The organism is Nostoc sp. (genome assembly GCF_041747015.1).
In the GTDB taxonomy this organism is placed as follows: domain Bacteria; phylum Cyanobacteriota; class Cyanobacteriia; order Cyanobacteriales; family Nostocaceae; genus Nostoc.
In genome coordinates this window covers 1-44,821 of sequence record NZ_JBGTFY010000015.1, presented here as the reverse complement: position 1 = coordinate 44,821, position 44,821 = coordinate 1, and the positions used below count along the sequence as shown (strand labels likewise).

41 protein-coding genes and 4 pseudogenes are annotated in these 44,821 nt (G+C 41.2%); 26 read left to right on the top strand and 19 right to left on the bottom strand.

Annotated features, from left to right (window positions below):
• Positions 1–245: ArsR/SmtB family transcription factor (locus ACEW80_RS01290; RefSeq protein WP_373524857.1), on the bottom strand; the 245-nt coding region annotated here is incomplete at its 3' end.
• 97 nt (positions 246–342) lie between these two features.
• Here ACEW80_RS01290 and ACEW80_RS01285 point away from each other — a divergent pair.
• The 4 genes and pseudogenes from ACEW80_RS01285 to ACEW80_RS01270 form a co-directional block, all read left to right on the top strand.
• Complete coding sequence (locus tag ACEW80_RS01285; RefSeq protein ID WP_373524856.1) at positions 343–792, top strand: beta-lactamase hydrolase domain-containing protein; 450 nt, start codon at positions 343–345, stop codon at positions 790–792.
• A 22-nt stretch (positions 793–814) separates the two neighbouring features.
• Complete coding sequence (locus ACEW80_RS01280) at positions 815–2,218, top strand: rhodanese-like domain-containing protein (protein ID WP_373524855.1); 1,404 nt, start codon at positions 815–817, stop codon at positions 2,216–2,218.
• 119 nt (positions 2,219–2,337) lie between these two features.
• A complete protein-coding gene (locus ACEW80_RS01275; RefSeq protein ID WP_373524854.1) occupies positions 2,338–3,036 on the top strand; it encodes an MBL fold metallo-hydrolase in 699 nt (232 codons plus the stop codon).
• 25 nt (positions 3,037–3,061) lie between these two features.
• Positions 3,062–3,661, top strand: a pseudogene (locus ACEW80_RS01270) (sulfite exporter TauE/SafE family protein); the annotation flags it as partial.
• Between the two features lie 172 nt (positions 3,662–3,833).
• Here the strand turns inward: ACEW80_RS01270 and ACEW80_RS01265 are convergent.
• The 3 genes from ACEW80_RS01265 to ACEW80_RS01255 are packed head-to-tail and all read right to left on the bottom strand — an operon-like array spanning position 3,834 to position 5,489.
• Positions 3,834–4,223 carry a DUF1634 domain-containing protein gene (locus ACEW80_RS01265; protein ID WP_373524853.1) on the bottom strand — a complete coding sequence of 130 codons (390 nt, stop codon included), beginning with the start codon at positions 4,221–4,223 and terminating at the stop codon, positions 3,834–3,836.
• 1 nt (position 4,224) lies between these two features.
• Positions 4,225–5,061: a sulfite exporter TauE/SafE family protein gene (locus ACEW80_RS01260; RefSeq protein WP_373524852.1), complete on the bottom strand. Its 837-nt coding sequence runs from the start codon at positions 5,059–5,061 to the stop codon at positions 4,225–4,227.
• Between the two features lie 47 nt (positions 5,062–5,108).
• On the bottom strand, positions 5,109–5,489 hold the full coding sequence (locus tag ACEW80_RS01255; RefSeq protein ID WP_373524851.1) for a TSUP family transporter: 381 nt from the start codon (positions 5,487–5,489) through the stop codon (positions 5,109–5,111).
• A gap of 789 nt (positions 5,490–6,278) precedes the next feature.
• Between ACEW80_RS01255 and ACEW80_RS01250 the strand changes: the two genes are divergently transcribed.
• Positions 6,279–6,419: a hypothetical protein gene (locus tag ACEW80_RS01250; RefSeq protein ID WP_373524850.1), complete on the top strand. Its 141-nt coding sequence runs from the start codon at positions 6,279–6,281 to the stop codon at positions 6,417–6,419.
• A gap of 290 nt (positions 6,420–6,709) precedes the next feature.
• Here ACEW80_RS01250 and rppB (ACEW80_RS01245) read toward each other — a convergent pair whose 3' ends face one another.
• The 6 genes from rppB (ACEW80_RS01245) to ACEW80_RS01220 form a co-directional block, all read right to left on the bottom strand.
• Positions 6,710–8,143: a two-component system sensor histidine kinase RppB gene (gene rppB, locus ACEW80_RS01245; RefSeq protein WP_373524849.1), complete on the bottom strand. Its 1,434-nt coding sequence runs from the start codon at positions 8,141–8,143 to the stop codon at positions 6,710–6,712.
• A complete protein-coding gene (rppA, locus tag ACEW80_RS01240; protein WP_373524860.1) occupies positions 8,130–8,834 on the bottom strand; it encodes a two-component system response regulator RppA in 705 nt (234 codons plus the stop codon). The genes rppB (ACEW80_RS01245) and rppA (ACEW80_RS01240) overlap by 14 nt, the downstream gene beginning before the upstream one ends.
• Before the next feature lie 435 nt (positions 8,835–9,269).
• Complete coding sequence (locus ACEW80_RS01235; protein ID WP_373524859.1) at positions 9,270–9,755, bottom strand: DUF2808 domain-containing protein; 486 nt, start codon at positions 9,753–9,755, stop codon at positions 9,270–9,272.
• 107 nt (positions 9,756–9,862) lie between these two features.
• Positions 9,863–10,348: a DUF2808 domain-containing protein gene (locus ACEW80_RS01230; protein ID WP_373524848.1), complete on the bottom strand. Its 486-nt coding sequence runs from the start codon at positions 10,346–10,348 to the stop codon at positions 9,863–9,865.
• A 284-nt stretch (positions 10,349–10,632) separates the two neighbouring features.
• A complete protein-coding gene (locus ACEW80_RS01225; protein ID WP_373524847.1) occupies positions 10,633–11,073 on the bottom strand; it encodes a hypothetical protein in 441 nt (146 codons plus the stop codon).
• 471 nt (positions 11,074–11,544) lie between these two features.
• On the bottom strand, positions 11,545–12,483 hold the full coding sequence (locus ACEW80_RS01220; protein WP_373524846.1) for a hypothetical protein: 939 nt from the start codon (positions 12,481–12,483) through the stop codon (positions 11,545–11,547).
• 853 nt (positions 12,484–13,336) lie between these two features.
• Here ACEW80_RS01220 and ACEW80_RS01215 point away from each other — a divergent pair.
• From ACEW80_RS01215 to ACEW80_RS01205, 3 genes are all read left to right on the top strand, one after another.
• Positions 13,337–13,531, top strand: a complete 195-nt coding sequence (locus ACEW80_RS01215) for a heavy-metal-associated domain-containing protein (protein ID WP_162398293.1) — start codon at positions 13,337–13,339, stop codon at positions 13,529–13,531.
• Positions 13,532–13,691: 160 nt separating this feature from the next.
• Complete coding sequence (locus tag ACEW80_RS01210; RefSeq protein WP_373524845.1) at positions 13,692–15,953, top strand: heavy metal translocating P-type ATPase; 2,262 nt, start codon at positions 13,692–13,694, stop codon at positions 15,951–15,953.
• Positions 15,954–15,975: 22 nt separating this feature from the next.
• Positions 15,976–16,497: a cupredoxin domain-containing protein gene (locus ACEW80_RS01205; protein WP_373524844.1), complete on the top strand. Its 522-nt coding sequence runs from the start codon at positions 15,976–15,978 to the stop codon at positions 16,495–16,497.
• 163 nt (positions 16,498–16,660) lie between these two features.
• Here ACEW80_RS01205 and ACEW80_RS01200 read toward each other — a convergent pair whose 3' ends face one another.
• The 4 genes from ACEW80_RS01200 to ACEW80_RS01185 all read right to left on the bottom strand — a co-directional run bounded on the left by ACEW80_RS01200 (position 16,661) and on the right by ACEW80_RS01185 (position 18,854).
• The gene (locus ACEW80_RS01200; protein ID WP_373524843.1) at positions 16,661–17,281 is read right to left on the bottom strand and encodes a class I SAM-dependent methyltransferase; all 621 of its coding nucleotides are present in this window, start codon (positions 17,279–17,281) and stop codon (positions 16,661–16,663) included.
• A 111-nt stretch (positions 17,282–17,392) separates the two neighbouring features.
• Positions 17,393–17,803, bottom strand: a complete 411-nt coding sequence (locus ACEW80_RS01195) for a heavy metal-responsive transcriptional regulator (protein ID WP_373524842.1) — start codon at positions 17,801–17,803, stop codon at positions 17,393–17,395.
• 159 nt (positions 17,804–17,962) lie between these two features.
• Positions 17,963–18,346, bottom strand: a complete 384-nt coding sequence (locus ACEW80_RS01190) for a hypothetical protein (RefSeq protein ID WP_373524841.1) — start codon at positions 18,344–18,346, stop codon at positions 17,963–17,965.
• A 256-nt stretch (positions 18,347–18,602) separates the two neighbouring features.
• A complete protein-coding gene (locus ACEW80_RS01185) occupies positions 18,603–18,854 on the bottom strand; it encodes a thioredoxin family protein (RefSeq protein ID WP_373524840.1) in 252 nt (83 codons plus the stop codon).
• A 278-nt stretch (positions 18,855–19,132) separates the two neighbouring features.
• On the opposite strand from ACEW80_RS01185, the gene ACEW80_RS01180 reads away from it, so the two are divergent.
• The 3 genes from ACEW80_RS01180 to ACEW80_RS01170 all read left to right on the top strand — a co-directional run bounded on the left by ACEW80_RS01180 (position 19,133) and on the right by ACEW80_RS01170 (position 21,349).
• A complete protein-coding gene (locus ACEW80_RS01180; RefSeq protein WP_229484622.1) occupies positions 19,133–19,621 on the top strand; it encodes a heavy metal-responsive transcriptional regulator in 489 nt (162 codons plus the stop codon).
• A 96-nt stretch (positions 19,622–19,717) separates the two neighbouring features.
• Complete coding sequence (locus tag ACEW80_RS01175) at positions 19,718–20,032, top strand: hypothetical protein (protein ID WP_373524839.1); 315 nt, start codon at positions 19,718–19,720, stop codon at positions 20,030–20,032.
• A 264-nt stretch (positions 20,033–20,296) separates the two neighbouring features.
• A complete protein-coding gene (locus tag ACEW80_RS01170; RefSeq protein ID WP_373524838.1) occupies positions 20,297–21,349 on the top strand; it encodes a F510_1955 family glycosylhydrolase in 1,053 nt (350 codons plus the stop codon).
• A gap of 50 nt (positions 21,350–21,399) precedes the next feature.
• On the opposite strand, the gene ACEW80_RS01165 is transcribed toward ACEW80_RS01170, so the two are convergent.
• The gene (locus ACEW80_RS01165) at positions 21,400–23,385 is read right to left on the bottom strand and encodes a heavy metal translocating P-type ATPase (RefSeq protein ID WP_373524837.1); all 1,986 of its coding nucleotides are present in this window, start codon (positions 23,383–23,385) and stop codon (positions 21,400–21,402) included.
• A gap of 131 nt (positions 23,386–23,516) precedes the next feature.
• Here ACEW80_RS01165 and ACEW80_RS01160 point away from each other — a divergent pair, with 131 nt between their 5' ends.
• The 13 genes and pseudogenes from ACEW80_RS01160 to ACEW80_RS01100 all read left to right on the top strand — a co-directional run bounded on the left by ACEW80_RS01160 (position 23,517) and on the right by ACEW80_RS01100 (position 37,530).
• Positions 23,517–23,909 carry an ArsR/SmtB family transcription factor gene (locus ACEW80_RS01160; protein WP_373524836.1) on the top strand — a complete coding sequence of 131 codons (393 nt, stop codon included), beginning with the start codon at positions 23,517–23,519 and terminating at the stop codon, positions 23,907–23,909.
• Positions 23,910–24,771: 862 nt separating this feature from the next.
• Complete coding sequence (locus tag ACEW80_RS01155) at positions 24,772–26,463, top strand: efflux RND transporter periplasmic adaptor subunit (protein ID WP_373524858.1); 1,692 nt, start codon at positions 24,772–24,774, stop codon at positions 26,461–26,463.
• A 278-nt stretch (positions 26,464–26,741) separates the two neighbouring features.
• Positions 26,742–29,861, top strand: a complete 3,120-nt coding sequence (locus ACEW80_RS01150; protein ID WP_373524835.1) for an efflux RND transporter permease subunit — start codon at positions 26,742–26,744, stop codon at positions 29,859–29,861.
• Positions 29,862–30,057: 196 nt separating this feature from the next.
• Positions 30,058–30,591, top strand: a complete 534-nt coding sequence (locus tag ACEW80_RS01145) for a hypothetical protein (protein WP_373524834.1) — start codon at positions 30,058–30,060, stop codon at positions 30,589–30,591.
• 54 nt (positions 30,592–30,645) lie between these two features.
• Positions 30,646–30,978, top strand: a complete 333-nt coding sequence (locus ACEW80_RS01140; RefSeq protein ID WP_373524833.1) for a DUF190 domain-containing protein — start codon at positions 30,646–30,648, stop codon at positions 30,976–30,978.
• Between the two features lie 9 nt (positions 30,979–30,987).
• Positions 30,988–31,902, top strand: a complete 915-nt coding sequence (locus tag ACEW80_RS01135; RefSeq protein WP_373524832.1) for a cation diffusion facilitator family transporter — start codon at positions 30,988–30,990, stop codon at positions 31,900–31,902.
• A 103-nt stretch (positions 31,903–32,005) separates the two neighbouring features.
• A pseudogene (locus ACEW80_RS01130) lies at positions 32,006–32,366 on the top strand (hypothetical protein); the annotation flags it as partial.
• A gap of 302 nt (positions 32,367–32,668) precedes the next feature.
• Entirely contained in the window at positions 32,669–33,484 is an 816-nt protein-coding gene (locus tag ACEW80_RS01125; protein ID WP_373524831.1) for a CemA family protein, read from the top strand.
• A gap of 125 nt (positions 33,485–33,609) precedes the next feature.
• Positions 33,610–34,086 carry a DUF2808 domain-containing protein gene (locus ACEW80_RS01120; RefSeq protein ID WP_373524830.1) on the top strand — a complete coding sequence of 159 codons (477 nt, stop codon included), beginning with the start codon at positions 33,610–33,612 and terminating at the stop codon, positions 34,084–34,086.
• Positions 34,087–34,531: 445 nt separating this feature from the next.
• Positions 34,532–35,056, top strand: a complete 525-nt coding sequence (locus tag ACEW80_RS01115) for a DUF2808 domain-containing protein (RefSeq protein WP_373524829.1) — start codon at positions 34,532–34,534, stop codon at positions 35,054–35,056.
• A gap of 31 nt (positions 35,057–35,087) precedes the next feature.
• Entirely contained in the window at positions 35,088–35,825 is a 738-nt protein-coding gene (gene rppA, locus ACEW80_RS01110) for a two-component system response regulator RppA (protein ID WP_373524828.1), read from the top strand.
• On the top strand, positions 35,803–37,200 hold the full coding sequence (gene rppB / locus ACEW80_RS01105) for a two-component system sensor histidine kinase RppB (RefSeq protein WP_373524827.1): 1,398 nt from the start codon (positions 35,803–35,805) through the stop codon (positions 37,198–37,200). The genes rppA (ACEW80_RS01110) and rppB (ACEW80_RS01105) overlap by 23 nt, the downstream gene beginning before the upstream one ends.
• A gap of 174 nt (positions 37,201–37,374) precedes the next feature.
• Positions 37,375–37,530 (top strand): hypothetical protein, encoded by a 156-nt coding sequence (locus ACEW80_RS01100; RefSeq protein ID WP_373524861.1) that lies wholly within the window; start codon positions 37,375–37,377, stop codon positions 37,528–37,530.
• 127 nt (positions 37,531–37,657) lie between these two features.
• Here the strand turns inward: ACEW80_RS01100 and ACEW80_RS01095 are convergent, their stop codons facing one another.
• The 3 genes and pseudogenes from ACEW80_RS01095 to ACEW80_RS01085 all read right to left on the bottom strand — a co-directional run bounded on the left by ACEW80_RS01095 (position 37,658) and on the right by ACEW80_RS01085 (position 41,981).
• On the bottom strand, positions 37,658–38,146 hold the full coding sequence (locus ACEW80_RS01095) for a hypothetical protein (RefSeq protein WP_373524826.1): 489 nt from the start codon (positions 38,144–38,146) through the stop codon (positions 37,658–37,660).
• Positions 38,147–38,256: 110 nt separating this feature from the next.
• Positions 38,257–40,482 (bottom strand): annotated as a pseudogene (locus tag ACEW80_RS01090) (efflux RND transporter permease subunit).
• A 386-nt stretch (positions 40,483–40,868) separates the two neighbouring features.
• Entirely contained in the window at positions 40,869–41,981 is a 1,113-nt protein-coding gene (locus tag ACEW80_RS01085; protein WP_373524825.1) for a precorrin-8X methylmutase, read from the bottom strand.
• Between the two features lie 83 nt (positions 41,982–42,064).
• On the opposite strand from ACEW80_RS01085, the gene ACEW80_RS01080 reads away from it, so the two are divergent.
• A complete protein-coding gene (locus ACEW80_RS01080) occupies positions 42,065–43,993 on the top strand; it encodes a heavy metal translocating P-type ATPase (RefSeq protein ID WP_373524824.1) in 1,929 nt (642 codons plus the stop codon).
• A gap of 180 nt (positions 43,994–44,173) precedes the next feature.
• Here ACEW80_RS01080 and ACEW80_RS01075 read toward each other — a convergent pair whose 3' ends face one another.
• Positions 44,174–44,575, bottom strand: a complete 402-nt coding sequence (locus ACEW80_RS01075) for a hypothetical protein (protein WP_373524823.1) — start codon at positions 44,573–44,575, stop codon at positions 44,174–44,176.
• 140 nt (positions 44,576–44,715) lie between these two features.
• Here ACEW80_RS01075 and ACEW80_RS01070 point away from each other — a divergent pair.
• Positions 44,716–44,821 (top strand): annotated as a pseudogene (locus tag ACEW80_RS01070) (IS1 family transposase); the annotation flags it as partial.

Genomic DNA, 44,821 nt, shown 5'->3' with positions numbered 1-44,821 from the left:
ATCGGGTCAGTAATTTGGTAAAAAACACTGATTCCTTGTGGCTGACGAGTGACTATACCTGCTTGCATCAATACTTTCAGATGCTTGGAAACATTGGCCTGTCCCAATCCGGTTTCTTGGATAATCTCCGTCACATTTTTCGCTCCTAACTTGAGACAACACAAAACTTGCAGCCGACTCACTTCTGACAACACTTTAAAATATTCAGCCACGGGAGCAAGGGTTTGAGGCGAGGATTCTAACATACAGACTTAAATATTACATCTTTCTATATATGCTTACTATTATATTACTAGATAGTAATATGGTAAATAGAGTTAAGAGCTAAGAGCTAAGACAGCAATGGAAAACGTCAAAAAGATTAACGATGAATTAACAGTAGCAGGACAGGTAACACTGGAGCAGTTACAGCAGGCGGTGAGTGAAGGTTACAAGTCTGTACTTAACTTGCGATCGCCTGATGAACAAGGTTTTATCAGCAATGAACAGCAACAAGCACAAGCTTTAGGGCTGCACTACGTCAATATTCCGGTCAAGCCAAACGAGATTAACGATGAACTGACGACAGAGGTACTTAAGCAAATTGATGAACTACCCAAACCGACTTTAATCCATTGTGCCAGTGGTATGCGTGCGGGTGCAATGGGATTTATGAACGTGGCGACAAGGCAGGGATTAACAGCACAACAAGCGTTTAAAAAAGCAGAAGCAGTTGGCTTTGATTGTAGCGCTCATCCACAAATGAAGCAGTTTTTCGAGGATTACGTTTCCAAGCATTCAAAAACTAGTTGAGTTTCTTCAAGGAGAAAGCATCATGGCATTGGTTTTAGAGCAAATTAATGTAGAAGGATTAGCACACCTGTCTTATTTAGTGGGTGACGATAAAGCAGGTGTAGTAGCTGTCATCGATCCTCGCCGGGATGTGGACATTTATCTACAAAGGGCGCGAGAGCTTGGTGTGAGAATTACTCATATTATTGAGACACACATCCATGCCGATTTTGTCTCCGGTTCTCATGAACTCAAAGCCCGTACTGGCGCACCTATTTATGGTGGTAAGAGTAAAGATTATCAGTTTGAGTTGCACCAAGTGAGTGAAGGCGATGAGTTACAACTTGGCAATGTTACCCTTCGCGGATTACACACACCCGGACATACATCTGAACACCTCTCATTACTTATTTTAGATTCAAAGCAAGGTAAAGAGCCGTTTGGTATATTTACTGGCGATACTCTGTTCAACTTAGATGTAGGTCGTCCTGATCTAGTCGGCTCTGGAACCGAAAAGCAACTAGCAGCACAACTCTACCATTCTTTATTTGATAAGTTAGTATCGCTAGGCGATCGCATGGAAATTTACCCTTGTCATGGTGCGGGTTCATCTTGCGGTAAATCAATAGGCGATCGCAGACAAAGCACCATCGGCAACGAGAAGATTTTTAATCCAGCATTGAAGCAACGTACTGAAGAAGAGTTTGTCAAGTGGATACTGAGTGATATGCCAGAACCACCTACACACTACCCATGCCTGAAGAAAGTAAATGCTCTTGGTGCTAGAGTTATGGGTTGTGTACCAACCTTGCCGCCGCTATCACCTGAGCAATTCCAAAAGCTGATGGCAGACTCTAACACCATCATCATTGATACTCGCTCAATTCTCGCTTTCGGAGGTGGACACATTCCAGGAGCAATTAACATTGCCCTGCGTCCTGAATTTCCCAACTGGGTTGGCTGGATGATTGACCCAGAAAAGACCTTGCTGCTAGTAGTAGAGAGTGAGCGTGACTTATCTGTTGTGACTGAACAGTTGTTCAGGATTGGTTATGACAACTTCGGTGGCTATCTGCATGATGGAATGACAAGTTGGCAGAATGCAAGTTTGCCACTTAAACACATTGGTGAGTGGACAGTGCAGGAATTGAATCAACATAAAGATAAGCCTAACGTAACTGCGCTAGATGTGCGGAGTGACAGTGAATACGAGAAAGGACACGTACCTGGTGCTAAAAACATCTATTTGCCTCATCTAGAAAAGCATTTGGATGAGTTGGATAAAAGTCAGGCGATCGCTACCTATTGTGGTACAGGCTATCGAGCATCCATTGCTGCCAGTTTGTTACAAAAGCACGGTTTTGAGAACGTGATTAATATTCCTGGCTCTTGGACGGCATGGAAAGCTGCCTCTTTACCAGTGCAGCAAGCAGAGAAAGTCAAATAGTTACAAAGGTTTATACAAGCTGGGAGCCAATGTGGATGTTTTTAAGAAGGTACTGAGAATTGAAGGCATCTACATCCACAGCTAATTGAAGTTTTCCTACTGTCGCAGGACAAAACACTATGTTATTCAGACAATTATTTGACAAAGAAACAAGCACTTATACTTATCTACTTGCAGATCAACAGACTCAAGAAGCTATTTTGGTAGATCCGGTGCTGGAGCAAGTCGAACGTGATTTAAAACTACTTACAGAATTAGGGTTATCTCTGCGTTACTGCTTAGAGACCCACATCCATGCAGATCATATTACAGGTACAGCCAAATTGCGGGAAATGACCGATTGTTTGGGGATTGTTCCCGATAAAGCTCAAGCCAGTTGTGCGGATCGGCATATTAAAGATGGAGAAATTCTACAACTGGCAAGCATGACAATTAAGGTGATCGCCACACCAGGTCATACAGATAGCCACATGGCGTATTTAGTTAATCAAGATCGAGTTTTAACCGGAGATGCCTTGTTTATTCGCGGCTGTGGACGAACTGACTTTCAAAGTGGTAATGCGGGAACTTTGTTTGACTCAGTGACACAAAAACTATTTACTTTACCAGATGAAACTTTAGTATATCCTGGGCATGACTATCGTGGACAGACAGTATCTACCATTGGCGAAGAAAAACGCTGGAATCTCAGATTTGTCGGGCGCGATCGCCAAAACTTCATTGAGTTCATGGATAGTTTAGATTTACCTGAACCACAAAAAATGATGGAAGCAGTTCCCGCCAATGAGCGTTGCGGTAATTTACTGTTTACCAGTTAAAGTCCTCTAATCAATTCCATAATTTATGATTGCCTGGATATTCGGTCATTTTCTCGCAATTTGTATAGGCATCAGCTTAGGCTTAATTGGCGGTGGCGGTTCGGTTTTAGCAGTACCGATTTTAGTTTATGTCATGGGGGTAACACCGAAACCTGCGATCGCCATGACTTTATTTATTGTGGGATGGGTAAGTCTCATTGGTGTCATTCCCCATTGGCAGCAAGGAAATGTCAATTTAAAAACCGCTTTCATGTTTGGCTCTGCCACAATGTTAGGAGCTTATATCGGAGCTAAATTTGCGGCATTACCTTTTATTACTGGCACAATCCAGATGATTCTGTTTGCCTTCATCATGCTATTGGCAGCAGGATTTATGATTCAGAAAAGTTCTAAACCAGTTCAAAAAGTTGCTGCGACTGAGTTGGATTTAAGCTTGTATCCCAAACCAATATGTAAATACTGTTGGCTTTGGATGCTGAGTGAAGGTTTAGGTGTAGGTTTACTAACTGGATTAGTTGGAGTTGGTGGCGGATTTGCGATTGTTCCTGCCTTAGTTTTGTTGGGAAATACACCGATGAAGCAAGCAATCGGCACTTCTTTGTTAATTATTGCCATGAATTCTGTTTGATAAAGCAAGAGCAACATCATCAGAATTTGAGATCCTAGTTCGGTTACAAAAAAATTAGGAATTTTGTTTAAATTATTTAAATGTATCAACTTTACGATTTCTGACGAGCAGATGTTTCCTATGGTCGTCATTTAGCTGAGAAATTAGGCATTTCAACTACTATCTTTTTCTAGGAATTGCCACCCAAAAGGCTGTAAATTAATCCAGTTAGTACAATCAAAGTCACAATTATATAAGTCAAATCTCTTTGCCGCACAAAGGCAAACAGGGAAAATGCCACTCGTGCGATCGGTGTGGCAATTAATAGTAGTAATCCAAATTGGATGATACCACGACGACGACCTGCTAAAACTGCTGTTCCTACTCCCTCTAAAGAGCTAAAATCTGTGGGTTCTCCCCGAAAAAACTGGTAATTTGCAGGACTATTACCATAGCGAATCAAGTACAAAATTCCACCTACTAAAACTACAGTAGTAGCAGAAAGAACCCCAAATCTTAATAGGTTGCCAACAAACTGCTCAACTTGATGTTCGCTCCATTTGCGCCTGGGTTGAGACATTCTAAATCCCTCCCGTTAAACCTTTGTAGATCATCTCAATTGCCAGCCCCAAAATAACGAGGCTGAAGATATTTCGCAACAGTCCAATCCTTGCTCTTACCAGTACTCTTGCTCCTAACAAAGCACCAAGCAGTACCCCCAACATTACTGGCATTGCCAATCCCGGATCAATGTAACCTCGCTTCAAGTACACTCCAGCACTAGCTGCTGCCGTTACGCCAATCATAAAATTACTAGTGGTGGTAGAAACCTTAAATGGAATACCCATAGCTTGATCCATTGCCAGCACTTTAACAGCTCCTGAACCAATGCCAAGTAACCCTGAAAGTACCCCAGCGACAAACATCAGTCCAAATCCAACTGGTACTGCACGGACATTGTAAAATTTTTGTCCATCAGGAGTTGGGTAACTACCGTTCAGTTTGAGAGAAGTTGCTAGAGGATCTGGCGGTTCGTTCTCTAGGTTTTCAACACGGTGTTGACGCGATAAATATGCACTATACAGTAGAACAATGCCAAAGACAATAGCGATCGCTCTGGTAGAAACCATCCCCGCCACAATTGCCCCAACTATAGCTCCTCCTGTTGTCGCCACTTCCAAGAACATCCCCAACCGCAGATTAGTGTAACCTTCCTTAACGTAGGCGGATGCAGCCCCGCTAGAAGTGGCAATCACAGATACCAATGAAGCGCCAATGGCGTATCGAATGTCAACCCCAAACGCCACGGTTAACAAGGGTACTATTACTACTCCACCTCCTAAACCAGTCAGTGAACCCAGAAAACCTGCGGTTAAAGAACCAAGCCAAACTAATAGGGAGAATTCTAAAATGTTCACGTTCGTGAGTTTTATATTACTTGAATTGCTAATTTTGAGGCACTAAGTTACAAAGCTGAATCGCTTACGTTTGTAAACATTACTCGAATAGCACTAACAAGCAGTAAAACTCCAAATATTCTCGTCAATATCACATTAGATAATCCCGTTCCTATTTTTGCACCAAGCCATCCACCTAATACAAAACCTAAGCAGAGCAATGCTGCTATCTTCAGGTCTACATATCCTTGCTTGTAGTAAGTCCATGCAGCCAAGATATCAATAGGAGGAACAAGCAAAGCTAATGTTGTACCCTGAGCTTGGTGTTGAGAAAAACCAAACAGAAAAATCAAAGCAGGTAGAATAATTATTCCGCCTCCAATTCCGGTCATTCCGCTTACTATTCCCGCTATCAAACCCAAAATTAGACAGATCAAAATGTTATCCATAGCTCAAAATCCTTAATTTGTTGCCGTAAATTAGAACATCTTCTGTCTACAATAATAAAAAAATTATTTAATAGAAGCTTGTCATTATTATGAATAAAGTATGTCAAGTTTTTTGAAAAATATAATTTAAGTTTATTCACTAACTTGAAAATTAGAAATAAATGATTGTTCGCATATATCCTATCAATTCTCATGTAGATCACTATTTAATATGTAAACACCTTGCCTAACAAGATTCAAATCCTAAAGTAAACTCTGATTTAATTACACCCAATCCTTTGTTTTTATTCTATAAGTCTTTAGTTGCAAAGTTAAATATGAAAATTCTGTTTTATATTGAATTTGTCCAAAATACTTAATTTCAGCTTACCGAAGCATATTGATACAAGCAATCATTCTTTTTTGTCAAAATGATAAATAAAATTAATTGAATCTTCGCTAATAGGTTTTAGGGATACTTGATTATCTTGGTAAGTGAACCTAAAGACTTATGGGGATATTTCTATCTTTATCCTCTGACAACACTATTTCAACCAGTTGCCATTACCTGCTCAAAAACTTGAGAGATCCGAGTAGAGAAAGATGATACATAAAACTTATGTACTATACGTAAGACGAAAAAAATGTTTTTAGAACATAAATATGAGCAGAGATGCGGAGTTCATCCTAACCTTATTACCGATGTTTCAGCGCAGCATCAGCAAAATTTTCAACCTCGTCTTTCTCAATCTCTTTAGCAAAGATTGGCAACAGCAGTTTAATGACTGTGGCTGTTGACGAGAAATGTCAGTGTTTAAACTCACATTGGGATACAAAGCAGCTTGTGCATCTCTACGTGAAGCACAACTTCGTTCTGAAGTCAGTATTGATACTTGTAGCTCCCAATTATTCTGCCGTGCCAGTTCCAAAGTAATCGGCGGAGTTTACTGAATTTTGACTTCTTCTGGTTTGGTAGGAAACTGTAGAGAATTTGGATTAGGGTTGAGGTTACCGAGTGAAGTAGGAGATGCTGGCTAAGTCAGAGAGCGTACAGTTTGAGCTAAACTGGCACTAAGATTACTTAGGGCGATCGCACAACCAATACCCACAACTACTAAATAACGATACTTTGACATATATTTACACTCTTTAAGCAAAATCACATGACACAGCAAAAAAATACACTTTAAAAGTGCAACTAGCAACGGAAGATAGAAAACCTATAAATTAGGTAAAAAATTTTATTTAGAACTACGTAAATTGCGATACATCAATTTCACTAAAGAGCGATGCCTACGGCGGGCTGCGCCTACGCTCTTTAGTGGAGCAACATCCAAAGGTAATTGAACTGTAAAAGTACTACCTTCGCCCAATTCGCTTTGTACATTTAATCTACCTTGATGTGCTTGAACAATAGCCTGAACAATGGCTAATCCTAATCCAGAACCGCCAGTACTACGGGAGCGATCGCTACTCACCCGATAAAAGCGATCAAAAATTCGAGTCAGTTCGTGTTTTGGGATACCAATGCCTGTATCTTGAACTTTAATTACGGCATCATAGTCATTACAATCTAATAAAACTGTTACCTCCCCTCCTCTGGGTGTGTATTGAATTGCATTGACAATTAAATTAGAAAACAAGCGATAAAGCTGGTCAGCATTACCTATAATATTCAGAGGTTGATGCACTTGTATTGAAGATGTCAGCTTTACCTCTGCGGCATTTGCCATCGCTTCAAATTCCTCAACTAAATCGCTAACAATATCATTTAGGCAACAAATTTCATGTTGTAACTTTTGGGTTTGTCTATCTATACGTGCCAACATTAATAGATCAACAACTAAAGCCGTTAGCCGTTGATTCTGACGCTGTATAGTTTGTAAAATATCCCGTGCTTCTTCTTCGTCTATTTGGGACATTAAAAGTGCTGACTCCACCGTTGCACCTGTTGCAGCTAAAGGCGTTCGTAATTCATGTGCTGCATCTGCTGTAAACTGTTGAATCTGTCGATAAGATTGATAAATTGGCTGCATAGCTAATCCTGATAGCCACCAACTAGCACCAGTAATCATAACCATTGCAATTAACAGCCCTAATACCGAAACTAATTTCACACTATCCAAGTAATGATTAAACTCTTCTAAACTACGCCCTACTTGCATATATCCCCAGTCTTGATAATTTTGGGTATGCAGTGCTAGAGTAATTTGATGGTAATCTTTGCCTTTGCTGTCTTTGAGAAATTGCCAATTTTTTTGATTAAAAACGTCAGGTAATCCCTTTGGATAGTAACCAGCATTAGCAATCAATTTTCCAGAAATATCAAAAAAACGTATATAGTAGCTAGTCTTAGTAACGATGCCAAGAAGATGACGTTTAGAATCCGGCTGTTGTTGAATACAATTACTAGCTCCAGTTCCACAGTTATCTATATTTGGGAATAACTGATGTGCCAATGGTTCCAAACGTCCAGGTGACTGTAGTGTTATTTCGATACTGTCGTGCAGTGTCCCCGCTACAGACTCGATTTCACTGTCTAAAGCCACCACATGAGCATGAAACACTGCTCGATAAAAACCGAACACACATAGGCTTAAAATTAAACCCATAACGATGGCATAATACAGAGCCAACCGAATACGGGTGAGTCGAAACAGCTTATTCTGATTCATTGTTGAGATTAAGACGATATCCCATACCGTGCAAAGTTTCAATCAAGTTATGACAGTCGCTATTAGTGAGTTTGCGACGTAACAAACGTATTTGCGCCGCCACTACATTGCTACTAGATTCCGCATTAACTTCCCAAATCTGGTTACGAATTTGTTCGGTAGTAACAATTTGCTTGGGATGCTTCATAAAATACTCTAACAGTTGGAACTCTTTATTAGTTAAAGGAATCCTTTGCTGTTCACCCGTAGTATTTTGTCTTACAACTGTACTGTCACCATAATCTAGAGTCAAATTACCAACAGTCAATTGTTGGGGTTGGAAATGCGGAGAGCGACGCTGCAAAGCCCGCAATCGTGCCAGTAGTTCTACCATACCGAATGGTTTCACTAAGTAGTCGTCAGCACCCGCATCTAGTCCGGTAACTTTATCTTCCATTCTATCTCTAGCAGTTAGCATCAGGATAGGAAGAGGATTTACTTTGTAACGCAGTCTTTTGCACAATTCTAAACCAGTAATTCCTGGAAGCATCCAATCAAAAATTGCTACTGTATATTGTGCCGAACTATTTTCTAAGTAAGCCCATGCTTCATTACCATCCATTACCCAATCAACTAAGTACTTTTGTTGATTTAAGGTGCGCTTGATAGCAGCCCCTAAATCCGGCTCATCTTCGACTAGCAGCACCCTCATATCAAATTGAGTAGTTAAAGGTTCATAAACTTGTGATGTAAGAATAGTTTGCAACAGGAATACCCCTATAAATAGGTTGACAGAAGTTTATGAAATTAGGATGAAATTCTTAAAAATTAGGATTAAGCTATACAATACCTAACAGCAGGCTAGGGTCTTAGCAATACATAATCAAATAGAAAAGACTCAGTAGACAACTTGCAAAAATAGGGTGTGAACTTAGTTTGAGGATGCACCTGGTATTAATCGCTTTATTCTCCCTTTATAGGGTCTAATTACTCCCATACCTCATATTTCTGTAACAATCCTCTGTTCTTACTTATTGATTGTTGCTGGGAGAATAAAAAATGGGATGCACCCCACAATTTGCATCCCTACTTATAGCAATATGACATCCCTAAGCACCAGTTTTATAAATTTGAAGAATTGCTCTGCCTAGCGGTAGGTCTGAATCTGAGCTAGACCAAGTGAGATTTCTTGCGTGAATCCGACTATATTAGCATAGACTTGATACTGCCAAGTTTCGCCAGAGCCTGATTCAGACATTGGAGTATTGACTCCTCTCATTAAAATTGAGAGTTTTGTTTCAGGGTCTATAGGTTGTGAAAAAGCTACAGTAGCTTTTTGTCCATTAATAGAAACTGTCGTGGGAATTTTTTGTCCTGATTGATTTTTGACCTCAATTCCTCTATCAATTTTCACTCCTTCAGGTAAATTAATTGTAAGTCCTGCCAGAGGTTTACCCTGTACATGGACTTCAAATTTATGAGTAGCATCTGTAGCATAAGTAGTATTAGGAGTAGCAGCACTTTTCATTAAATGGGAAGCGCTAAAATCACCTGGTTTACCGCTTGCAAAAACAGCATCAACTGAAGATGTAAATGCCAGTGTGAATACAACAGCATAAATCAATTTTTTCATTTTAATTCTCCTGAAAAAGCAGTTCAATTTACTTTCTATTATCAGTTTGACATTCACAGATGAAATCTCAATGAAATCCCATAGTTTTCTAGTGAAAAAAGGTTGCATTAGTAAGTACGAAACCAAGCAACACCTATAGGAATTTCTGCATCAATGCCAACCTCTCTAGCTGAGAAGCTGTAGACAGAACCATTACCAAGATTTCGCCTTTTTATTTTATTAAGGTCAATCTCCAACTTAGTGTTAGGAGCAACTGGTTCGGCGAAAGCTAGTAGTATTGTTTTACCGTTGACAGATACATTAGTGTTAATTTTCTGTCCCTTTTGATCCACGACATCGATATCCTGAATGTTATTACTTATAGTTACATTGTTTGGAACTTTGATAAGTAGTTGGGTAACAGCTTTGCTATTTTGGGGAACGTGTAACCGGAAAGTATGTCTAAAAGTTCCCCAGCGTGTGGGAGGGAATTGTGAATTTCCATCAATATGGGGAACCCTACCATCATCTGTTCTAGCACTTGCATAGCTAGGAGCAATAATAGCTGTGCTACTCAGAGTTAATACAATGGCGTAAATCAATGACCTCTTCATATTTATCTCCAAAATAATTAAGCACGTTAGTTAAAGTGCAGATTCATGCATTGTGAGTGAATCTGCTCTTAATAAATAGATCAAAACTTGGCAAAGCCATATTCAACTTGCCCTTTTATAAAGCAAAGCCATTACTCAGAGAAGTAGGTAGTTAGCTTGCCCTTCTCAGGTTCAAATTGTCGGTGATGTTTTTGCTAAAGAGGTATGCTACCTCTATCTACTAGCATGACAAGTCATAATGAAATCAAGATGAAATTTAAGCAATTCTCGTTAGAATCTATAAATTAAAATGTGGGAAATTGAGCTACACCTACAGGAATCTCTGTATCACTACCAACGACTTTGACGGAAAGATGGAAAATAGAAGTAGAATCAAGAGTTGATTGGTATACTTTGTTAAGATTTATTAGCAAGTTAGTAGTGCTAGAAGTAACTGGTTCATGAAAATCTATAATAATTCTTCTACTATTTAAAGAAACATTAATTTTGATTTTTTGACCTTTATCATCCAAGACATCAATATCATTACTTACAGATCCTGTGGATGGAGCATCAATAATTAGCTGGGAAAGAGCCTTGCCCTTTTTAGGAATGTGTAACTGGAAGGCCAATTTAACGAGTTTCCAGCTCACAGGAGTCGATTGCATATTATTTTCAATACTAGCAACCTTATTATCTGTTTTCGCATTTGCATAGTCAGCAGAAATTAGAGCTACGGTAGTCACACTACATATAGCAGCATAAATCAATGTTCTCTTCATCTTGACTGTTAAATTAACAAACTATCTCAACTAGATTGCAGATTTATCCTTAGTGAATGAACCTTTACAAAACCAGTTTGACAGGTCACTATGAAATTAAGATGAAATAAATTGCTTTACTTTCATATGCGATAAAAAAATGGGCTTATAGTTGTACTATAAGCCCATCAGAGTTATGAAACATGAGGAACATGTTCTTAATATTTATTATAAATAACTAAAATGAAATTAAGATGAAATTTTACAGTTTATTTGCTCATTGAGTTAGATTCATTCTAAAAAATATGATTATATAGGTTCACTTAATTAATATTATAAATCTAGGCTTTAAGCCATACCAGAGCAGCACAACTAAAAAGCCTAAAATGAGTATTAAACCATAAATTTAGACGACTAAATTTTAGTATATGAGTATTAGGATAAAATTTGAGATAACTATTGTACGTCTACCCAAAAATCAGCAGTAATAATTCTCTCATTTCGATTAAATTGTCCCCACATTTTATATTTTCCTGGTTTCGGGAAACTAGTTATGAAATGAACCTCAGCATCTGGAGTATTTTTCATCGCATGAGCATGAATATAGTCTGCTTGTGTTAACGGCGATGACTGTTTGAGGATGACTAAATGTCCTCTTTCTCCTAAATAAGGTTTCAAATCTTTCAACGGTTGGTTGCTAGCAGCATCTTGTAAGTTGAAAATTAAGTGAACTTCTTGTCCAGTTTTGATTGTGGGTTGAGATAACTTGAGATTAGCCTTAGTATTGCCAAAAATCTTTGTAGTAGTTAAATCAATCTTGGGTGCAGTTCGACTGTTACCTGGAATTTCTGCTTTTAGCACCGAAACTTGTTCTGCTTTTCCTGCTACTTTATAATCGCTGAAAAGGCTGTAGATGCCTGGATAGGGAAAATTAGTTTGGACTTCAAAGCGTCCATTTCCTTTATATATGGGATGAATATGATTAAAAGATTGAAGGTCATCACTGACAACAATTAGATGCATTAATTTTTCTTGAAATTGATCAAAACTAGAAATTGCTTTACCATTGTTGTCTTGCACTTCAATCATTATAGGTACAGGAGTGTTAGGAGTGATTTTGTCAGCAACTTTCAGTTTTGCAGTAGCGTTCGCAAATTCTAACTTGGAATGACCAGAATGCTCGTCACGGGGATTTTCTATATTGTGACTACTGTGAGGATTTTTCTCAGCTTTTGGTGTCTGGGAATTACCCATATTGTGACCTGTATGAGGATTCGCATTACTCACAGTGGTAGCATTAGAGTTTGGTGTCTCACTCTTATTTACTTGTGAGGCGCAAGCTTGAGTGAGAACAAGAGTTGAAGTAATAGCAAGTGCAGTAAAAAAATCCTTCATTTTTCTCCAATTAGTAATTATAAGTTTGAAAGAACACCACAACTAGAATATTTCAGAAGTACAAAACTGCCACAAATAGTATACAAAGAAGTTTGGCTAGTTTACAGATAATACTTAACCTATGCGTGAACATCCCGCTAATTCTCCTGGTGCTTGAACTTGGTCTAATTTTGTTTTGACAATAAGACCAAAACAGTATAGATAGTTCCAAGCCATATATTAACTTTTTCATAGACAAATGAAATTAACATGAAATTTTCATAACTTATTAGCTAAAGTTATTAGCATACTTAAATGAAATCAGCATGAAATCTAGGCATTTCATTAGGAATAAATTAGCATCATGTCATGAGGTAGATGCGCTTACACCGACAATTGCCTAGCGTGGATTATTAGAGGCATAACTACAGCTTCATAACTGATTTATCTATTTAGCTTAGGGATAAAATTATGACTAAACTATGAATCTATCCTTGAAGCTTGCATTCAAGGTTGTTTAAAATCCCTGCATGAGCGCGATCGCTAACTAAGTTGAACAATATCACAAGGTCGTTACTGCATTTTTGAAACCATTAAAAAGAATTTGGTAAAATCTCTTGACTCTCCACCCAGCTAGAGAGTCTAAGATGAATTCATGAAGTAAGACATTTAAGACAATCTAAAGCTGTAGCAGTTCGTGTACTTCAAGTTATGCATCTGAAACAGCAATCAAAGAAGCGATGTTTACGACTGGCTATTCGGCGTCGCTAACTCTGGTTATCCTGCTAGCTAAAGCAGTAAACCATTTGAGTCTTCAACTCCTGATTTTCTTAACTCCATCTTTTTACTATCCAAGTTCAAGGTTTTTAACGTTATGACACTCCAAATAAAAGTTCCTAATATGGCTTGCTCCGCTTGTGGAGACACCATTACTAAAGCAGTCAAGACAGTTGATCCTACTGCTACGGTTCAAGCAGATCCAAAAACAAAAATCGTCTTAGTGGACACAAATGCTGACGAAACAGTTATTAAGGAAGCAATTACTACTGCTGGTTATTCTGTCACTTAAAAGCCATCAACAAAGAAAAGCAGAGCAAGGCAACGCCTAGTAAAGTTGCCTGAAAAGCACATAGGCAAAGCTAAGTATAACGGCACTCGGCTTATTAATCACACCAAAACACCGTTTTTAGAACTCAGTAAAAGCAGCGGCTAAAAAAGCATATTTAACTATGGATACTCTGAGTCTTAAACTTCGAGGCATGAGTTGTGCCTCCTGTGCTAACAACATCGAAGAAGCAATCCGCTCTGTTCCAGGGGTGAGCAACTGTAACGTTAACTTTGGCGTGGAGCGGGCTACTATCCAATACGATCCCAAGCGCACCAATCTGGAAACAATCCAAGCCGCTATAGATGCTGCCGGATACTCATCTTACTCACTCCAGGAACAAGAAATGATTACTGGAGAAGATGATGCGGAAAAAACCGCCCGTGAAGCAGAATTACGCACACTTACCCGCAAGCTAGTTGTAGGAGCAATCCTCAGTACTTTAATTGTACTAGGGTCAATTTCTGCCATGACGGGGTTAAATCTGCCTTGGATTCGGACATTGCGGCTAGACAATCCTTGGGTACAGTTGGTACTGGCAACCCCTGTCTTATTCTGGTGCGGTGCAGACTTTTTCAAAAATGCCTGGAAAGCCTTTAAACGTCATACAGCAACTATGGATACCTTGGTTGCTATCGGTACTGGTGCAGCGTACTTTTATTCACTGTTTGCTACTGTTTTCCCAGGATTTTTTACGTCTGCTGGACTGATGCCTGATGTGTACTATGAAGCAGCAGCAGTCATTACCACCTTAATTTTGCTAGGAAGGCTATTTGAGAATCGTGCGAAGGGACAAACTTCTGAAGCCATCCGCAAACTTATCGGTTTGCAAGCTAGAGATGCCAGAGTAATCAGAAATGGGCAAGAAATTGATGTTCCTATCCAGGAAGTCCAGATTGGTGATGTAATTTTGGTGCGTCCCGGCGAAAAAATTCCTGTTGACGGAGAAGTGGTAGAAGGTGCTTCCAACGTTGATGAAGCAATGGTGACTGGTGAAAGTTTGCCAGTCAAAAAGCAACCGGGAGATGAAGTAATTGGAGCCACAATTAATAAAACAGGTAGCTTTAAATTCCGAGCAACCCGCGTTGGAAAAGACACTTTTTTATCTCAAATCGTCAAAATGGTGCAACAGGCTCAAGGCTCCAAAGCACCAATTCAGCGCTTGGCAGATCAAGTAACGGGATGGTTTGTGCCAGCAGTCATAGCCATTGCGATCGCTTCCTTCGTAATTTGGTTTAATGTCATGGGCAACTTGACATTAGCCCTAATCACCACAGTAGGTGTGCTGATTATCGCTTGTCCCTGTGCCTTGGGTTTAGCTACTCCAACTTCAGTAATGGTAGGAACGGGCAAAGGAGCAGAAAATGGTATTTTAATTAAAGGTGCAGAAAGTTTAGAACTTGCTCATAGAATCCAGACTATTGTGCTGGATAAAACTGGAACTTTAACACAGGGAAAACCCACTGTTACTGACTTTTTTACTATCAACGGCACAGCTAATAGTAACGAGTTAAAACTTTTGCAATTGGCAGCGTCTGTAGAACGAAATTCAGAACATCCATTAGCTGAAGCGGTGGTTAGGTATGCCCAATCTCAGCAAGTGGAATTGACAGAGGCTAACAAATTTGAAGCGATCGCTGGGAGTGGTGTCCAAGGCATTGTTTCAGACCACTTAGTACAAATTGGTACTCAACGTTGGATGGAAGAATTAAATATCGATACCCGCACCCTCCGAAAGGGTAAAGCCTCTCTGGAAGCTGCTGGTAAAACAGCGATTTTAATTGCTGTAGATGGGAAAATTCAAGGCTTGATGGGAATTGCTGATGCACTTAAACCTTCTTCAGTAGCAGTTGTGAGAACGCTACAAAAGTTAGGTTTAGAAGTAGTTATGCTAACAGGGGATAATCGCAAAACAGCAGAAGCGATCGCCAGTGAAGTTGGTATCACACGAGTATTTGCAGAAGTTCGACCCGACCAAAAAGCCTCTCAAATACAGGCATTGCAAGCAGAGGGGAAAATTGTCGCAATGGTGGGTGATGGCATCAATGATGCGCCAGCACTGGCTCAAGCCAACGTGGGGATTGCAATTGGTACAGGGACAGATGTAGCGATCGCAGCCAGCGATATTACCCTGATCTCTGGAGACTTGCAAGGTATTGTTACCGCAATTCAATTGAGCCGTGCCACTATGCAGAATATCCGCCAAAATCTCTTCTTTGCCTTTATTTACAACGTTGCTGGGATTCCCATTGCTGCTGGAATTTTGTTTCCGATCTTTGGTTGGCTACTCAACCCGATTATCGCGGGTGGGGCGATGGCTTTTAGTTCCGTTTCTGTTGTTACGAATGCCTTACGCTTGCGTAACTTTCATCCCAAAACTATCTAATAATTGTGGAGGAATTTAACACATGTTCAACAAAAGTAAGATTTTTGGGAGCATTGCCGGGTTAGGACTTCTGTTTGGTACAGCATCAAGTGTAGCAACAGCACAAATGCCAACCGAAATGCCCGCACATTCATCAGAGCAGACCAGTCAATTTCGCCGTATTGAGCAACCCCTAGCATTAAAAGTCGGCGTTACTTTGGGAGGTTTAGGGTTAATTGGATTGGAACTGTGGTGGTTTATATTCAGTAAAAACAAAGCTATAAAAGCTAATCTGCGTCAAGGGATACAGGAGCTAACGATTAATGTAGACGGAGGCTATGAACCTGATCGTGTGATTGTAAAATCTGGTCAACTTGTACGTCTAAATTTCTTTCGCCGCGACCCCAGTAGCTGTTTGGAGAAAGTTTTACTACCTGATTTTCATATTGCTCAAGATTTAGCTCTCAATCATATCACTTCCATTGAATTTACACCTCCTAAACCAGGACAATATCAATTTACCTGTGGGATGAATATGTTTCGTGGTGTGGTAGAAGTTCAATAGATAGGTAACAATAACCTTTTAATAATTATGTCTCGAAAGATACAAAACGAAGGTGAATTTATTATGTGGGGACTAAAGATTAAAACAAGGGCAATGCTATTTGTGCAAATTAAAAAGGCACCAGCTTATAAGCGATCGTTCTCAAACTAGAAAAGCTTTTGATTCAGCAACTAGCCGTTGCTACCATCAATCCCCATATCGACCCAAAACGAACTTTATTAGCACGACAAATGTTAAAACCTGCGGATGTAAGTAGGTAATGAAATTCAGCTTGGGAATAACACTGCTTGTATGCTGGATCAAAAACTTTCAGAATGATGTCGCATATTTGACACAATAAATAATCTCTGCACCAATCTAAAATCACTAATTTACCATCAGGCTTCAGAATCCTTTTCATTTCTGTTAATGCAGCGTCAGGATCATCAAAATAGTGAAACGAACTAGCAGATATGATCACATCGAAACTGTTACTTGTAAAAGGTAATGCTGAGGCTGGTGCGTTGTAAAACGAGACATTGGGGTAGTCACAACATTTTTGTTTAGCCATGAGTAGCATCTTATCTGAAATGTCTACCCCAACCATCTGTTGCATCGGCTGTTCAATTAAAATTAGCCGCTCAAACTCCCCTGTCCCACAAGCGATATCCAGTACAACATCTGATGGAGATATTTGTGCCCAGTTTTTGAGAAATGACAAAGTATTAGCAACGTAATTGCTCCAGCGTTGGTCGTATATTGCTGCCAACCGATCATACTGTTTGCGAACTTTGGTTTCGGTCATACGGAAACTCTAGATTCTTTCATAAGCAAAAATACATACTTAAGTACAACGACTTCATAGTAGCGTGTGCGATCGTTAAGGTATCAGCATTGCTCTAATATTTTTGATTACTTACTGAATGATAGGACATATCGTATCCTTTCGTTTACCTGTAAAATTATCCCAACCTGAGAGTAAACCTGTTAGTTCATCTCTTAAAGTTAATAGCTCTTCAATCTGGCGATCAATTTCATTTACCTTATCTTCTAGCTTTTGTTTAACTTCACCACAAGGTAGTTTTCCTTTATCATATATATTAAGAATATCTCCGATTTCTTCAAGACTAAGACCAAGATTTTGCGATCGTTTAATAAATGCTAAACGGGTAAGCACATCTAACGAAAATTGTCGGAAGCCACCCTCTGTTCTGCTAGAAGAAGTGAGTAGACCTAGACTTTCATAATAGCGAATTGTCCTGATAGGAACTCCGCTTAAAGCTGTTACCTGACCAATTAAAAGCGGTTTTTCATCGTGGGTTAACATGCTACACTCCCAAATTTGATTTGATTGTTGTTTATCCTGAATTTTTTATATATATTTTTATAAAGACCAACATTATGAGCTATTTCGATAACCCAGCATATGGCGTCGAGCAAAAGATAGCACCAAAGGCGGTAAAATTACCCATTGTACTAAGGGTAATCAGCTAATCTCGACACCTGGTACAGCTAAGGCTGAAACACCGTAAAGTTTGGCGATATGTACTCGATAAATTTCTGAACTGAATGTGTAAAGCCATCCTAAGCCAGTAAAGAGTATAGTTAGCTTCCATGTTGGTCTGAGAATCCAGTGGCGTCTGCACCACCAGCTGATAAGCCAGTAACAGATGACTGTAATAATTCCATCTCCTACTGTGCAATGAGTAATGTAGTTGACTTTATCTGCTAACGAAGGCATTTTATAAAAGTCAAAATAAGGTGACTGCCAGACTTCATAAACAAAATGAAGCAGGAAAGAAAACAAAAACAAATTCGTCTCTGGTGCAGCTAGAATCCATACTACCCAATTAGCTAGTAACTTTCTCATCTCACCGCTATTTTATTATGCTACCAATCATTATCTGAACAATTTGTGTGTTCTAACTCGTGACAAAGTTGAGTGTTACGACAATCAATTCCACCATGAGGATCAACAAAACCATCCATAAAACAGATTTATGGTTCACAAGTTAATGTGCCTTTGAGTTGCATAATTAGGGTGGGCGAGATGCCCACCCTACAATAGACTTAGTTTTTTGCAAATTGAAGGTCTTTCAGCTTATTTACCTTCTGTTTCAACTATTTCAACTCAGGGGCTGACCTACACCAGCAGCTTGGAGTTGCTCTCGAGTGGGTTTGCCAGATATAACCAGTTTTCCATTGATTGCGATCGCGGGTACTGCATTTATTCCATACTGCTGGGCTTTCTCCTGTTCTTGTCGCAGGTTATAGACCGATACTTCACAATTAGGACAAGTCAGTTCTTGCACCATTTGCACTGTCTCATCACAAAGAGGACAGTCAGCCGTAAAAATCTCAATTTGACGTTTTGTCATGGTGTCCACCAAAATTCTTTTGACTCATTCATTCTGAATCCTCTCGTCGGCTATAGAGTCAACCCCCTAGGTAAATATTATTTTCCAAATAACCTCAATCCAAATTATTTGGACATATTATCTCCTCAAATTTGCAAATCTAGCTCATTAAGTTTTAAGCTAATATTTTTGCCCACAAGTATTGTAATTAAACTTTACACAAAATTTTCCAATTATCACTTGACTCTCTAGCCGACTATAGACTTTAAAGTTATAACAACACATAGTAGTAAATAACTATGATTGCTGTCGTGGAACAAGTTTGCTGTGAGGTATCATCCCCAAAAAAGCTGCTGAAAATTGGTGAGCTAGCAAAGCAAACTGATGTGGCAGTGGGAACAATCCGGTATTACGAAGGCTTGGGCTTGATAAAACCAGTTGAAAGAAGTGAAAGTGGCTACCGTTATTACGACTGTGAGGCAATCAACAGGCTGCAATTCATCAAAAAAGCCCAATCCTTACAGTTTTCCCTGTCTGAAATTCAACAAGTGCTAGGTATCCGTTCCCAAGGCGACCCTGCTTGTCCACTAGTTCGGGACTTACTCAAACAGAAAATTGCTCATCTTGAGGAGCAGATTTATCGCATGAAGGAACTGAAGGATGAGCTAGAGGCATATCAACAACGTTGGGAAAACCGACCTTTGGATAATCCCTGTAATAAAGAGCTTTGTAGCTTGATTGAGGAAGTTGCTTGCTCTGATATACCTGTTCACAATTTCCGAGACTAGTAAATTTATTACTTGACTCTATACCCGAATAGAGACTTTAGAATGGCCTTAGTTTCTCAGAAACTACTAACTTAACAAAATAATGGAGAGTAAAAAATGAACATTAGTACAGGCGTTAAGACAGTATTGAGCGGAGCTGTAGCTAGTTTTGCATTGCTGACGTTAACCACTACTGCTTCCTTTGCCAACACCCCCAAGGAAACTGTAACCCCGAATCAATCCGCCAGGGCTATAAACGAAGCAAAACTAATTCAAGTGCTGACCAGTCAAAGAACAGCGCCAACGAATCAAACGCCACAGCAGCCAAAACAAACAGGATGTAAGTGTTGCCAAGGAATGATGAATAATAAGCCGGGAATGATGAACAATATGCCGGGAATGATGAACAACCAACACAGTCCATCACAATAGAGCTTGATAAATCCCTCGGCGAGAAACACATTTTAAAAATGTTAGAAAAAACTAGGAGTCCTTAGAAAAGTCTCGCCGAAAAAGACTAATGAATTAATTGCTAAGGAAGCCATCTTATGGTTTAGCTAAGGAACTTAAGGTAAACCAGGATAACTATCGAACTCGTTCCTTTTATCCAAAAGCTCAAATCGCGCTTACTTTTGCATTTCATCATAAGTCAACAGCTTTACTACAGCAGAAAACTTACTCAGGAGGAACACAATTATGAGTCAGCCTGACTCAAAAGACCACAACATGATGAAATGGATGGCAATTGCTATGGTGGCTTGCTGCGCCGTGCCCATAGCATTTTCGCTCTTCTTAGGCGGAGGTTTGGGGGTGTGGTTCGGTCGTTCTATCCAGCCACCTACTAGCAATCAGTCAACCAACCAGCGACTCTCCGCCAACCAATCAACCAATCAGCCTCAACCAAAGGCTGTAAATGTATCCTTAGAGAAAGCGGTCAATTGGCAAGCAAATAATCACGTTCATGGTTTGACCGTGAATCGAAATAATCCCAATATTATTTATGTTGCAAGTCATAATGGACTTTTGCAACGTTCTGAAACTGGGGAATGGTTTTGGATGGGAAAAGAGCGAGCTGATTATATGGGCTTTACTGCCGATCCAACTGACAGCGATCGCTTTTATTCCAGTGGACATCCGCACACAGGAGGTAATCTAGGATTCCAGATCAGTGAGAATCAAGGGCAAGATTGGAAACAGATTTCCATGCCTGGAGTAGATTTTCATGCAATAGCGATCGCACCGAGTAACCCCAACGTTTTTTATGGATGGCCCGCTTCTGGGGCGCAAGGGCTGCATACTTCTACTAATGCTGGCAAAACTTGGATTAAACCCCGCATGAAGGGATTAGGCGATGCTCCTTTTGACCTTGCAGTTGACCCGCAAAGCCCTGAACATTTGTTTGCAACTACCCGTTCGGGAATGTACAAAAGCATCAACAGTGGTGATGACTGGATGCTAGTACCTAATACACGGGAAGCTCCTGTCGCCAGTCTAGCTCTGCAAAAAGAGGGTAACACCACTGTAATGTATGGCTATCGCTTTCTCAAGTCAGCACCCGGTGTCTATCGCAGCAGTGATGGTGGTAAAACGTGGGAGAAACTTTGGACTGAAACTAATGGTGTAGTCGTAAAATTAGCGATCGCCCCTAGTAATCCCCAAATATTTTATACGGTAAATGATAACAATGCTGTCTTTCAATCCCAAGATAGCGGCAAGACATGGAAAGAACTTGCGAAAGCACGGTTGTAGTTGCCAGTTCCATGTTCATGTCCCTGATGCTTGTGGTTGTGTACCATTGTTTAATCCTTAACAGTCTTGGTTCTAAATAGCCGCATTCCATTTGCAGTAACTAACAAGGAAGTCCCTGTATCTGCTAAAACGGCTACAGCTAACCCAACAAACCCGAAGGTTCCCAACAGCAGAAATAAACCTTTTGTCACTAAGGAAAAGACAACATTCTGTTTAATTACAGATACAGTGCGACGGCTTAATTCTACTGCATAAGCAAGTCGTCTGAGGTCACTTCCCACAATCACGACATCTGCTGTCTCCAGAGCAATATCTATTCCACCAACTGCAAAACTGATATCCGCAGCAGCAAGTGCAGGAGCATCGTTAATACCATCTCCAACCATACCCACTACTCCGACTCGACGCATCTGTTGAATTTCTTCGAGTTTATCTTCTGGTAGCAGTTCTGCTCGGTACTCTGTAATTCCAACTTGCTGGGCAATCTGTTTAGCAACAGCAGTGCGATCGCCTGTCAACATCACTAACTGCTTTAATCCAACCCGCCTCAACTGTCGCAGGGCTTCTGTGGCTTCCAAGCGGATGCCATCGGAAAGTGCGATCGCTCCCAATAACCCTTCATTTGTCCCTACCAGCACCGGAATTTGACCGAGTTGTTCAATTTCAGCTAACAAAGATTCAGCTTCACCAGATAAGCGAATACCTTGGTCTGAAAACAACCGTTGATTACCTACAAAGTACAACAGCTCCCTCAAGTTCGCCTGAATTCCTTTCCCAGGTAGTGCCGTGAAGTTTATAGGTGTTTCTAACTCCATGCCTTGTTCATGAGCCTTGGCTACGATTGCCTTGGAGAGCGGATGTTCTGACTGTTGTTCAAGTGAAGCTGCAATCTGTAACACCATGTTTGCACTCACCTTGCCAAAGTCATAAACCTTCTGCACAACGGGCAGCCCTTGTGTAATCGTGCCAGTTTTATCAAAAGCAAGGGTAGTCAGGTGTCCAGCTGTCTCCAGCGCATTACCTCCTTTAAACAAAACTCCCTGGCGGGTTGCAGCACCAATAGCGCTGACAAGTGAAACCGGGGTGGAAATCACCAAGGCACAAGGGCAGGCAATTACCAGCATTACTAGTGCCCGGTAAACCAAAACGTTAAAAGGTTGAGCAAAAGCCAAAGGCGGAATCAGGGCAATGGCGATCGCAATCAAAATTACAATCGGTGTGTAGACCTCTGCGAACCGATCCACCCACTGCTGCGTGGGAGCGCGGCTTCCTTGAGCTTGTTCCACCAGATGAATAATTTTGGCAACGGTGGTATCGTCTGCTGTGTGGGTAACTTTTACTGACAAAAAACCTGTCTGATTCATTGTCCCGGCATAGACGGTATCGCCTATTTCTTTATCTACTGGGACTGATTCTCCTGTAATTGGAGACTGATCAATGGAACTGTTACCAGAAATAACTACGCCATCCAACGCCACGCGCCCTCCTGGTCGAATCGTCAAAATTTCGCCTAAGCGCACACTCTCTACTGGAATTGTCACCTCCTGATTTCCCCGCTTCACAGTAGCAGTAAGTGGAGTCAAATCCATCAGGGCGCGAATTGCATTGCGGGTTCGACCAAAAGTGAAAACTTGCAAGGTTGTACCTAAAGAAAACAGAAAGACGACTAGTGCCCCTTCAAACCAGTCCCCTAAAATCACTGCACCGACAACTGAAATTGTCATTAACAGATTCATACCAACCTCAATTGTCTTGGCACAGCTTCCACAGTCCATCCCACCAACCTGTACTTGTAAGGTTTTGGTAAGAGCCACATCAACGCTATAGCCCAAAGCAGTAATGGAATTTACGATTTCAGCTTCACTCAAGACATCTAAGTTGTAGGAAACCTTTACCCGTCCTGTGGCAAAACTCACCGAAGTTTCTGTCACACCACTTAACTGCTGCAAGCTGGCTTCAATTGTCTTAGCACAGCTTCCGCAGTCCATGCCACTAACCTGGAAGCCTTGAGTTTTAAAGGAGGGTATTTGAGTCATGACAACCTACAAAAAAGGCTAAAAAGCTAATTGCTAGTATTATAGCTAAACAGTTGAACAGTTATTCAATTGTACAAATATTATTATTTTATGTATACTGAGATTGATAACCATTGCCTAAATTACACACCATGAACACGCCCAAGCGAAAGCAGGACTTGAACTTACTTCAAAGTTTTGATGCACCAACCTGTGATACCCATCTGGTACATCTAGATAATGTACGCTCAACTCAGGCACAAATCTTGTCTACAGACAAGGCAAAACAGATGGCAGAAGTCTTTGGAATACTTGCAGATCCAAATCGTCTGCGGCTGATATCAGCTTTGGCTGACCAAGAGTTGTGTGTTTGTGATTTAGCTGCGTTGATAAAAATGACGGAATCAGCTGTTTCTCACCAATTGCGATTATTAAAAGCGATGCGTTTAGTTAGTTATCGTCGAGAAGGCAAAAATGTCTATTACAGCTTGGCTGATAGTCACGTCATCAATTTATATCGCTCTTTAGTAGAAAATTTAAATTAATCAAATGTTTAAGTTTTTACTGATCTGGTTATCAAGTCTGCTTGAAGTTTCAAAATACTTTAAGTAATAGAAATTTGGACTAACTTTACGATAATACTTTAAAATATAGATAATTTCTCTTTCAATAAATAGTCTGAAATTACTAGTTATTTCATTGAGTGAAATTAGTCAGAATTCATTAATAATATAAATATAAGTTAAACAGAATCATAGTAAATCATGTACACTTTAGAATTGCGAGATAGCTTTTTGATCCACTTGTGAGCCGATATTGGGAGTAACAGCTTATCCATAGTAAAAAAATCAGGGCTTTTATTTATTCTCCAATTTAATGAGTTTGGGATCGATAGTGTCAGTAACTTCGTTGGTGTAGCAAGGATGAATTTTTTTTTCCTTCTGCGTTATTTTTAATATAGTTCTAATGGCTTAAGCTTGGTAGCGATCGCTTACTTAATTACTTAGAAAGCTATGGGTAATTTAATTTGTACGCTAGCTAATGGTACTCAGGGCATATAAATATTGTAGATATTTATGGTGATTTTGTAAAAATGCCTACAGTCATCCAAAAATATGTATGGGTTATATATACTCTGTGTATTTTGTGTTTATTGAAAAAGTGTAATATTCAAAACCTGAATATAGCCTAAATATAATAGTTGTTCTTAATAGCGATCGCCACTAAAAATTTCACCCAAATTTCATATCAATATGAAACACTGGAAAAAGAGTAATAGTCAAATTCCTTAAGCTACTCACAAAAGCAATGTAACTAGCTAAAGAAAGCGGTAGTCCAAATTTGCACATCAAATGCCTACATCCAAATGCGATTCTGCTTTCTCACTACATTAGGACACAACAAGTGATGGGAATCTCTAATTTGTTTCAATATTCTGCTCCACTGCGTTATGTTTCGTTGACAATGTTGAGTTTATTACTACTAAATACTCCTACTACTGTTTTGGCTGGTGGTGGTCATGACCACACTGGCGGAAGTTCATTTCAGGGTGGTGGAAGCGAAGCAACGGGTTCTGTCGCAGTTGATGCAGAAACCGCAAAACTGCTAGAAGTTAAGGTCGAACCAGTGCAACGCCAACGATTAGCTGTCGGCATTAAAACTACTGGACAGATTGAAACCTTACCTAGCCAGAAAGTTGAAGTCACCACCCCAATTCAAGGGGTAAAAGTTCTTGAACTGTTGGTGGAACCAGGTGCATTAGTAAAGAAAGGCCAACCTGTCGCCGTTATAACTAGTCCTGATTTAGTAGAACTGCGGGTTAACTCTCAGGAAAAACTGGCACAAGGACAGTCTGATTTACAGCAGGCTCAAGCTGACTTGAGGCTGGCTCAACAAAACTACGATCGCTATCAGCAAATAGCCGCAGCAGAAATTGCCCAAGCCCAAAGTCAAGTCGCATTTGCTCAAGAAAAGTATGAGAAAGATCAAGTGTTAGCCACTGAAGGTGCTTTGGCACGTCGCAACGCCCTAGAATCTCAAACCCAGCTAGCAGAAGCTAAAGCTAAACTGACCACAGCTAATAGCCACCGCGATGTCATTGCGGCTGAAAATCAGCTAAAGCGCGCTCAAGCAGCAGTTAGCCTAGCAAAGTCAAATATTAATCGCAGCAGTGCTATTTATGAAACTCGCCTTTCTCAACTAGGAAACCGCGCTAATGCTAAGGGGCTAATAACAGTAACGGCTCCGATTTCCGGCAAGGTTGCTGACAGGGAAGTTACGATCGGCCAATCTTTTCAGGATGCGGGTGGCAAGTTAATGACGATTGTGAATGATAGTCGGGTTTTTGCCACAGCGAATATCTATGAAAAAGATTTAGATAAAGTCAGGACAGGTCAACAGGTAAGGATGAAGGTTGCTAGCGTACCTAATCAATCCTTTACAGGAAGGATTACACGGATTGGCTCAGTGGTGGAAGGAGAAACGCGAGTAGTACCAGTACAAGCCGAAGTCAATAATACCAGAGGGCAGCTCAAACCCGGAATGTTTGCCGAACTTGAAGTTGTCACAGACCAAACATCTACAGCAACTTTGGCAATTCCCAATTCTGCCGTAGTGGATGCAAATAGTAAAAAATTGGTCTATGTCCAAAACGGCAATGCCTTCCAATCTGTTGAAGTTGAGTTAGGACAAATCTCTGGGGATTTAATTGAGATTAAAAGTGGTTTATTCGAGGGAGATTCAGTAGTTACTCAGCGTGCGCCACAACTTTATGCACAGTCGTTACGGGGTGATACCAAGAAAAAAGCAGACGAAGACACGCAAACTCCTGTACAAACAACAGAAGTTAAAACGCCTAGCTTACCAGTACCCTGGTGGATTGGAGCAGGGGGAGGAGCAGCCATTGCTATTGTGGCTTTCATGGGAGGTAGCTTCTGGTCTGGTCGTCGCACGACGCGATCGCCTTTAATAGCAGTGGGCAATTCCGGCTACGAGTATGAAACTGAGATTTATACCGATAACCATAAGCAACCTATCTTGTCTCAACCAGCCAAGCTGATTGAGAATGAAGAACGTGAAAATCCTCATTCACCAAACTAAGTACAGTTTTGCCTAAGTTCGTAACAAATAAACTCGAACAAACTTTGCGTTTCTGGGCGCTCAACCCGTCCCCACCGTTCTCCCTTTGGGAGAAGTTCAGAGACGCTCGCAGACTCCTTCGCGCTACACTAACGGCGGTTTCCGCCGCTCAGACTTCTCTCTGCGTTTCAATTTAAACTCTCAATTGGTCACGAATTTACGAAATTGTGTACTAGGAGATTTTAGATTGACAATTTTAGAGGGGGTTTAGGGCTGAAAAATCCTATGTAAGTCAAAAAATGCTTGATTATATTGTTAAATGGTCTATTGCCCAACGCTGGCTAATAGTTATTGCTTCCATCCTCATATCTGTTTGGGGTTTTCTCGTCCTTACGCAAATGCCACTGGATGTATTTCCCAACTTTGCTCCCCCGCAAGTGGAAATTATGACAGAAGCCCCAGGACTTGCAGCAGAGGAAGTTGAATCCCTAGTCACCCGACCAATAGAAAGTGCGATCAACGGTATCCCAGGACTAGAAGCATTGCGTTCTTCCTCGGCTGTAGGTCTTTCGGCTGTGAGAGCGACTTTTAGCTCGGATACAGAGATTTATCGCGCTCGTCAATTGGTGACAGAACGGTTGCAACAAGCACGCAGTCAACTACCGCAAGGTGTAGAAGATCCAGAGGTTCTTCCCGTCAGTTCACCTTTAGGATGGACTGTCAAATACGCCTTTACCTCCGAAACCACTCCATTAATGGAGGTATGGCGGATTGTCAACTGGCAAGTGAAGAACCGCCTGCTGGCTGTCCCTGGTGTAAGTAATATTGTCATATTTGGTGGGGATGAGCGTCAGTATCAAGTGTTGGTTAACCCTGATAAGCTGAAAGCGTTTAATGTTTCCCTTGATGATGTCACTAAAGCAGCACAAGCAGCCAACGCCAATGCACCAGGGGGATTTTTAATTACTCCTGACCAAGAGACATTGGTGCGAGGGGTAGGGCGGATTGAATCTATCGAGCAGTTGAAAAAATCAGTAATTAAAGCCAAAAATGGCACGCCAGTACTGTTGGAACAAGTGGCGGATGTCCAAATCGGTGCAGCACTCAAACGCGGCGATGGCAGTTTTGCGGGTAAAAAAGCGGTAATTTTGACAGTCAACAAACAGCCAGCAGCAGATACGCCAAAAGTAACAAAGGCAGTTGAAAAAGCAATAGAGGAAATTCAAGTCGGTCTGCCTAAAGATGTCAAAATTACAACTACTTTCCGTCAGGAAGATTTTATCGAAACCTCGCTCAAAAACGTCGAAGAAGCTTTGCGTGATGGTACTATCATTGTTTCCATCATCCTGATTCTGTTTTTGATGAATTGGCGCACGGTAATCATTAGTTTGAGCGCCTTACCCGTGTCCATATTATTAGGAATGATGATTCTGAACTGGACAGGACAAGGCATTAACACCATGACTTTGGGCGGACTCGTGGTGGCTATTGGATCAGTGGTGGACGATGCCATTGTAGATGTGGAAAACGTCTACCGCCGCTTGCGGGAAAACCAACTAGCAGGTAATCCTGTTACACCCCTGCAAGTTGTCTTTAATGGTTCAGTTGAGGTGCGGGTTAGCGTCCTCTTCGCCACAATTATTATTGTAGTTGTCTTCGCACCGATTTTTGCCCTCTCTGGTGTGGAAGGTAGAATTTTTGCACCAATGGGTTTAGCCTATCTGCTGTCAGTTGCTGCTTCCACCCTAGTAGCGCTGACATTAACCCCAGCAATGTCGGCCCTGTTGCTAACGAATACAAGATTACCGAGTACAGAAACTTGGTTGGAAAAACAAACCCATAAACTTTACCGTCCAGCTTTGAAATTTTCTATGCGCCGCCCTAAAATAATTTTGGGAATGGCGATCGCTGGCTTTGTGGCTTCATTGGTAATTATGCAGGGTTTAGGGCAAGTTTTTTTACCAGAATTCCAAGACCGATCTTTGGTGATCGCCGCAGTTTTAATGCCTGGTCAATCTCTGAATGCAACCAATCAAGTAGGGATAGCGATCGAAAAAGCCCTGAAAAAAAATCCTGGGGTTGAAACGGCTCAATTGCGCTCTGGACGAGCTGTGGGGGATACTGAGGTAGCTGGTGTAAACGCGGCGGAAATAGATGTCCAACTCAGCGAGGAGGGAGCAAAAGACCGAGAAGAAACAATTGAAACGATTCGTAAAGAATTTGAAAAAATTCCCGGAGTTGTTCCCAATATTGGTGGGTTCATTTCGCACCGGATGGATGAGGTACTCTCAGGTGTACGAAGTGCGATCGCTGTGAAAATTTTTGGCCCCGATTTGGAACAACTCCGTAAGCTTGGTGAACAAGTACAATCAGCTATGGGCCAGGTTTCGGGTCTAGTAGATTTGCAACTAGAACCGCAAGTACCAATTAAACAGGTACAAATTCAATTCGACCGCGATGCAGCAGCCCGCTATGGTTTAACTATTGGCGAATTGTCAGAGGTAGTAGAAACTGCACTGAATGGGCGAGTCGTTTCCCAAGTATTAGAGCAACAACAAACCTTTGATATGGTGGTTTGGTTGCAAGAAAAATACCGTAACAATATTGAAATTATCGGTAATTTGCTAGTTGATACACCCAACGGACAAAAAATTCCCTTAGCCCAAGTCGCAAAAATCAACTATGGTACAGGTCCCAATACCATCAACCGCGAAAACGTCTCCCGCTATATTGTCGTATCCAGCAACGTGGCTGGACGAGATTTAGGTTCTGTAATTAAGAATATTCGGGAGAGAGTTAAGCAACAGGTGCAATTACCCGCTGGATATTTTATTGAATACGGTGGTCAATTTGAAGCGCAAGAGGGAGCAACGAAAACTTTACTTGCGGCTGGGGGATTGGCGTTTGTGGCGATCGCACTTATCCTTTACTTTGCTGTTAAATCAATTCCTGCAACCATCATGATTTTAATTAATTTGCCTTTGGCATTAATTGGTGGTGTGATTTCCATTGCCTTGACAAGTGGCATCATTTCCGTAGCTTCAATGGTAGGATTTATTACTCTATTTGGTGTAGCAGCACGTAACGGACTTTTGTTGGTTGAGAACTACAATGCCAGATTGGCAGAAGGACAACCTTTACCGCAGGTTTTGATGGAAGGTTCGATGGAACGTTTAGTTGCTATTTTGATGACAGCATTGGCTTCAGCATTGGGTATGGTACCACTGGTAATTGGTAGTGGTGCAGGCAAAGAAATTCTTCAGCCACTAGCGGTTGTAGTATTAGGTGGATTGTTTACCTCTACTGCTTTAACTCTGTTAGTACTTCCAGCTTCTTATGTGCAGTTTAGGAGATTTTTGGTGCCAAGAAAGGCTGAACCAATTATTCAGCCAGAAATTGGACGAGAAGCCAGAGCCTAGTACCGCCGTGAAGTCAAAAGTCAAAAGTGAGCCAGTGCGGTGGACGGGTTCCCCGGCATAAAGCAACTGGCGAACTCGCAAGAGTCAAAAGTCAAAATGAATACAGCGTAAGATTTTCAGGAATTTTTAATGGTTAGTTGACGGCTACCCTAATGCACTAGTTTTTAATTCACAAAACATTAAGGAGTTTGAATTAATGAAATTTCTGAAGACCAGTTTAGTAATTGTTAGCAGTGTCGGATTAATTTTTTTGGGTGCTTGTGGTGCAGGGAATCAAGCTGCTAACTCGGAAAGTGCCACCAAGACTGCAACTACAGAAACATCTGCCAAAACTGAACCCGTTTCTAAAACTGGGGAAGCGCATAATGAAAACGACGGTCATGCTCATGATGAAAAAGATGGTCACTCCAATAGTGGAGAGAAGCGTAGCAGTCAAGTTGTAAATTCGGGCAAATATCATTTAGAGTTCAACCCAGATATAGAAAAAGATTCTACTCATTTAGATATAAATGTACACGGCGAGCAGGACAAAGCAATTACTGATGCCAAGCTCACGGCTCAAGTTCAGCTACCAGATGGCAGTAACAAAACCCTACAAGTTCCTTATAATACCGAGGAAAAGCAATATACAGCAAAGCTGCCTGCAACTGCAACGGGAGAGTATAAAGTTGTTATTCAAACGGATGTAAAAGGCGAAAAATTTAATGGTCGCTTTACTTTTAAACGATAATACGAGCAAATAAATAATTAGCGATAATAGCGATACCAGTATAGGAAAAGCTAGATGACAACATGGAAACAATTAACAATTTATGTTAGCGAGTTTGATTGTTGGGAGCATCAACCCCTTCATCAAGTTCTGCTTGGAATGGCTCGCAGACAAGGATTAACCGGAGTAACAGTGGTGCGGGCAATTTCTGGATATGGCAAACATGGCGTTTTTCGTACTCTAAATCAGCTAGACTCGTCTACTGAGTCATCTGCACTACCGCTTCTCATTACGGTTATTGATAGTGAAACTGCAATAACCGAATTTTTTTCCTTGGTCAAACATATGCTTAAAGACAAGTTTGTGACTTGTCAAACCATAGAAGTTCTCTCCATTAGTAGGGTGTGAAAAACAGTCATGTCTCATAATCATAGTCACGGACACGACCACGGTGGCAGTAATTACAACCGTGCCTTTGTTATCAGTGTTACCCTCAATACTGCTTTTGTCATCATCGAAGCAATTTATGGCATTGTTGGTAACTCCCTTGCCTTACTTGCCGATGCCGGTCACAATTTGAGTGATGTTTTAGGTTTACTACTTGCTTGGGGAGCAAGCATTCTCGCCCGTCGTCGCCCGACATCACGTCGCACTTACGGGCTGCGTCGTTCTTCAATTTTGGCTGCGCTTTTAAACGCCACCTTTCTCCTAGTTGTTTCTGGCGGTATTGGCTGGGAAGCAATTCAACGGTTTCGTGAACCTGCTCCGGTAGCAGGGGGAACGGTAATTATAGTAGCAGCTATAGGAATTGTCATTAACACAGTAAGTGCCTTGATGTTCTTGTCGGGGCGCAAGGGTGATTTGAATATTAGAGGTGCATTCCTACATCTAGTTGCAGACGCAGTGGTATCTGTAGGGGTTGTTTTGGCTGGTATTGCAATTATTGCTACAGGTTGGCTGTGGTTTGACCCAGCGGTGAGTTTAATTATTACTGTGGTGATTGTAGCTGGCACTTGGGGACTTTTGCAGGAATCCTTGAATTTGATTACAGATGCTGTACCAGCAGGAATAGAACCCTTGGCTGTCCGTACTTATCTAACCGAACTCCCTGGCGTGGCTCAAGTTCACGACTTACATATTTGGGCAATGAGTACCACAGAAACAGCACTCACTGTTCACCTTGTCATCCCAGCAGGTTATCCCGGTAATACTTTTTTAGCACGGGTAGTCCGTGAGCTTCACGACAATTTCAGCATTGAACACCCAACTATTCAGGTGGAGACAGGCGATCCGAGTTACCAATGTCCTTTTGCTCCTGACAACCTAGTTTAAGTCAATTGTTAGATATCACTCTTTGGAACAAGCAGACGGCAAAGATTTCTACGTCGCTCTTTGCGATCGCCAAATAATGAGCAGTTGGCGGTAGCGTTCCACAATTGATCTGAACCCAACTAAGACTTTTGATAATACTAAAGCTAATCTGACTTTCTCCCAACCTACTCTAAAAGCAGGTCAAGAAGTCACAGTGATGTTTGATTTAAAACAGACTTATAATAACCAACCAGTCAAAGATTTACAGCCTTATTTGGGAGAAAGTGGATATTTAGTCATCCTCAAACAGTCATCACTGTTAATAGAAACCGACTACATCCATGCTCATGCTTTGAAAAATACTCCACCTGGACAAATTCATTTTATAACTAATTTTACTCAACCAGACAAATATAAACTTTGTGGACAGTTCAATCGTAATGGCAAAATTGTCACTTGCTGATTTCTGGGTTAACGTACAATAGTCATGCTGAAATTTCATCTTTATTTCATTTTTATGCCGTTAGACTAACGTATAGCTATCTAAACTTGTCCTTTAATAATTATCTTTAGACTTTTGGTCATGCAATAACTAGTTATGACCAAAAGTTTGATTTTTTATTATTGAATATTTAGTATTCGATGAGTTATTTCATCCTAATTTCATCCTGATTATATATAGTAGCTTTTAGGAGCTTATCCCTTGGCTTTGTTCCAACTATTCTCAGGCTTTTTAGTTCAGCCACAACGGTAATGCTAATAGCCTGACTTTATCGAACAAATGAGAATGAAACCTAATCCAAAATCTCAAAAACTTAGCTTTGTTCCTCGGTCGATAATACAAACTCTAGAAAAGCTAAAACAAGCACTAGAGCCAAATGCGGAGCATAAGGTTGTTGAAGAGTTTCGCGCTTCTCGTCAGAGAACAATTAGTTCTCTCCGTTATTTGTTAATTCTATTTATTGTTCCATTATTAGTGGATAATCTGTTTAAAACATTTGTAATCCAACCTTTGATTTATAAATACTGGAGCCAAGAACCATCAGAAATTTTCTTAAATTCTTCTCAGGAAGAAAGAGCCTTAACTGAATTGAAAAGATTTGAGCGGAAAATTCAATTTGAAGTACTGCTGGGAAAAACTCCAGAACTTTCTTCAAATATTGTAGAACAGAAGGTCAAAGATAAGGCTATTGCATTATCCCAAAAATACAAAACTGAAAGTATTGATGCAGTTGCTAATATCTTTGCTGATATACTTTCATTATTGTCATTTATTATATTATGTGTCTTTGGTAAGCAGCAGCTTACCACTATTCAATTTTTTAGTGCCGACTTAATGTATGGCTTAAGCGATTCCGCGAAAGCTTTTTTCATTATTCTCGTTACTGATATCTTTGTCGGTTATCACTCTACCTATGGTTGGGAAATAATTTTAGAAAATACCTCAAAGCATTTTGGTCTTCCAGAAAATAAAAGTCTGATTTTACTATTTATTGCTACTGTCCCAGTTGTCATGGATACAATTTTCAAATATTGGATTTTTCGCTACGTCAACCGCAGTTCTCCTTCAGCTGTGGCTACCTACCATAGCATGAATGAATAGTTTTAGTTAAACAGTCAAAATTTCATCCAAATTTCATAGTCTTCTGTCATACTGATCAAGTAGTAGTTTATGCACTTTTAAAAAATGTAATCTTATTAACATATTCTATTGGTTTGACAGCTAAGATGAAAAAAATAATTTACGCGACAGTAGCATTTACTGCGGCTACCTCAGCTTTAATTTCTGCTGGGTATGCAATTGCCAAAACAGACTATGACGTAGATCCCAATGTGGATAATAATCTCCAATTTTCACCTAATAGTTGGCAACTTGTTAAACATACTTTCCGAATAAACATTCCTCAGAATGGTAAAAGTATTTCCCAGATAATAATTGATACTCCATCTACTGTAGCTGTAAGCAATGATATTGATGTGTTGGATAATCAAGGTGAAAAAATCAAGATCAATGTTTCTGTAAATGGTAGGAAAATCATAATATTTTTTCCTGAACCAGTTGTTGCTACAACTAAAATTAATATTACTCTTAATAGAGTATTACAACAAACTTTCAGTTCCACTTCTATTTATAGCATTTCGGTTAAAGTTATTGGTAGTGACGTAGAGATTCCTGTAGGGATAGCTCAGTTCCCTACACATTAATTCTGATTATAGTCTTGAGTTTATCTCTATAATCAATTTCCTTCTTTGATCCAGAAAGAATGCATAGTAAAAAAATAACAAAACGTTACTTTAATTAACTTAAGCATCTTTAGCTTAATAGTGTTGAAAATGTCAATAAATTTTATATTTATTTTAAATATAAAATTTATAGTTTTTAGTTATTATCTCAATTTTATTTCTGGCTACCAAACTAATTAATAACTAAGAGATTTTTTGAGTTATTTATTAAGCGAGGAAGCTAATGAATAAACTAATCTATTTTGCTGTATTTACCCTTATTTCGCAGCTTTAATTACTGATACTTAGGCAATCAGTCTCAACGATTACAATATTAATTATCTTGGTAATGACTAAAATTTCATCCAAATTTCATCTCACTTTGTTAACCTTTTAATAGGTAGCTTCATTACCGAAAATAATTCTGATGATTGATGAAAGTAGTAAAGTAATTATAGGAGTGATTATGAATAAAATACTAACATATACTACTATTTTCGCCTTGACTATGGCAGTTTTGGTTCCAGCTACTTATGCAAATCCTACACCACAATCTAGTAACTTTCCTCACGTTATTAGCTTAGTGGAATCTCCTGAGGGTATTCGCCACTGGAGAATTCTTAGACATACTTTAAAAATAGAAGTTCCCCAACAAAGCAAGGCTATTTCTCAGCTAATTATCGAAGCTCCAGCTAACATTGTTCTCAGAGACAATATTGATACGTCCGATCAATCCGGTAAAAAAATCGCTGCAAAAGTTTCTATTCAAGGCAAAAAAGCTACATTAGAGTTTACCGAATCAGTCGCCCCTGGAACTGTCATAATTGTAGAAATGAATAATGTTAAAAAAACAGCAGTGACCAGTGGTAATAAGTTCTACAAAATATCTGCCATTCTCGCTGGTATGAATGCAGAGTTACCAATTGGTGTCGCTCAATTGCGTGTAATTTAATGAACAAATTACTAAAATACATCTACTGATTATGAAAGTTTTGCTAGTTGAAGATGAGCCGGATCTGGGTGCATCAATTCAGCGAAAGTTGAGTAAAGAAAGATATATTGTTGACTGGGTTTTGGATGGAAATGAAGCCTGGATTTATCTAGAACATGATTGGACTCAATATACACTGGCAATTTTTGATTGGTTGTTACCGGGAATGTCAGGTTTAGAACTGTGCAAGCGTTTACGGCTTCGGGGCAATACTTTGCCTGTGCTGATGCTAACCGCTAAAGATAGCATGGCAGATAAGGTAGCTGGACTAGATGCAGGGGCTGATGACTATCTGATAAAGCCGTTTGGCATGGCAGAACTACTGGCACGGTTGCGGGCTTTGCAAAGGCGAGCTTCCTTTGGAGGTGCAACGCTTACGCCCCAGTTCCAGCCTTTACAATTGCAAGTTGGTGGACTTATACTAGACTGCGGTAATTGTACAGTTTCGCGGCAGTATCCTAATGGTGAAAATAAGGTAATTTATTTAACAAAAAAAGAATTTCAATTATTAGAATACTTGATGAAACGTCCCAATACAGTTATTACTCGCGACCAAATTTTGAATCATCTGTATGCATTTAGTGCAGAACGCGTTAGTAATGTAGTAGCAGCTCAAATCCGACTTTTGCGACGCAAATTATCGGAATATGGTTGTGATGGGTTAATCGAAACTATCCCTAGTATGGGCTATCGTTTCAATCCTGGCAATGCAGATTCGACTATTTCGTAAGACTCGCTGGCAATTGGCTACCTGGTATGCGGTAGTTATGGCTCTGATTCTATCCTTATGCGGTTTCGTGATTTATGAGGTAATCATTGATGCTTATGTGGTTTCTATCAACAGGGAACTAGAATCGGTAACAAGTACACTACATGATGTAATTGAACCGACTTTGAAACAGCCTGGTCTTACAGAGCCAGTTTTCCAGCAGGTTTTACCAAATATTTGTTTAGACCCATCCAGTTGTCCTACCCAAAAGATCCTGAGCCACAGTCAAAGCACCCGTGATGAACACGGTATTTTTAGTCCTGTATATAAAGATAAGCAATATTACATCCGTTTTGTCGATGGTTCAGGACAGTTAATTGCAGTGGCAGGTTTCCAACCTGATGAATTGCCACCGACTGTGCAAACTCAAGTGTGGCAAACAGTCAAAGACTTACAAGGCAATCGTTACAGTCAAAAGTCTCTACTGCTGCACACTCAAGATAATCAGCTTTGGGGCTATATTCAGGTAGGGCGCAATCTAAATGACCTTGATAGTCGTCTGACTGCTTTGAAATTAATTTTGGCGTTGGGATTGCCGATTACGGTATTGTTAGTTGGTGGTTCTAGTTGGTGGCTGGCAGGGTTAGCAATGCGACCAATTGACAGGTCGTATAAACAAATGCAACAGTTTACGTCTGATGCCTCTCATGAGTTGCGTACTCCTCTAGCAGCGATTAATGCAACGGTAGAGACTTTATTTGATATGGAGTATCTGCCGGAGGAGGCGCGAGATATTTTGACATCTATTCAACGTCAGAATCATCGACTAGCTGAACTAGTTCAGGATATGCTGTTACTGTCTCGATTGGAACAGCAAACGCTAGCGACAGAAAAAATACATTGCTGTCTGAATATTTTGATTAATGATCTGATAGAAGAATTTTCAGCGCTAGCGGCTGCGGCTTCTTTGCAGCTAACATCTTTGGTTTTATGCCAAGAGCCTTTATACGTAATGGGAGATGAAGACCAACTGTTACGTGTACTTTCTAATCTAATTGCCAATGCTATTCAATGCACCCCTGCTGGCGGTTATGTAACTATCATCCTCAAGCGCAGCAACGCTGATGCAGTGATTGAAGTTCAAGATACAGGTATTGGCATTGCATCGCACGAGCAAAAGCGGATTTTTGACCGTTTTTATCGAGTGAATAGCGATCGCTCGCGTCGTACTGGTGGATCTGGATTGGGATTGGCGATCGCGACTGCAATTGTTCAGGCTCATGGAGGTAGTATACAGGTGCAAAGCCAAGTCGGTAAAGGTAGCACCTTCATCGTTCACTTGCCCTTGACTGGAGAACCGAAGCAACTGACCTATCTATCAACAGATGAGAATTGAATACCCTCCTAAAGGATATAAATGAAATCACTAAAAAAGTTAAGTTTAACAACTTGTCTTTTGAGGTAGGCTGTGGCTTCACCTATCAAGTATTAATCAAACTCTAGCACCATCTCCTTCATCTAAAGAATTAGCTCAGTCAGAAAAAACTGCAACTAGTACGAATAAACAAGAGTGGAATATTCCGGCGATCGCAAAAGCGCTATTACCGATTTACAGCAAGCTGCAATTCTGTTTCAACAAGAAGGAGATACCCAGAGATATCAGCAAACACAAACTCTCTTTCAGCAGATTCAGCAGTCAGCAATATTCAGGCTCGAAATTAGGTAAAAATCATTTTTAATCAGCTTATTTTCAGGGTGGGCAAGCAAGGCTTACCCTGAAATTTAGGCTAACTTAATGAATGACTATCAATATGAGCCATAACTGCCCTGCAAGCGATGCCTAAATACTCGGATTACTGATTAAAACTAAACCTACCGTTGACTTTTTCTGTGCCAACATTCGCGGTAACTTTCACTTGATATTGACCCGCCGTAACTCCTTCCAACTTGGTAGCGTAGTGTTTACCATCAGCATCGTATGTTAGGGGAACTGTTTTTTGCTTTCCATCTGGTGACTGAATATCAGCAGTCACTTTCGCATTTGGAACTGCTTCGTGTTTGTCACCTGTTTGCAAATATAAATCTAAGTGAGTCGTGCTACCTTCTTTCTCAGGCACAAACTCTAAGTGATATTTTCCTGCTTCAACGACTTGAGCATTTTTACCACCCGAGCCACCATGAGCAGATTTTTCAGAGTTGGCTGTGGTTCCTGTATTCGTTGCGGTTTCTGGAGTAGCCACAGAAGGATTGCTACTGGACTCAGAAGCTTGATTACCACAAGCTCCCAAAAAAAGTAATCCTATACTGGCGAAAACAACAAAGCCTAATTTGAATGATTGCATTGATTTACTCCTCATTGATTATTAGAAAAATTTCGCTAAATCCCATACGTAGTGCATGAATATCTCTACATTCCCAGGTGGACATCTGGGAAGAATTAATAAATTAAGTGTCATACAACTGAACCTTGAGTAACATCGATTTCTTGTACTTGTGTAGTCTTTTTGGGAACCAAAAATTTCCCAAATAGCGAATACAAAGCCGGCAAAACTAAGAGTGTTAAAGCAGTGGAAGTAACCAAGCCACCTAACACTACCACAGCCAAAGGTTGCAAAATTTCTTTACCTGCACCAGAACCAATTACTAGGGGAACCATACCTAGTGCTGACGAAAGTGCTGTAATAAGAATTGCAACTAATCGTTCCATCGAACCATCAACAATCACTTGTTTGAGTGGTATTCCCTCTGCTAGGCGATTGTTATAGTTATCTACTAACAGCAATCCGTTGCGAGTAGCTACACCAAATAGAGTGATAAAACCAACCATTGAAGCAACGGAAATAATACCACCACCCAAGGCGACTGAGATTACACCACCAATTAATGCTAATGGCAAGTTAATCATAATCATTGCTGTGGCAGGAATAGACTTGACGGCAAAGTAAATCAGCACAGAAATTGCTGCTAACGCAACCGCACCTGCAATTATCAATGTCTGTGTTGCTTGTTCTTGTGCCTAATGCCGGGAATACCACTCATGGCGGATTGTACCTGTTTACCAATAATGCGGAGTTGTTCGAGTTCGGGGCCGTAGATTTTGACAGCGATCGCACTTCTCACACCAGAGAGAATATCATCGATTCGGTGGGAGATAAATCCACCAATATTAGTCGCCACACCAGGAAGTTTTTCAAACTCTTTGCGGAGTACTTCAACAGTCTTCTCCCGATTTTTCGCTCCTTCTTCGCTAATCTGCACATCCAACTCGCCAAAGTTGACCCCTGCTACTTCCGGATCTCCTTGAGCAAATCCAGAGCGAAACGCAATGGCATCGAAGCGGCGATCGTTTTTGAGGGCATCCATCACTGCCAAAGCTGCTTGGTTAGTTGCATTCAGGGATTCCCCAGGTAGAAGAACTATTGAATTGACCAAAGAGCGGTCTTGAAACTCTGGCAGGAAGACTTTGCCTAACCCAGGCAGAATAATTATGGAAGCTACAAAGCCCGCAAGCGCAACTCCCAAAATCACCTGGGGACGGCGAATCGAAAACTTCAACGCTGGACGATAAAATTGATGTACTTTGCGCTCTAGCCAAGTCTCCGTACTCGGTAAAGGTTGATTTGCTAGTAATAAAGCACATAGTGCTGGTGTTAATGTCAGTGCAACTAAGGTAGAAGCGAGAATCGATAGCAAATATGCCATTCCCATCGGGGTAAAAATGCGACCTTCCACCCCAGACAAGACAAAAATCGGTGCAAAGACTACTGCAATAAGCTGCTTCTACAGCTTTGACTACAGTGGGTGTATCTGCGGCAGGCTGCTTAGATACAGTTAAAATTACTGCTCGTTTGCCCTGAAATAGTCCATCTCCTCGTCTTAGTCCTGGGCCAATTTTGACCTCTGCTATTTGTTCAAGTAATATGGGTGTTCCTTTAGCAGCTTTGATAACCGAACGCTTGAGTTGATTAATTGACTCTATTCGCCCAATTCCCCGAATTAATGTTTCTTGGTCAGGAGTAATCAAAAATCCTCCCGGCACATTGACGTTAGCATTCTGTACTGCTTGAGTGACTTCTGGCAGGGAGACATTATAAGCTTTGAGCTTGTCTGGATCTACCAAGACTTGATATTGCCGCTCATCACCACCATAAAGAAATACGTTACTCACCCCTGGTACAGCCAGCAAGCGATTTTTTACATCCCAGTTGACAATGCGCCACACCTCCATCATGTCAGTGCTTTCAGCGCTAAAAGCATATTTGACAGCCCATCCCAAAGGCGAACTAACAGGCAGAATTTCCGGCTGTTCGACTCCTTGTGGCAGTTTCACCCCTTGCAATCGCTCTGTTACCAGTTGACGGGCGCGGTAAATATCGGTGTCCCAGCTAAAAACAGTTTTAATAGCAGAAATGCCAATAGCAGATGAAGACCGCAGAGATTCTAATCCAGGTGTGCCATTAATCGCACTTTCAATTGGGCGAGTTACCAAAGACTCGATTTCTTCTGGTGCTAAACCGGAAGCTTCGACTTGAATTTCGACTTGCGGCGGAGCAAAAGCAGGAAATACGTCAAGGGGCATTTGCGTGATGACGCGCAATCCCCACAGACTGATTAATATCGAGGCAATAACGATTAGCCATCTTTGCGCGATCGACCATTTGACAATGGTATTGAGCATTTTTGAGACCCCTCAAGGGTTTTTTGCTTGACGATACAGTGAATCGATCTAGGATAATCTGTAGTTTTGACAGTTTGGCACTATATCTAATGTCTCAAATGAAGATGAAATCAGGATGAAATCAAGGTTGAATATTTGTGATTCAACAGAATAAGGCGATGCCTTCTCTGCGAGACGCTACGCGAATGGCGGGCTACGCCTACGCACACTAACTCACATAGCTCAAAAATTATCGGGTCAGTAATTTGGTAAAAAACACTAATTTCTTGTGACTGACGAGTGACTATAGCTGCTTGCATCAATACTTTCAGATGCTTGTAAACATTTGCCTGTCCCAGTCTGGTTTCTTGGATGATTTCTGTTGTTCATACTAAATTTTTCTAATACTACGGACGAGTGAGATAGCAGTGGCAATCTGGCTTTTCAATCAATGTTTCAACCAATGCGTTTAACGTCATCGCTGCTAAAAGTCCACCACCGAGACTGCCTTGAATCGTAATGTAAGGAATTTGTGTTTCCATTAATCGTCGCTTTGCTGCTGGGGCATGACTAAATCCGATCGGCATTCCAATTACAAAAGCTGGTTGAATTTGCTGCTGCTCAATCAACTGACAGGCACTCAGGAGTACCGAAGGGGCGTATCCAATCACGAGTACACACCCCTTTGGAATTTGTTGTAGTCGTTTCTGCCAGAGGTGATGATCCCAAAATGCCTGTTCTGCCTCACTTGCCCCTGTGATGTGAGGATCATCAATCAGTGCTTCAACGGAACATCCTAAATGAGCCAACCGCGTGTGATCGAGCGTGGCAGCTACGGCTGGCACATCTGTCACTACCGAACACCCGAATTTGAGAGCATCCCATGCAGCAGCGATCGCATCTCGACTCAATCGAACGAAATTGACTAAGCTGACATCTCCGCACGCCAGCACGAGTTGATGCAACAGATGTACCGTGATTTCAGAATAGTGAGATAAATCGGGGAGCAGCCGCTGCAAAGATTCTTGAAACGCTTCGGGGTGCGTGGTTGTCTCCGCATCTAGGTTTATCCAAAGTTGATCTAGCTTACCTAACCCCTCCTGGGTATCAACTTCCAATTGCTTTAGTTGTGCCAGAGCTTCGGCTTGCGTGATCTGACAATCACGATCTTGCCCCAGCAATCCCTCCAATGCGGATGCGGTTTGGCGCAACCGGGTAATCTGCTGAATAACGGAACGATATTGCTGCTGCAATTGAGCCATCAAAGTCGGATCAATCGTTTCCTCTGAATGGCTGTCTAATAGCTGGCGAATATGGGACAACTGAAACCCTTGTTGTTTCAGTGCTATTATCCGTTGCAGCCGTTGTACATCTTGCTGGGTATAAAGGCGGTAGTTGCCTTCTGAGCGTTGTACGGGTGGTAGCAACCCTAGCGTATGATAGTGCCGCACCATCCGAGGGGTAACGCCACCCCCAACCGTATCCGTCAGTTCTTTTATGGTCAGATGTTCAGTCTTCATGCTCTCAGCTTACTCGAAACATTGACATTAACACTAATGTCAATGTGTAAGGTGGAAGGATATCAATTTGGACGTTTTCAGAAATGGTTTCTACTTCCCCTTTCCGCCTTCGCTTTCCCAACCTCCCGAAGGAACACCCCGATGCAGTCGCGGCGATCTCTTGTGCGGTTCTGGTTTTCCTGGGCTGGCAAACGCTTAACTTTGGCTGGATTGGAGCCGCCCTCTTCATTCTGACCACTGCTTACGTGATTGGTGGGTTTGAGAGTGCGCGTGAAGGCTTGACAACCCTATTTAAAGAAAAAGAACTCGATGTAGACTTGCTGATGATTGTGGCAGCCTTGGGAGCCGCAGGTCTGGGGCTATGGCGGCGGGAATATTACATGATTGTGGATGGTGCTATCCTCATCCTGATTTTTGCGATTAGTGGCGCACTTGAAGGATATGCCATGCAGCGAACGGAGCGGAGTATTCAGGGGTTGATGAGTTTAACCACCGATACAGCGCAAGTGATGCGGAACGGGCAGGAACGAACTATACCGATTTCCGAGCTAAGGATAGGCGATCAAGTCTTGGTTAAACCGGGAGAATTAGTGCCGACCGATGGTTTGGTGATGGAAGGATTCAGTACGTTGAACCAGGCTTCAATCACAGGAGAATCGATTCCTGTAGAGAAAACCGTTGGTGATGAAGTTTTTGCAGGCACGATCAATGGCAGTGGTGCGCTGCGGCTCAAGATTCATCAACCGCCCGAAAGTAGCTTGATTCAGCGAGTCATCCGTCTCGTCCAGCAAGCTCAAAACGAAGCACCACCCTCGCAGCAATTTATCGAACGATTTGAGCGAGGCTATGCGAAGGTTATTGTCATTGCAGGTATCTTGCTAGGAACTTTGCCTCCTTTCCTATTGGGCTGGAACTGGGAAGATACGATTTATCGAGCCTTAATTTTTCTTGTTGTTGCGTCGCCCTGCGCGCTGATGGCATCTATTATGCCAACTCTGCTATCGGGGATTGCCAATGGGGCGCGGCATGGAATCTTGTTCAAGAATGGGGCGCAATTGGAACGGATCGGGCAAGTGAGGGCGATCGCTTTTGATAAAACCGGAACGCTGACGACTGGCAAGCTTCAAGTAGTTGATGTCCTGTCAACTCAGCAATCCACCGACCGATTACTTGAAGTAGCGGCGGCATTAGAGAGTTTGTCTGAGCATCCCATTGGTGAAGCGATCGTGCAGTCTGCTCGTCAACAGAATCTGACCTGGGTGGAAGCAGTCAACGGTCAAGCACAAGCCGGGCGAGGAATTACTGGAAAAATTGATCATCAGATAGCAGTGGTTGGAAAAGCTACTTTTGTCCAGGCACAAGCGAAGCCTGTTTCAAGAGCATTGACTGAGCAAAGCCAGCAGTGGGAAGCAGAAGGAAACACGGTGGTATGGGTTGCTTATGCGGGTGAGGTTTTAGGTATCATTGCCGTTGCCGATACCGTGCGACCTGCGGCAGCGCAAGCGATCGCCCGATTGAAACGTTTGGGAATTGAACAGATTGTCATGCTGACAGGGGATAACTCGCGCACTGCTCACAGCATTGCTCAACAGCTTGGGGTAGACCAAGTTTACGCAGAACTCTTGCCAGAAGATAAAGTCGGTGTAATTCGACAGTTGCAAAAGCAATACCAGACTGTAGCAATGGTTGGGGATGGTATCAATGATGCACCTGCCTTAGCCCAGGCATCGGTCGGAATTGCGATGGGAGCCGCAGGCAGCGATGTTGCTCTGGAAACCGCAGACATTGTGCTAATGGCAGATCGCTTGGAGCGATTAGAACACGCGATTCGTCTGGGTCGTCGCGCTCAAGGCATTGTCAAGCAAAATATCGTGTTTTCCCTCAGTTTTGTGGTGGTTTTGCTAATTCTAAACTTTACTGGCAACATCACACTTCCATTTGGAGTTTTGGGGCATGAAGGCTCTACGGTTGTAGTGACGTTGAGCGGATTGCGATTACTAAAAAGTTCATGAGTTCAGGATGTAGGGGGTAAAGATGAAGAGAGTGAAACTTCCATAAAATTGTTCGGCTGCGATTGCCCAGCCTGCTTAAATTCTTTGCGTCAGATGCGGGGTTTACCTGGTTTGGCAGGCTAGTACATTGAAAGGGACAGCAGTGCTTAAATTTTAATCTTTTTGGCTTTGAGTTTTTGTTTAAGCACCGTTAAAAGAAGAATGTGTCGGTAAAGATAGTGAGCAGGGCAGCAACTGAGGCAATTTTAGTAACAAATTGGCAGGAGCTTCTTTGTCAGTAAACATACTAAGTACAAGCGCTGTGAGGGCAAACACACAAATGCCATTTAAGGCATCCGCCCAAGAGATCCGGAGATAGGGATGATCAACATTTAGATGTATCGTTGACCGATTAAATTCGATACTCCAATTCCAGAGAATAGATGCGACTGCTGTTGTAATGGCAGTCGCAATTTGTGTTATTTTAGTTGTTTTAATTTTGAGTACCTTTAACAGCCCGACAACAATTAGCCCGTTTAGCACAGACCAAAAGAAAATGTAAGGGGTGAGATAGAAGACGGGGATTGTTAAAAACGTAATCATGGATTATGAGTCACATCTGCGGAATGTGGGATTAAAGCTTGCATCCCCCCGCTTCAGAGTAGCACCCGTTTGCACCTTTGCCACGTCTTGCAGCAAAATCGGGCGTTGCATAATAGAGGGATGAATTGAGGTAACCTACTGTGCAATGTCCATACTGTGAGTCTACGGAGATTAGAAAAAATGGTAAGCGAAGAGGTAAACAAAATCACATTTGTGTCAGATGTGGTCGTCAATTTATAGATGTAT

Excerpts from the sequence above, each read along its gene's own strand:
- ACEW80_RS01285 (WP_373524856.1), top strand. The coding sequence starts at position 343 with ATGGAAAACGTCAAAAAGATTAACGATGAATTAACAGTAGCAGGACAG.
- ACEW80_RS01280 (WP_373524855.1), top strand. The coding sequence starts at position 815 with ATGGCATTGGTTTTAGAGCAAATTAATGTAGAAGGATTAGCACACCTG.
- ACEW80_RS01275 (WP_373524854.1), top strand. The coding sequence starts at position 2,338 with ATGTTATTCAGACAATTATTTGACAAAGAAACAAGCACTTATACTTAT.
- ACEW80_RS01265 (WP_373524853.1), bottom strand. The coding sequence starts at position 4,223 with ATGTCTCAACCCAGGCGCAAATGGAGCGAACATCAAGTTGAGCAGTTT.
- ACEW80_RS01255 (WP_373524851.1), bottom strand. The coding sequence starts at position 5,489 with ATGGATAACATTTTGATCTGTCTAATTTTGGGTTTGATAGCGGGAATA.
- rppB (WP_373524849.1), bottom strand. The coding sequence starts at position 8,143 with ATGAATCAGAATAAGCTGTTTCGACTCACCCGTATTCGGTTGGCTCTG.
- rppA (WP_373524860.1), bottom strand. The coding sequence starts at position 8,834 with ATGAGGGTGCTGCTAGTCGAAGATGAGCCGGATTTAGGGGCTGCTATC.
- ACEW80_RS01235 (WP_373524859.1), bottom strand. The coding sequence starts at position 9,755 with ATGAAAAAATTGATTTATGCTGTTGTATTCACACTGGCATTTACATCT.
- ACEW80_RS01230 (WP_373524848.1), bottom strand. The coding sequence starts at position 10,348 with ATGAAGAGGTCATTGATTTACGCCATTGTATTAACTCTGAGTAGCACA.
- ACEW80_RS01220 (WP_373524846.1), bottom strand. The coding sequence starts at position 12,483 with ATGAAGGATTTTTTTACTGCACTTGCTATTACTTCAACTCTTGTTCTC.
- ACEW80_RS01215 (WP_162398293.1), top strand. The coding sequence starts at position 13,337 with ATGACACTCCAAATAAAAGTTCCTAATATGGCTTGCTCCGCTTGTGGA.
- ACEW80_RS01210 (WP_373524845.1), top strand. The coding sequence starts at position 13,692 with ATGGATACTCTGAGTCTTAAACTTCGAGGCATGAGTTGTGCCTCCTGT.
- ACEW80_RS01205 (WP_373524844.1), top strand. The coding sequence starts at position 15,976 with ATGTTCAACAAAAGTAAGATTTTTGGGAGCATTGCCGGGTTAGGACTT.
- ACEW80_RS01200 (WP_373524843.1), bottom strand. The coding sequence starts at position 17,281 with ATGACCGAAACCAAAGTTCGCAAACAGTATGATCGGTTGGCAGCAATA.
- ACEW80_RS01195 (WP_373524842.1), bottom strand. The coding sequence starts at position 17,803 with ATGTTAACCCACGATGAAAAACCGCTTTTAATTGGTCAGGTAACAGCT.
- ACEW80_RS01190 (WP_373524841.1), bottom strand. The coding sequence starts at position 18,346 with ATGAGAAAGTTACTAGCTAATTGGGTAGTATGGATTCTAGCTGCACCA.
- ACEW80_RS01185 (WP_373524840.1), bottom strand. The coding sequence starts at position 18,854 with ATGACAAAACGTCAAATTGAGATTTTTACGGCTGACTGTCCTCTTTGT.
- ACEW80_RS01180 (WP_229484622.1), top strand. The coding sequence starts at position 19,133 with ATGATTGCTGTCGTGGAACAAGTTTGCTGTGAGGTATCATCCCCAAAA.
- ACEW80_RS01175 (WP_373524839.1), top strand. The coding sequence starts at position 19,718 with ATGAACATTAGTACAGGCGTTAAGACAGTATTGAGCGGAGCTGTAGCT.
- ACEW80_RS01170 (WP_373524838.1), top strand. The coding sequence starts at position 20,297 with ATGAGTCAGCCTGACTCAAAAGACCACAACATGATGAAATGGATGGCA.
- ACEW80_RS01165 (WP_373524837.1), bottom strand. The coding sequence starts at position 23,385 with ATGACTCAAATACCCTCCTTTAAAACTCAAGGCTTCCAGGTTAGTGGC.
- ACEW80_RS01160 (WP_373524836.1), top strand. The coding sequence starts at position 23,517 with ATGAACACGCCCAAGCGAAAGCAGGACTTGAACTTACTTCAAAGTTTT.
- ACEW80_RS01155 (WP_373524858.1), top strand. The coding sequence starts at position 24,772 with ATGGGAATCTCTAATTTGTTTCAATATTCTGCTCCACTGCGTTATGTT.
- ACEW80_RS01150 (WP_373524835.1), top strand. The coding sequence starts at position 26,742 with ATGCTTGATTATATTGTTAAATGGTCTATTGCCCAACGCTGGCTAATA.
- ACEW80_RS01145 (WP_373524834.1), top strand. The coding sequence starts at position 30,058 with ATGAAATTTCTGAAGACCAGTTTAGTAATTGTTAGCAGTGTCGGATTA.
- ACEW80_RS01140 (WP_373524833.1), top strand. The coding sequence starts at position 30,646 with ATGACAACATGGAAACAATTAACAATTTATGTTAGCGAGTTTGATTGT.
- ACEW80_RS01135 (WP_373524832.1), top strand. The coding sequence starts at position 30,988 with ATGTCTCATAATCATAGTCACGGACACGACCACGGTGGCAGTAATTAC.
- ACEW80_RS01125 (WP_373524831.1), top strand. The coding sequence starts at position 32,669 with ATGAAACCTAATCCAAAATCTCAAAAACTTAGCTTTGTTCCTCGGTCG.
- ACEW80_RS01120 (WP_373524830.1), top strand. The coding sequence starts at position 33,610 with ATGAAAAAAATAATTTACGCGACAGTAGCATTTACTGCGGCTACCTCA.
- ACEW80_RS01115 (WP_373524829.1), top strand. The coding sequence starts at position 34,532 with ATGATTGATGAAAGTAGTAAAGTAATTATAGGAGTGATTATGAATAAA.
- rppA (WP_373524828.1), top strand. The coding sequence starts at position 35,088 with ATGAAAGTTTTGCTAGTTGAAGATGAGCCGGATCTGGGTGCATCAATT.
- rppB (WP_373524827.1), top strand. The coding sequence starts at position 35,803 with ATGCAGATTCGACTATTTCGTAAGACTCGCTGGCAATTGGCTACCTGG.
- ACEW80_RS01095 (WP_373524826.1), bottom strand. The coding sequence starts at position 38,146 with ATGCAATCATTCAAATTAGGCTTTGTTGTTTTCGCCAGTATAGGATTA.
- ACEW80_RS01085 (WP_373524825.1), bottom strand. The coding sequence starts at position 41,981 with ATGAAGACTGAACATCTGACCATAAAAGAACTGACGGATACGGTTGGG.
- ACEW80_RS01080 (WP_373524824.1), top strand. The coding sequence starts at position 42,065 with ATGGTTTCTACTTCCCCTTTCCGCCTTCGCTTTCCCAACCTCCCGAAG.
- ACEW80_RS01075 (WP_373524823.1), bottom strand. The coding sequence starts at position 44,575 with ATGATTACGTTTTTAACAATCCCCGTCTTCTATCTCACCCCTTACATT.